The organism is Rhizobium esperanzae (assembly GCF_014197615.1).
Lineage (GTDB): Bacteria > Pseudomonadota > Alphaproteobacteria > Rhizobiales > Rhizobiaceae > Rhizobium > Rhizobium esperanzae_A.
This window is the reverse complement of the sequence record NZ_JACIFY010000013.1, coordinates 57,672-114,621: the sequence shown is the minus strand read 5'-3', so window position 1 is coordinate 114,621 and position 56,950 is coordinate 57,672. Positions and strand designations below refer to the sequence as shown.

At 61.6% G+C, this 56,950-nt stretch carries 52 protein-coding genes (2 of these 52 only partly in view); 28 read left to right on the top strand and 24 right to left on the bottom strand.

The features are described 5' to 3' along the window. Both GGD57_RS18305 and GGD57_RS18300 read left to right on the top strand, forming a co-directional pair. On the top strand, positions 1-964 hold the 3' portion of the coding sequence (locus tag GGD57_RS18305) for a propionyl-CoA synthetase (RefSeq protein WP_184471730.1). 947 nt of this gene lie to the left of the window's left edge; the window shows 964 of its 1,911 coding nt (coding positions 948-1,911); its start codon lies beyond the left edge, outside the window; it ends in the stop codon at positions 962-964. Between the two features lie 256 nt (positions 965-1,220). Then, positions 1,221-2,156 (top strand): flagellin, encoded by a 936-nt coding sequence (locus tag GGD57_RS18300; RefSeq protein ID WP_184471729.1) that lies wholly within the window; start codon positions 1,221-1,223, stop codon positions 2,154-2,156. Positions 2,157-2,235: 79 nt separating this feature from the next. Here the strand turns inward: GGD57_RS18300 and GGD57_RS18295 are convergent, their stop codons facing one another. Then, positions 2,236-2,937: a DUF1013 domain-containing protein gene (locus GGD57_RS18295; RefSeq protein ID WP_085738789.1), complete on the bottom strand. Its 702-nt coding sequence runs from the start codon at positions 2,935-2,937 to the stop codon at positions 2,236-2,238. Positions 2,938-3,166: 229 nt separating this feature from the next. Here GGD57_RS18295 and acs point away from each other — a divergent pair, with 229 nt between their 5' ends. From acs to GGD57_RS29255, 5 genes are all read left to right on the top strand, one after another. Then, the gene (acs, locus tag GGD57_RS18290; protein ID WP_184471728.1) at positions 3,167-5,128 is read left to right on the top strand and encodes an acetate--CoA ligase; all 1,962 of its coding nucleotides are present in this window, start codon (positions 3,167-3,169) and stop codon (positions 5,126-5,128) included. 407 nt (positions 5,129-5,535) lie between these two features. Continuing rightward, positions 5,536-6,039, top strand: coding sequence for a PTS sugar transporter subunit IIA (locus tag GGD57_RS18285; RefSeq protein ID WP_184471727.1), 504 nt, complete (start codon positions 5,536-5,538; stop codon positions 6,037-6,039). Next, positions 5,982-6,494: a nucleoside diphosphate kinase regulator gene (rnk, locus tag GGD57_RS18280; RefSeq protein ID WP_348645986.1), complete on the top strand. Its 513-nt coding sequence runs from the start codon at positions 5,982-5,984 to the stop codon at positions 6,492-6,494. Before GGD57_RS18285 ends, rnk begins: the two co-directional genes overlap by 58 nt. Before the next feature lie 119 nt (positions 6,495-6,613). Further along, positions 6,614-6,961, top strand: coding sequence for a universal stress protein (locus GGD57_RS29260; RefSeq protein WP_281423757.1), 348 nt, complete (start codon positions 6,614-6,616; stop codon positions 6,959-6,961). Next, the gene (locus tag GGD57_RS29255; protein ID WP_348645988.1) at positions 6,958-7,509 is read left to right on the top strand and encodes a universal stress protein; all 552 of its coding nucleotides are present in this window, start codon (positions 6,958-6,960) and stop codon (positions 7,507-7,509) included. Before GGD57_RS29260 ends, GGD57_RS29255 begins: the two co-directional genes overlap by 4 nt. Before the next feature lie 206 nt (positions 7,510-7,715). Here GGD57_RS29255 and GGD57_RS18270 read toward each other — a convergent pair whose 3' ends face one another. Next, positions 7,716-7,940, bottom strand: a complete 225-nt coding sequence (locus GGD57_RS18270) for a DUF1674 domain-containing protein (protein WP_097610478.1) — start codon at positions 7,938-7,940, stop codon at positions 7,716-7,718. A 110-nt stretch (positions 7,941-8,050) separates the two neighbouring features. On the opposite strand from GGD57_RS18270, the gene htpX reads away from it, so the two are divergent. From htpX to purH, 4 genes are all read left to right on the top strand, one after another. After that, positions 8,051-9,013 (top strand): zinc metalloprotease HtpX, encoded by a 963-nt coding sequence (gene htpX, locus GGD57_RS18265; protein ID WP_184471726.1) that lies wholly within the window; start codon positions 8,051-8,053, stop codon positions 9,011-9,013. Further along, positions 9,004-10,392: an RsmB/NOP family class I SAM-dependent RNA methyltransferase gene (locus GGD57_RS18260; RefSeq protein WP_184471725.1), complete on the top strand. Its 1,389-nt coding sequence runs from the start codon at positions 9,004-9,006 to the stop codon at positions 10,390-10,392. Before htpX ends, GGD57_RS18260 begins: the two co-directional genes overlap by 10 nt. Positions 10,393-10,607: 215 nt before the next feature. Then, positions 10,608-12,281, top strand: coding sequence for a heparinase II/III family protein (locus GGD57_RS18255; RefSeq protein ID WP_184471724.1), 1,674 nt, complete (start codon positions 10,608-10,610; stop codon positions 12,279-12,281). A gap of 104 nt (positions 12,282-12,385) precedes the next feature. Then, positions 12,386-14,002, top strand: a complete 1,617-nt coding sequence (gene purH, locus GGD57_RS18250) for a bifunctional phosphoribosylaminoimidazolecarboxamide formyltransferase/IMP cyclohydrolase (RefSeq protein ID WP_184471723.1) — start codon at positions 12,386-12,388, stop codon at positions 14,000-14,002. Between the two features lie 32 nt (positions 14,003-14,034). Here purH and GGD57_RS18245 read toward each other — a convergent pair whose 3' ends face one another. Beyond that, positions 14,035-15,423, bottom strand: a complete 1,389-nt coding sequence (locus tag GGD57_RS18245; protein WP_184471722.1) for an MFS transporter — start codon at positions 15,421-15,423, stop codon at positions 14,035-14,037. A 25-nt stretch (positions 15,424-15,448) separates the two neighbouring features. Next, positions 15,449-20,224 (bottom strand): NAD-glutamate dehydrogenase, encoded by a 4,776-nt coding sequence (locus GGD57_RS18240; protein WP_184471721.1) that lies wholly within the window; start codon positions 20,222-20,224, stop codon positions 15,449-15,451. A 276-nt stretch (positions 20,225-20,500) separates the two neighbouring features. On the opposite strand from GGD57_RS18240, the gene pdxY reads away from it, so the two are divergent. The 3 genes from pdxY to GGD57_RS18225 all read left to right on the top strand — a co-directional run bounded on the left by pdxY (position 20,501) and on the right by GGD57_RS18225 (position 23,800). Further along, complete coding sequence (pdxY, locus tag GGD57_RS18235; RefSeq protein WP_184471720.1) at positions 20,501-21,376, top strand: pyridoxal kinase PdxY; 876 nt, start codon at positions 20,501-20,503, stop codon at positions 21,374-21,376. Positions 21,377-21,448: 72 nt separating this feature from the next. Continuing rightward, positions 21,449-22,090: a carbonic anhydrase gene (locus tag GGD57_RS18230; RefSeq protein WP_085738780.1), complete on the top strand. Its 642-nt coding sequence runs from the start codon at positions 21,449-21,451 to the stop codon at positions 22,088-22,090. 96 nt (positions 22,091-22,186) lie between these two features. Next, entirely contained in the window at positions 22,187-23,800 is a 1,614-nt protein-coding gene (locus tag GGD57_RS18225; RefSeq protein ID WP_184471719.1) for a GGDEF domain-containing protein, read from the top strand. A 51-nt stretch (positions 23,801-23,851) separates the two neighbouring features. Here the strand turns inward: GGD57_RS18225 and GGD57_RS18220 are convergent, their stop codons facing one another. From GGD57_RS18220 to GGD57_RS29480, 3 genes are all read right to left on the bottom strand, one after another. Continuing rightward, complete coding sequence (locus GGD57_RS18220) at positions 23,852-24,673, bottom strand: lytic murein transglycosylase (RefSeq protein WP_184471718.1); 822 nt, start codon at positions 24,671-24,673, stop codon at positions 23,852-23,854. A 270-nt stretch (positions 24,674-24,943) separates the two neighbouring features. Further along, a complete protein-coding gene (locus GGD57_RS18215; RefSeq protein ID WP_085738777.1) occupies positions 24,944-25,978 on the bottom strand; it encodes an aspartate-semialdehyde dehydrogenase in 1,035 nt (344 codons plus the stop codon). 112 nt (positions 25,979-26,090) lie between these two features. Next, the gene (locus GGD57_RS29480; protein WP_184471789.1) at positions 26,091-26,285 is read right to left on the bottom strand and encodes a hypothetical protein; all 195 of its coding nucleotides are present in this window, start codon (positions 26,283-26,285) and stop codon (positions 26,091-26,093) included. A gap of 115 nt (positions 26,286-26,400) precedes the next feature. Here GGD57_RS29480 and GGD57_RS18205 point away from each other — a divergent pair, with 115 nt between their 5' ends. The 5 genes from GGD57_RS18205 to GGD57_RS18185 all read left to right on the top strand — a co-directional run bounded on the left by GGD57_RS18205 (position 26,401) and on the right by GGD57_RS18185 (position 32,728). Then, on the top strand, positions 26,401-28,155 hold the full coding sequence (locus GGD57_RS18205; RefSeq protein ID WP_184471717.1) for an alkaline phosphatase: 1,755 nt from the start codon (positions 26,401-26,403) through the stop codon (positions 28,153-28,155). Between the two features lie 99 nt (positions 28,156-28,254). Next, positions 28,255-28,716 (top strand): hypothetical protein, encoded by a 462-nt coding sequence (locus tag GGD57_RS18200; RefSeq protein WP_184471716.1) that lies wholly within the window; start codon positions 28,255-28,257, stop codon positions 28,714-28,716. 6 nt (positions 28,717-28,722) lie between these two features. Next, positions 28,723-29,415 carry an ABC transporter ATP-binding protein gene (locus GGD57_RS18195; RefSeq protein ID WP_184471715.1) on the top strand — a complete coding sequence of 231 codons (693 nt, stop codon included), beginning with the start codon at positions 28,723-28,725 and terminating at the stop codon, positions 29,413-29,415. Continuing rightward, a complete protein-coding gene (locus GGD57_RS18190) occupies positions 29,412-30,653 on the top strand; it encodes an FtsX-like permease family protein (RefSeq protein WP_184471714.1) in 1,242 nt (413 codons plus the stop codon). The genes GGD57_RS18195 and GGD57_RS18190 overlap by 4 nt, the downstream gene beginning before the upstream one ends. Before the next feature lie 188 nt (positions 30,654-30,841). After that, positions 30,842-32,728 carry an MFS transporter gene (locus tag GGD57_RS18185; RefSeq protein WP_184471713.1) on the top strand — a complete coding sequence of 629 codons (1,887 nt, stop codon included), beginning with the start codon at positions 30,842-30,844 and terminating at the stop codon, positions 32,726-32,728. Positions 32,729-32,869: 141 nt separating this feature from the next. Here the strand turns inward: GGD57_RS18185 and lpxE are convergent, their stop codons facing one another. Next, a complete protein-coding gene (gene lpxE / locus GGD57_RS18180; RefSeq protein WP_184471712.1) occupies positions 32,870-33,619 on the bottom strand; it encodes a lipid A 1-phosphatase LpxE in 750 nt (249 codons plus the stop codon). A 175-nt stretch (positions 33,620-33,794) separates the two neighbouring features. Further along, a complete protein-coding gene (gene leuB / locus GGD57_RS18175) occupies positions 33,795-34,907 on the bottom strand; it encodes a 3-isopropylmalate dehydrogenase (RefSeq protein ID WP_097610461.1) in 1,113 nt (370 codons plus the stop codon). A 168-nt stretch (positions 34,908-35,075) separates the two neighbouring features. Here leuB and GGD57_RS18170 point away from each other — a divergent pair, with 168 nt between their 5' ends. Beyond that, the gene (locus GGD57_RS18170; protein ID WP_184471711.1) at positions 35,076-36,008 is read left to right on the top strand and encodes a pyridoxal-phosphate dependent enzyme; all 933 of its coding nucleotides are present in this window, start codon (positions 35,076-35,078) and stop codon (positions 36,006-36,008) included. Positions 36,009-36,067: 59 nt separating this feature from the next. On the opposite strand, the gene leuD is transcribed toward GGD57_RS18170, so the two are convergent. The 3 genes from leuD to GGD57_RS18155 all read right to left on the bottom strand — a co-directional run bounded on the left by leuD (position 36,068) and on the right by GGD57_RS18155 (position 37,676). Beyond that, on the bottom strand, positions 36,068-36,676 hold the full coding sequence (gene leuD / locus GGD57_RS18165; protein WP_085738770.1) for a 3-isopropylmalate dehydratase small subunit: 609 nt from the start codon (positions 36,674-36,676) through the stop codon (positions 36,068-36,070). A gap of 236 nt (positions 36,677-36,912) precedes the next feature. Further along, the gene (locus GGD57_RS18160; protein WP_085738769.1) at positions 36,913-37,332 is read right to left on the bottom strand and encodes a VOC family protein; all 420 of its coding nucleotides are present in this window, start codon (positions 37,330-37,332) and stop codon (positions 36,913-36,915) included. A 110-nt stretch (positions 37,333-37,442) separates the two neighbouring features. After that, the gene (locus GGD57_RS18155; RefSeq protein ID WP_085738768.1) at positions 37,443-37,676 is read right to left on the bottom strand and encodes a hypothetical protein; all 234 of its coding nucleotides are present in this window, start codon (positions 37,674-37,676) and stop codon (positions 37,443-37,445) included. A 138-nt stretch (positions 37,677-37,814) separates the two neighbouring features. Between GGD57_RS18155 and GGD57_RS18150 the strand changes: the two genes are divergently transcribed. Together GGD57_RS18150 and GGD57_RS18145 are read left to right on the top strand one after the other, a co-directional pair. Beyond that, positions 37,815-38,720 (top strand): HpcH/HpaI aldolase/citrate lyase family protein, encoded by a 906-nt coding sequence (locus GGD57_RS18150; protein WP_184471710.1) that lies wholly within the window; start codon positions 37,815-37,817, stop codon positions 38,718-38,720. Continuing rightward, entirely contained in the window at positions 38,720-38,926 is a 207-nt protein-coding gene (locus tag GGD57_RS18145; protein ID WP_184471709.1) for a DUF1737 domain-containing protein, read from the top strand. The genes GGD57_RS18150 and GGD57_RS18145 overlap by 1 nt, the downstream gene beginning before the upstream one ends. 24 nt (positions 38,927-38,950) lie before the next feature. Here the strand turns inward: GGD57_RS18145 and GGD57_RS18140 are convergent, their stop codons facing one another. Beyond that, positions 38,951-39,388, bottom strand: a complete 438-nt coding sequence (locus GGD57_RS18140; protein ID WP_008528622.1) for a metallopeptidase family protein — start codon at positions 39,386-39,388, stop codon at positions 38,951-38,953. Between the two features lie 161 nt (positions 39,389-39,549). Here GGD57_RS18140 and GGD57_RS29250 point away from each other — a divergent pair, with 161 nt between their 5' ends. From GGD57_RS29250 to bfr, 5 genes are all read left to right on the top strand, one after another. Next, a complete protein-coding gene (locus GGD57_RS29250; RefSeq protein ID WP_246713690.1) occupies positions 39,550-40,494 on the top strand; it encodes an ImuA family protein in 945 nt (314 codons plus the stop codon). Further along, positions 40,406-41,950 (top strand): Y-family DNA polymerase, encoded by a 1,545-nt coding sequence (locus tag GGD57_RS18135; RefSeq protein ID WP_348645987.1) that lies wholly within the window; start codon positions 40,406-40,408, stop codon positions 41,948-41,950. Before GGD57_RS29250 ends, GGD57_RS18135 begins: the two co-directional genes overlap by 89 nt. After that, complete coding sequence (locus GGD57_RS18130; RefSeq protein WP_184471707.1) at positions 41,947-45,411, top strand: error-prone DNA polymerase; 3,465 nt, start codon at positions 41,947-41,949, stop codon at positions 45,409-45,411. The genes GGD57_RS18135 and GGD57_RS18130 overlap by 4 nt, the downstream gene beginning before the upstream one ends. 122 nt (positions 45,412-45,533) lie before the next feature. Further along, complete coding sequence (locus GGD57_RS29245; RefSeq protein WP_246713688.1) at positions 45,534-45,932, top strand: (2Fe-2S)-binding protein; 399 nt, start codon at positions 45,534-45,536, stop codon at positions 45,930-45,932. Next, positions 45,898-46,383, top strand: a complete 486-nt coding sequence (gene bfr / locus GGD57_RS18120) for a bacterioferritin (protein ID WP_085738762.1) — start codon at positions 45,898-45,900, stop codon at positions 46,381-46,383. The genes GGD57_RS29245 and bfr overlap by 35 nt, the downstream gene beginning before the upstream one ends. An 87-nt stretch (positions 46,384-46,470) precedes the next feature. Here the strand turns inward: bfr and GGD57_RS18115 are convergent, their stop codons facing one another. The 6 genes from GGD57_RS18115 to rsfS all read right to left on the bottom strand — a co-directional run bounded on the left by GGD57_RS18115 (position 46,471) and on the right by rsfS (position 52,220). Next, positions 46,471-47,004, bottom strand: a complete 534-nt coding sequence (locus GGD57_RS18115; protein ID WP_184471705.1) for an RNA pyrophosphohydrolase — start codon at positions 47,002-47,004, stop codon at positions 46,471-46,473. Positions 47,005-47,042: 38 nt separating this feature from the next. Further along, positions 47,043-48,236 carry a divergent polysaccharide deacetylase family protein gene (locus tag GGD57_RS18110; protein ID WP_184471704.1) on the bottom strand — a complete coding sequence of 398 codons (1,194 nt, stop codon included), beginning with the start codon at positions 48,234-48,236 and terminating at the stop codon, positions 47,043-47,045. Positions 48,237-48,312: 76 nt separating this feature from the next. Then, complete coding sequence (locus GGD57_RS18105) at positions 48,313-49,635, bottom strand: S41 family peptidase (protein WP_085738759.1); 1,323 nt, start codon at positions 49,633-49,635, stop codon at positions 48,313-48,315. Beyond that, positions 49,625-51,028 carry a peptidoglycan DD-metalloendopeptidase family protein gene (locus GGD57_RS18100; RefSeq protein WP_184471788.1) on the bottom strand — a complete coding sequence of 468 codons (1,404 nt, stop codon included), beginning with the start codon at positions 51,026-51,028 and terminating at the stop codon, positions 49,625-49,627. Before GGD57_RS18100 ends, GGD57_RS18105 begins: the two co-directional genes overlap by 11 nt. A gap of 148 nt (positions 51,029-51,176) precedes the next feature. Next, on the bottom strand, positions 51,177-51,659 hold the full coding sequence (rlmH, locus tag GGD57_RS18095) for a 23S rRNA (pseudouridine(1915)-N(3))-methyltransferase RlmH (RefSeq protein WP_184471703.1): 483 nt from the start codon (positions 51,657-51,659) through the stop codon (positions 51,177-51,179). A 117-nt stretch (positions 51,660-51,776) separates the two neighbouring features. Then, on the bottom strand, positions 51,777-52,220 hold the full coding sequence (gene rsfS / locus GGD57_RS18090) for a ribosome silencing factor (RefSeq protein WP_010069136.1): 444 nt from the start codon (positions 52,218-52,220) through the stop codon (positions 51,777-51,779). A gap of 209 nt (positions 52,221-52,429) precedes the next feature. On the opposite strand from rsfS, the gene GGD57_RS18085 reads away from it, so the two are divergent. Beyond that, positions 52,430-52,789 carry a winged helix-turn-helix domain-containing protein gene (locus tag GGD57_RS18085; RefSeq protein WP_184471702.1) on the top strand — a complete coding sequence of 120 codons (360 nt, stop codon included), beginning with the start codon at positions 52,430-52,432 and terminating at the stop codon, positions 52,787-52,789. A gap of 11 nt (positions 52,790-52,800) precedes the next feature. Here GGD57_RS18085 and modC read toward each other — a convergent pair whose 3' ends face one another. The 5 genes from modC to GGD57_RS18060 all read right to left on the bottom strand — a co-directional run. Continuing rightward, positions 52,801-53,868: a molybdenum ABC transporter ATP-binding protein gene (gene modC, locus GGD57_RS18080; RefSeq protein WP_184471701.1), complete on the bottom strand. Its 1,068-nt coding sequence runs from the start codon at positions 53,866-53,868 to the stop codon at positions 52,801-52,803. Continuing rightward, positions 53,865-54,566 (bottom strand): molybdate ABC transporter permease subunit, encoded by a 702-nt coding sequence (gene modB / locus GGD57_RS18075; RefSeq protein ID WP_184471700.1) that lies wholly within the window; start codon positions 54,564-54,566, stop codon positions 53,865-53,867. Before modB ends, modC begins: the two co-directional genes overlap by 4 nt. A 282-nt stretch (positions 54,567-54,848) precedes the next feature. Then, on the bottom strand, positions 54,849-55,640 hold the full coding sequence (gene modA, locus GGD57_RS18070; protein ID WP_184471699.1) for a molybdate ABC transporter substrate-binding protein: 792 nt from the start codon (positions 55,638-55,640) through the stop codon (positions 54,849-54,851). 480 nt (positions 55,641-56,120) lie between these two features. Next, positions 56,121-56,711: a nicotinate-nucleotide adenylyltransferase gene (locus tag GGD57_RS18065; protein WP_246713692.1), complete on the bottom strand. Its 591-nt coding sequence runs from the start codon at positions 56,709-56,711 to the stop codon at positions 56,121-56,123. Positions 56,712-56,766: 55 nt separating this feature from the next. Further along, positions 56,767-56,950, bottom strand: the 3' end of a protein-coding gene (locus tag GGD57_RS18060) for a glutamate-5-semialdehyde dehydrogenase (RefSeq protein WP_184471698.1). It continues 1,100 nt past the right edge of the window; 184 of the gene's 1,284 nt are visible here — the last part of the coding sequence; its start codon lies beyond the right edge, outside the window; the stop codon is at positions 56,767-56,769.

The following is a 56,950-nucleotide window of genomic DNA, read 5'->3' as shown; positions in this document are numbered from 1 at the left end:
TCCCGATGCCGGCGCCTTCTGGCGTGTTGTTTCGGAATATCGGGTGCGGGTGCTCTTCACGGCGCCGACGGCATTCCGGGCGATCCGCCGCGAGGATGGCGAGGGTGAACTGCTCCGCAAATATCCGATGCCGGATTTCCGAGCGCTGTTTCTCGCCGGCGAAAGGGCGGATCCGGAGACGTTGAAATGGGCGGAGCGCATGCTCGGCGTGCCCGTTATCGATCACTGGTGGCAGACCGAGACCGGCTGGCCGATCGCCGCCAATCCGCTCGGTCTCGGCGCCCTTCCCGTCAAATACGGTTCGCCGACGCTGCCGATGCCCGGTTACGAGATTACCGTGCTCGATGATGCCGGCCATCCGATCGAGGCGGGAACGCTCGGCAATATCGTCGTGACGCTGCCGCTGCCGCCCGGCTGTCTGCCGACGCTGTGGAACGCGGACGATCGTTTCCGCTCGGCTTATCTCGACGAGTTTCCCGGTTATTACAAAACGGCCGACGCCGGCTATGTCGACGAGGATGGCTATCTCTTCATCATGTCGCGCACCGACGACATCATCAATTGCGCCGGTCATCGGCTCTCGACCGGAGCGATGGAGGAGGTCTGCGCGCGTCATCCCGATGTTGCCGAATGCGCCGTCATCGGTGTGAACGACGTGCTGAAAGGACAGGCGCCCTGCGGTTTCCTGGTGCTGAAACGACATGTTTCCCGTGAAACGGCGGTGATCGAATCAGAGGTCGTGTCGATGATTCGCGAATCGATCGGCCCTGTCGCCGCCTTCAAAACGGCCATCACCGTTAACCGATTGCCGAAAACACGCTCGGGTAAAATCCTGCGCGGCACGATGCAGAAAATCGCCGACGGCATACCCTGGAAAATGCCTGCAACCATTGATGATCCGGCGATTTTGGAAGAGATCGCCAAGGCGCTGCGCAAGCGCGGTTTCGGCTCTCTGCCGATGTGAAATTAAACTTTCGATAAGCCTAATTGAGAAATTGTTAACTATGTTGCGCAAGGATTTGTTAACGGCAATGGCTTGCCTGGCAGGCTTTGCATGACGCGGTCGCCGTTACCGGCCTGCTGCATGATCCCTTAAATCGGAACCGATTTAAGGGGCAAAATTATGCAGCAGTTGAAGTGCTACGGCGTCCTTTGCGCGTCTGAAAGAGGCGTGGGGCTGTAGTCCGGAATGCCCTTTCTCGAAGATTGTGGAACGGATCATGACAAGCATCCTTACCAACAACGCTGCCATGGCAGCGCTGCAGACTTTGCGCGGCGTAAATGATGGCCTCAAGGACACCCAGGGTCGAGTTTCCTCGGGTTATCGTGTCGAAAAGGCGGCCGACAATGCGGCTTACTGGTCGATCGCAACGACCATGCGTTCGGACAACAAGGCGCTTTCGGCCGTTTCCGATGCCCTCGGCCTCGGCGCCGCCAAGGTCGACACAGCCTATTCGGCCATGGACAGCGCGATTGATGTCGTCAGCGACATCAAAGCCAAGATCGTCGCCGCCACGGAAAAGGGCGTCGACAAGACGAAGATTCAGCAGGAACTCGATCAGCTGCAGGAGCAGCTGCTCAGCATTGCCCAATCGGCGTCCTTCTCCGGTGAAAACTGGGTCGCCGGCGCTTCCGGTACGAAGAGCGTCGTCTCGTCCTTCGTGCGCGACGGCAGCAATGCCGTCTCGGTCAAGATGACGGACTACGTGCTCGATTCCGGCACACTTGGAAACGTGCTCTTCGGCATGACGAGCACCGGTGCGATCGAGACGACCAGCGGCATCATCGGCACGGCCTTCAACGGAACCTATGGCGGCACCGTCATCGTCATGGCGTCGATCTATGATCTCGATATTACCGGTTTCACTCAGGGCCAGCTCGATGGCGCCTTGACGGGTGTCGAACTGGTTCTCGGCGCCATGACCGCCGCCGGCTCGGCGCTCGGCTCGATTTCGACCCGGATCCAGCTGCAGGAAAATTTCGTCAGCGGTCTTCACGATTCGATCGACTCCGGCGTCGGCCGCCTCGTCGATGCCGATATGGAAGAGGAGTCCAGCAAGCTCTCGGCGTTGCAGACACAGCAGCAGCTCGCCGTCCAGTCGCTGTCGATCGCCAACAGCTCGGCGCAGAACATTCTCACCCTGTTCCGCAGTTAATCTGAGGCAGGCTATCGGCAATAAAAAACCCGCCGGGCCATTCGGTCCGCGGCGGGTTTTTTATGAGACGGTGGATATCTCAGTACTGGTCGTCGTCGTCCTCGTCCTTTGGTGCGGAGCGCAGCGAGCTCAGCTTGCGGAAGACGGCGTCGGCGTCGATTTCCTTTTCTTCCTCGCGCTCGTAGCTCGGGGTCAGACGTTCGGTTTCCTGAGCCGATTGCAGCGTCGCGCCAAGCTCGGCGGCGGTCGGCAGCGGACGGCCCTTGGAAGCCTTTTCCACTTCCATGTCGAGATCGATCTGGCTGCAGAGGCCGAGCGTGACCGGATCCATCGGCGCCAGGTTGGCGGAGTTCCAGTGGGTGCGCTCGCGGATCTGCTCGATGGTCGATTTCGTCGTGCCGACGAGTCTAGATATCTGCGCGTCCTTCAGCTCCGGATGGTTGCGAACGAGCCAGAGAATGGCGTTCGGCCGGTCCTGACGCTTGGAAACCGGCGTATACCGCGGACCGCGGCGCTTGGATTCCGGGACACGAACCTTCGGTTCGGAAAGCTTCAGCTTGTGGTTCGGATTGGCTTCGGCGCGGGCGATCTCGTCGCGGGAAAGCTGTCCTGTCGAGATCGGGTCGAGGCCCTTGATGCCCTGCGCCGCTTCACCATCGGCGATCGCCTTGACTTCGAGCGGATGCAGTTTGCAGAACTGCGCGATCTGATCGAAAGACAGTGCCGTGTTGTCGACAAGCCAGATGGCTGTCGCCTTCGGCATGAGCAGTGTTTGAGCCATGGATATAGTCCTTCTATCGTCCGCGCCGGTCGCGGTCCGTGGATTGTCACCACAATGTCCGGGAAATATGCCGCTATATAACCGCACTGTCGCAGAATTGCAATTCTTCCGAAATGAAATGACCTTTGTCTAATTGCCGCCACGATGCGAACTGCTATGAATTGCCCTGATTTGAAATCTGGGCCCGTTTTACCGGTGGCTCGTTGCATGTTCCATGAGGAGGAATTCCATGTCGGAGAAGATCTATCCGGTCACGAAGCCGGTAAAGGCGCGCGCCCTGATCGATAAGGATAAGTACCTGAAATGGTACGAGGAGAGCGTCGAGAACCCGGACAAGTTCTGGGGCAAACACGGCAAGCGGATCGACTGGTTCAAGCCCTATACCAAGGTCAAGAACACCTCCTTTACCGGCAAGGTCTCGATCAAATGGTTCGAGGACGGTCAGACCAACGTCTCCTATAATTGCATCGACCGTCATCTGAAGACCAATGGCGACCAGGTGGCGATCATCTGGGAAGGCGACAATCCCTATATCGACAAGAAGGTCACCTATAACGAACTCTACGAGCACGTCTGCCGGATGGCGAACGTCTTGAAGAAGCACGGCGTCAAGAAGGGCGATCGCGTCACCATCTACATGCCGATGATCCCGGAAGCGGCTTATGCGATGCTGGCCTGCGCCCGCATCGGTGCGGTGCATTCGATCGTCTTCGGCGGCTTCTCGCCGGAGGCCCTGGCCGGGCGCATCGTCGACTGTGAATCCACCTTCGTCATCACCTGCGACGAAGGCGTGCGCGGCGGCAAGCCGGTGCCGCTGAAAGACAACACCGATACGGCAATTCACATTGCCGCACGCCAGCACGTGATCGTGGAGAAGGTTCTGGTCGTGCGCCGCACCGGCGGCAAGACCGGCTGGGCGCCGGGCCGCGATCTCTGGCATCACCAGGAAATCGCCACCGTCAAGGCGGAATGCCCGCCGGTGAAGATGAAGGCGGAAGATCCGCTCTTCATCCTCTATACGTCGGGTTCAACAGGCAAGCCGAAGGGCGTGCTGCACACGACGGGCGGTTATCTCGTCTATGCGGCAATGACGCATGAATATGTCTTCGACTATCATCACGGCGATATCTACTGGTGCACCGCCGATGTCGGCTGGGTCACCGGCCATTCTTATATCGTCTATGGGCCGCTCGCCAATTGCGCGACGACGCTGATGTTCGAGGGCGTGCCGAATTTCCCCGATCAGGGCCGTTTCTGGGAAGTCATCGACAAACACAAGGTCAATATCTTCTATACGGCGCCGACGGCGATCCGTTCGCTGATGGGCGCCGGCGATGACTTTGTCACGCGCTCCTCGCGCTCCTCGCTGCGCCTGCTCGGCACTGTGGGCGAACCGATCAATCCGGAAGCCTGGGAATGGTATTACAATGTCGTCGGCGACAAGCGCTGCCCTGTGATCGATACCTGGTGGCAGACGGAAACCGGCGGCCACATGATCACGCCGCTGCCCGGCGCCACCGATCTGAAACCCGGCTCGGCGACAACCCCGTTCTTCGGCATCAAACCGCAGCTGGTCGACAATGAGGGCAAGGTGCTGGAGGGTCCGGCCGACGGCAATCTCTGCATCACGGACAGCTGGCCCGGCCAGATGCGCACGGTCTACGGCGACCACGAACGTTTCATCCAGACCTATTTCTCCACCTACAAGGGGAAATATTTCACCGGTGACGGCTGCCGGCGCGATGCTGACGGCTATTACTGGATCACCGGCCGCGTCGACGACGTGCTCAACGTCTCCGGCCACCGGCTCGGAACGGCAGAGGTGGAATCCGCACTCGTGTCGCACAATCTGGTTTCGGAGGCCGCGGTCGTCGGTTATCCGCATGCGATCAAGGGTCAGGGCATCTATTGCTACGTGACGCTGATGGCCGGCCATGAGGGTTCGGACACGCTTCGCCAGGAACTGGTGAAACATGTGCGCGCCGAAATCGGCCCGATCGCTGCCCCCGACAAGATCCAGTTCGCCCCCGGCCTGCCGAAGACCCGCTCCGGCAAGATCATGCGCCGCATTCTGCGCAAGATCGCCGAAGACGATTTCGGTGCGCTTGGCGATACCTCGACGCTCGCCGATCCGGCCGTCGTCGACGATCTGATCGCCAACCGGCAGAACAAGGCAGGTGGCGGCGTGTGACACGGGCCAAGCATCGGAACTGAAAACAGACATTGGATTTGATACTGTTCCCCCGTGGGCTACCCAAATCCAATCGCATCTCCGATCTCTGCGGCTGTTGTGGCGAAGAGAAGCAGCCGCAGATCTGCCTAATGATCCGTCAGGATGAAGCCCTTGTGCCCAGTCAAGGCGCGTCTGCGGCTGGGCATGTGCTTGATTTCGAGAATTCAGTCCCCATGTTTCAGTTATCATGAATATAATGGTGACACGGCGAGAGCCTCAACGCCTCAAAGCAGGCCTCTAACCCGGACGCGAAAACTCCTGGCGTCGCGTCCGGGCAGCCAATCTTTCCACTAAAATGCGAGACGCAGACGGAGTGCCGAAAAGCACTGCGGTCGTAGTCGCGCGTAATCGGCTCAGAGGCGACCATGATGACCTTCAGAAACCTGCCGCCAGAAAACATTACCCTTGACCTCGCGACCAAGGGCAAGCACTCGGCGCTCTCCAAGATCGCTACAAAAATTGCGTCGAGAACCGCGCTCGATCATCGCATGGTTCTTCGCAGCATTTGGCGGCGTGAGAGACACGGCTCGACCGGCATCGGCCATGGCATTGCCGTCCCACACGCCTTACTGCACTCGATTTCGTCGCCGGTGACTTGGTTTACGCGATTGGCGCCTCCGATCGATTTCAGAAGTTCCGACCTCAACCCCGTCGACCTGGTTTTCACGATCCTTTGGCCGCGCTCGCAGGCTCACACATTCCTGCCCACGCTTTCGCAACTGTTTCGTTTCGTGCGGGCGCCGCTCTTCCGGGAGGAGCTCCGGCTGGCCCGATCCGTCGATGAGGTGATGGCGATCCTGCAGAGCGAGGCATGGGCGAAAAACGAGAAATCGCCGGCCACCGCCGCTCGAAGGGTGGCGCTAAGTTGAACCAGGAGAACGAAAAAATGAAGGCTCACAGCCAGACCCCACGAAAGCCCCCAATCGTAATCAGCGACACGGATTATCGGCGATTGAACAAACTTGCGCTTGCCGCGGCTGACCGCCTTCCCGAGATTTCCGATGCCCTTCTGCTTGAGCTCGAACGCGCACGCGTGGCTTCGGACAGCTCAGTGCCTGAGAAGGTCGTTCGGATGGGATCGACCGTGGAATATGAAACTGACGCCGGAGCTCAACGCATAGTCACGCTGGTGTTCCCGGAAGATGCCGACATTTCCGAGGGAAAAATATCCATCCTGACCCCCGTCGGCACTGCCCTTCTCGGCTTATCCGTGGGTCAAACAATGGGCTGGACCGCACGAGACAACAGCCAGCACAAGCTCAGGGTGTTGGCCGTGAACGAAGATCGGGCGGAAGCGAAGGCGACCGTTCCTCTGGGGCGCTAAGGCGTTCTCGCGCGAAATAGACAACGGTCATCGCTGACGTTCGGACTTGGCACGCCTGCCACTGACGTGTCGGCCCTACATGGACAGGTCGGCGCGCCCCCAGATTATAGGAGTGAAAGATGCTGAATTCTTCACCGGTAGTGGCGAGCGAGCGCATCGTTCACAGACTTCCGAGTCATATTGTGCTTGCAACTGATTTCACTGCGCGTTGTGATCGTGCGCAAGATCGCGCAGTGCAACTTGCCATGGAATGGAATGCCAGCCTCACGGCCGTTCATGCGATCGACGATGTCAGCTTGAGTGCCGAGCCCGTAGCTCGCCTCGCCTCCCAGGCTGCTGCGCGCCGAAACGCACGGCGGCTACGTGAAGAGCTGGCAACGATGAATCTTCGCTCGTCCGTTCAAGTCGATATCGGAGCACCAGCAACAGTCGTCCAGACACTGCGGCGAGAGAGCATGCCGATCTGATCGTTACCGGTCTTACGAGAAGCATGTTGTTGGGTGAGCTGCCGTTTGGAAGCACGCTCACTGCTTTGACGCGGTCGTCTGCTGTTCCAGTACTTGTGGTGAAGAAGAAGGTCATGGACGGCGGCACGCGAACGCTACTGGCCACTGACCTAAGCGCGTCGTCCACGCCCGCAATGCAGGTTGCGCTGCGCTGGTTCCCCCATGCCCAACTGGGACTATTCCACGCCTTCGATCCGCCGTACCGAATGTGGGCGGAGGACAAGGCGAGTTATGCACGCAATTTCGAACAGTCAGCCCTGGACGAATGCGTCAGGTTCGTCACGGAAGCCGCTGGCGAGGCTTTGCAGAACAGGTTCGATATCAGCGTGAGATGTGGCGACGTGGTGGATGCTCTCCGCCGGCTGGTGGACGAGGGTGATGTAGATCTCGTCATTGCCGGGACCCATGGCCGCGCGGGCGTCGCGAATCTTCTTTTGGGCAGCGTAGCATCTCGTATTGTTAACGAGATCCCATGCGACGTGCTTGTGGTACCAAATAGCCTTCATTGATCTTCTGCGCGGATGGCAGGTGGAGGTTTATCCCAACTCCGAAGTTGTTTGGGGGATTTCCGATTCTCTTCGACCGGCAAAACAAGGCGACCGCCTGATATGTGAAGCCGCTCCGGTTTGTTGCCGGAGCGTCTCACTTTCACACACCGTGTGTCTTGCGGATTTCGTCCTATTCGGACGAAGGCTGGCCAGTCTTCTCGATCCGCCTAGAAATCGATTGCCCGGCCATTGATCTCGTAATCGCCGAAGCGGGCCGGCTCGGCTCCGCCGCGGCCGCCGGTTTCCGGCGGCAGCTCCAGCGGCTTCTGGTTTTTGCGCCGCTCCTCGGCTTCGGCAAGGGCGCGCTTCGCAGCCGGAGACAGGACTTTGCGCGGCGGTTCCGATCCCTCGGCCGTCGGCGTTTCACTATTGTCGTTATCGGCTTCCTGCATGGGCTTCTCCTGCCGGAAATATTGAAAATGGCTGGTGAATAACCAAATCATAATGCGCCGATGCTGCGATTGAAAGCTTGCGACGGCGAAATCGGAGATGGAGATTCACAATGAACCTCGTTCGCACTGCCATGTTGCTTGCCTTCATGACGGCGCTTTTCATGGTTGTCGGCTTTCTGATCGGCGGTCGGGCCGGCATGATGATTGCCTTCATCATCGCCGCCGGTATGAACTTCTTCTCCTATTGGAATTCCGATCGCATGGTGCTTTCGGCCTATCGCGCCCAGCAGGTCGATGAGCGTAACGCGCCGGAATTCTTCGCGATCGTGCGCGATCTCGCCCGCAATGCCGGCCTGCCGATGCCGAAGGTCTACCTCTACGACAGCCCGCAGCCGAATGCCTTCGCCACCGGCCGCAATCCCGACAATGCGGCCGTTGCCGCCTCGACCGGCCTGCTCGGTGCATTGTCGCCCGAGGAAGTCGCAGGCGTGATGGCGCATGAGCTCGCCCACATCCAGAACCGCGACACGCTGACGATGACGATCACGGCGACCCTTGCCGGCGCGATCTCGATGCTTGGCAATTTCGCCTTCCTCTTCGGCGGCAATCGCGAAAACAACAACAATCCGCTCGGTTTCGTCGGCGTCCTCGTGGCGATGCTCGTGGCGCCGCTCGCCGCCATGCTGGTGCAGATGGCGATCAGCCGCACGCGTGAATATTCGGCCGACCGCCGCGGCGCCGAGATCTGCGGCAATCCACTCTGGCTGGCTTCGGCGCTCGGCAAGATCGCGCGGGGTGCTGCCCACGTGCCGAACCAGGATGCCGAGCGCAACCCGGCGACGGCGCATATGTTCATCATCAATCCGCTCTCCGGCGAGCGCATGGACAATCTGTTTTCCACGCATCCGAACACGGAAAACCGCATCGCGGCGCTGCACGACATGGCGCAGGGCGGCATGAATATCTCGACGCCGCCGGTTCGGGCTGCTAATCCGTCGCGCAAATCGCGCTCTGTTCCGGATACGGGTCTTGGTCGCGGTGGTTCACAACCGCCAAAAGGTCCATGGTCTTGAATTCAGACGGCACGAAGAAACCATTCCGCAAGCATAAGCCCTCCAACGAGCGTTCTGCGCCTGAAAAACCCGGCCTGCAGGCGCGGGCTGCGGCAGCCAAAATTCTTGCCGCCGTCGTCGATCGCAAGCTGCCGCTCGATGGCGCTCTCGACCATGAACATGGCAACCCGGCCTATAAGGCACTCGGCGAAAACGATCGGGCGCTGGTCCGCGCGATCCTGAACACGACGCTGCGCCATCTGCCGCGCATCGACGCCGCGATTGCAGCGCTGCTGGAATCGCCGCTGCCGGAGGGGGCACGGGCGCTGCATCATGTGCTCGCCATCGGGGCGGCGCAGATCCTCTATCTCGACGTGCCGGATCATTCGGCGGTCGATCTTGCCGTCGAGCAGGCCAATCTGGATCCGCGTAACCGGCGTTTCGCCAAGCTGGTCAATGCCATTCTTCGCCGGCTCGGCCGCGAGAAGCAGCAGGTGCTCGACGAGATCGGCAAGGTCGCGCCGATGCCGGCCTGGTTCATCGCCAGGCTGGAAAAGGCCTATGGCCGCGACGCGGCTCTGGCGATTTCGGAATCCCAGCTCGAGCCGGCGGCAATCGATCTGACCGTCAAGTCCGACCCCGAAGGCTGGGCAAAGCGGCTGAACGGAACGGCCCTGCCCACGGGCGGCGTGCGGCTTGCCGCTTTCGATGGCGGCATCCCTTCGCTCGAAGGTTTCGACGAGGGCGCGTGGTGGGTGCAGGATGCTGCAGCAAGCATCCCGGCCAAGCTTTTCGGCGATCTCTCGGGCAAACGCACTGCCGATCTCTGCGCTGCCCCGGGCGGCAAGACGGCGCAGCTCATTCTTGCCGGCGGTGCGGTCACCGCTCTCGACCAGTCGGAAAGCCGGCTGAGACGGCTGCGGTCGAATCTCGATCGGCTCGGCTTGGAAGCGGAGACGATTGCGGCCGATCTGACGACATTCGCGCCGGCGGAGCGTTTCGATGCGATCCTGCTCGATGCTCCCTGCTCTTCCACCGGCACGACGCGCCGGCACCCCGACGTGCTGTGGACCAAGGGACCTGAGGATATCGCCCGGCTGGCGGCGCTGCAGGAACGGCTGCTGCGTCACGCGCTGACATTGCTGAAGCCTGATGGAATGCTGGTTTTTTCAAATTGCTCGCTCGATCCCGCCGAAGGCGAAGAGGTCGTCGCCCGTGTTCTTGCGGAGACGCATGGCGTCGAGCGCGTTCCGATCGGCGCCGGCGACTGGCCCGGCCTCGAAGCGGCGATCACGCCGCTCGGCGAATTCCGCACGCTTCCCACCATGCTGAAAATGCCCGAAGGCATCGCCTCCGGCCTCGACGGTTTCTATGCCGCGGTGCTGCGGCGAGTGGCCTGATTGCAAACTTCAACGCTTGCGGCGAATCTGCGAACCACGAGGCATTTCACATGTCTCGTGTCATGCACGTCGTTCTTCAAAATCGCTCGATGATCTCCGGTGAAGCGTTTTAATTTGCGTATATTCGAACCTTGTCACGAATTAATGCATTGCGGGCGATGAAATCGGCCGCTTTTCACCTATTCTTAACCACGAGGGTCAATAGACAATAGAATATGCAGTCCGGTCGGCGTTTTGCGAGCATGTATGTTCGGGAGGCTTGGCGGCGCGCCTTGCGCCGCGTCGCGTTGCTGCGCCTGAAGCTGTTCCGCCATTCGATCAACGTTCCCGAGCGTCTGATCGTCGCGCCGACCGATCTGCGCAGCATCGATTCGCATGTGGCCGACGAGATTCTCAACGGCCGGTTTCTGTTGGCCGGGCGGATGCTGGAAACGGGTGGAAAGTCACCCTTCACCTTCACCCTGCCCTCGCGCCCCTTCGCCACCCGCCTGCACAGCTTCGGCTGGCTGCGGCACATGCGGGCGAACAAGTCGGAGCGCAGTTCGGCCGCCGCCCGTGCGATCGTCGACAGCTGGCTTTCCATCCATGCCGGCCGCATGGAAGGCATTGCCTGGGAGATCGACATCACCGCCCAGCGCGTCATCGCCTGGCTGTCGCATTCGCCTGTCGTGCTGCAGAATGCCGACCGCGGCTTCTATCGCCGATTCATGAAGTCGCTGGCGTTCCAGGTGCGGTTCCTGCACCGCATGGCGCCCTATACGCTTGGCGGTCTGGAGCTGTTTCGGCTGCGCATCGCGCTCGCCATGGCCTCTGTTGCCATGCCGACCCGCGCCTCCACCCTCAGACGGGCGGCGCAGGCGCTCGACCGCGAATTCGATAGCCAGATTCTGCCAGATGGCGGCCATATCTCGCGCAATCCGCGTATCGGCCTGGAGTTGCTGCTCGATCTGCTGCCGCTGAGACAAACCTATGTCAATCTCGGTCACGACCTGCCGCAGAAACTGATCTCGGGCATCGACCGGATCTATCCGGCATTGCGGTTCTTTCGCCATCAGGACGGGGATCTGGCGCTGTTCAACGGGGCGACCTCGACGCTGGCAAACGAGTTGATCTCGGTGCTGCGCTATGACGAGACCGCCGGCCAGCCGTTCAAGGCTTTGCCGCATTCGCGCTATCAGCGACTTTCCGGCGGAAAAACGGTGATCATTGCCGATGCCGGCACGCCGCCTTCGGGAGGCGCGCTGCGGAGCGTGCATGCCGGCAGCCTCTCCTTCGAAATGTCGTCCGGCCGCCACCGCTTCATCGTCAATTCGGGCTCGCCGAAATTTGCCGGGCACCGCTATGTCCAGATGGCCCGCACGACGGCGGCGCATTCGACCGTCATCCTGAACGACACCTCGTCGAGCCGTTTTTCGCCCTCGCCGTTCCTCAATCACGCGATTACCGAACCGGTGAAAACAGTCACCGTCGAACGTGCCGAAACCGAGGACGGACGCGACAGCCTCAAGCTCAGCCACGACGGTTATATCAGGGCGTTCGGGGTGCTGCACGAGCGTGAACTGACGCTCAATGGCGCAGGCTCGATCGTCACCGGCCGCGACCGGCTCGTCGTCCGCGAAGGCCATGAGAGTGACGAGCCGCTGAAGGCTGTCGCCCGTTTTCATATCCATCCCTCGATCGTCCTGCATCAGAGCGACGGCGAGTCCGTGCTGTTGACGGCGCCGGATGGCGAAAGCTGGCAGTTTTCCGCGCCCGGCAACGAAGTGCTGATCACCGAGGATATCTTCTTTGCCGACAGCTCCGGCATTTGCGGTTCGGACCAGATCGAGATCGACTTCGATCTTGCCGAGAAGACGGAAATTCGCTGGTTCCTCTCCCGCAAAGGCTAGATCATGCATCGACCCTGTTTGCGCGGCGGCAAAGCTGTGCTAACGCGGCCAGCATGCGAACGTCCCCCGCGGACGCCTCCCGAAGCCCGAACGGAGTAGGTTTCATGGCCGTCATTTCCAAGAAGATCCCCGCCCCCGACAAGGTCGAAATCAAGACCGCGCTGCTCTCGGTCTTCGACAAGACCGGGATCGTCGAACTCGCCCACGCTTTGTCTCAGAGGAGGGTGCGGCTGCTGTCGACCGGCGGCACTTACAAGGCGATCGCGGCTGCCGGCCTTGCCGTCACCGATGTCTCCGAAATCACCGGCTTTCCCGAGATCATGGACGGGCGGGTCAAGACGCTGCATCCGACGGTGCATGGCGGTCTGCTGGCGATCCGCGACGATAGCGAACATCAGGAGGCGATGAAGAAGCATGGCATCGAGGGCATCGACCTCGCCGTCATCAACCTCTATCCCTTCGAGGAAGTGCGGGCGGCCGGCGGCGACTATCCGACCACAGTCGAGAATATCGATATCGGCGGTCCGGCGATGATCCGCGCATCGGCCAAGAACCATGCCTATGTAACGATCCTGACCGATCCCAACGACTATGCCGAGTTCACGGCGCAGCTTTCGGCGGATGACGGCAAGACCGCCTATGCCTTCCGCCAGCGCATGGCCGCCAAGGCCTACGCCCGCACCGCCGCCTATGACGCGATGATTTCCAACTGGTTCGCCGAAGCGCTGTCGATCGACACGCCGCGCCACCGGGTTATCGGCGGCGCGCTGAAGGAGGAGATGCGCTACGGCGAGAATCCGCACCAGAAGGCCGCCTTCTACGTCACCGGCGAGAAGCGCCCGGGCGTGTCGACGGCTGCCCTTCTCCAGGGCAAGCAGCTCTCCTACAACAACATCAACGATACCGATGCCGCCTATGAGCTGGTCGCCGAATTCCTGCCCGAGAAGGCGCCGGCCTGCGCCATCATCAAACATGCCAATCCCTGCGGTGTTGCCACCGGATCGAGCCTGGTCGAGGCCTATCGCCGCGCCCTTGCCTGCGACAGCGTGTCCGCCTTCGGCGGCATCATCGCGCTCAACCGGACGCTCGATGCCGAAACGGCCGAAGAGATCGTCAAGCTCTTCACCGAAGTGATCATCGCGCCCGATGTCACCGACGAGGCGAAGGCGATCGTCGCCCGCAAGCCGAACCTGCGGCTTCTGTCTGCCGGCGGCCTGCCCGATCCACGCGCCGCGGGCCTGACGGCGAAGACCGTTTCCGGCGGCTTGCTGGTCCAGAGCCGCGACAACGGCATGGTCGAGGATCTAGAGCTCAAAATTGTCACCAAGCGCGCGCCGACGGCGCAGGAGCTCGAAGACATGAAGTTTGCCTTCAAGGTCGGCAAACATGTGAAATCGAATGCCGTGGTCTATGCCAAGGATGGCCAGACGGCCGGTATCGGCGCCGGCCAGATGAGCCGAGTCGATTCCGCCCGTATCGCCGCTCTGAAGGCCGAAGAAGCGGCCAAGGCGCTCGGCCTTCCAGTGCCGATGACAAAGGGCTCGGCAGTCGCCTCCGAAGCTTTCCTGCCGTTTGCCGACGGTCTTCTGTCGATGATCGCCGCAGGGGCGACGGCGGTGATCCAGCCGGGCGGCTCGATGCGCGACCAGGAAGTCATCGATGCCGCCAACGAACACGGCGTCGCCATGGTCTTCACCGGCATGCGTCATTTCCGGCACTGAGTGCAGCCGACCGGCCCCTCAGGGGCCGGTTGTCATGGCCGATCGGCTGGATAGGGCGTGCGGACCAACAGCGCCAGCCCGCCGGCCAGGAACAGGATCAGCGTTGCCATTCCGAGCCGCGGTGATCCGCTCATATAGGTCACCAGCGAAAAGAGCAGCGTCGCCATGAAACTCGTGGCGCGCCCGGAAAGCGCGTAGATGCCGAAGTAGCGGCCGGCTTCCTCCGGGCTGACGCTGCGGGCGAGATAGGAGCGCGACGAGGCCTGCACCGGCCCGAAGGCGAAGCCGATCAGCAGACCGTAGAGGATATAGGCCTTCTCCGCCGCAGTGCCGAAGAGGCCGCCGGAATCGGCCGTTGGCAGCGGCATCAGTCCAAACAGCGTGTAACCCGGCCCCGTCGAGATGATGCCGATGGTGGCGAGAAGCAGCATGGTGAGGCTGATGACGACGGTCACCTTCGAACCGACACCCCTGTCGATGCGGCCGGCAATCAGGCAGCCGAAGATTGCGACGACGTTGAGGATGATGCCGTAAATGCCGATCTCGATCGTCGCCCAGCCGAACATGCCGGCCGCGAAAATGCCGCCGAGGATCAGCAGCCCGTTGACGCCGTCCTGATAGATCATCCGGGCGATGAGAAATCTCAGGATTCCGCGGCGTTCCCTGAGTTCGCCAAGCGTATTCTTGAGTTCCCGCAGACCGGAGCGGACGGCCGTGCCGAAAGGCAGGCCCTTGCCGACATCCGGCGTGAAGAAGAACATCGGCAGGATGAAGATCAGATACCAGACGGCCGAGATCGGCCCGGTGATGCGGGCATCCTGGCCGGTCTTCGGATCGAGGCCGAAAAGCGGGTCGAGGCCGAGGATGGTCTTGCCGCTCTCAGGGCTCGCCGCCAAAAGCGTCACGACGGCAATGAGCACGATCATGCCGCCGAGGTAACCAAGCCCCCAGGCGGTGTTGGAGAGCTTGCCGACCTCGTGTTTGGCGACCAGGCGCGGCATCATCGAATCGTTGAAGACGATCGAAAACTCGGCCGAGATCGAGGCGAGGATCATGAAAATGACGGGATAGAGGACAGGCGAGCCGGGGGCTGCGAACCACAGGCCGAAGAGGCTTGTGATTTTGATGATCGCAAAGAAGCCGATCCAGGGCTTGCGGGCGCCGGACTGGTCGGCAATCGAGCCGAGCACGGGTGAAAGCAGGGCGATGATCACCGAGGAGATCGTCGCCATGTTGCTCCACGTCGTCTGTGCGGACACCGGGTCATTGGTCAGCCGGGAAACGAAATAGGGCCCGAAGATGAAGGTGGTGACCACGGTGAAGAAGGGCTGCGCTGCCCAATCGAAGAACATCCACCCCCAGATGCCCTTCTCCGTGGCCTTCGGGGGCTGTGTTCCTGTCCAGTCGATGCGATTCACCATCCGCTCCTTTTTGCAGCGGACTGTCTCACCTCACCCGGTCGCGCGCAAGATCGGTCAGGATACCTGCAGCAACGGTAATACGCGCAAGATTGGGATCGCCGCCGTCGCTGAGGCTCGAAAGCTCCTCGACGATACGGTTGATCCGGATGCGGTCCTGCGCGTGCCAGGCCTGGACGGGAAGCTTCTCCTTGCCGTGATCGGAGAGCGCCGAGATGACGATATCGCGCCTTGCGCTGGCGATCTGGTCGATGCTGCGGGCCAGCGCCAGGTTCTCATAATGGTCGGAGGTGAGGATGCGCCCGCCGGCTGCCAGCAGCCGGGCGATGCGGAAGGTCTGCGACACCGCGAAGTAATTCTCTGCGGCGCGCACCAGCGGCTCACCGGTGCGTTCGGCGATCTGCATGATCTCGGGCACCAGCGCGAAGCTGTGGAGATTGGCGATCTCGGCGGCGAGTTTTTCGGGCACGCCGGCCTGCGCATATTCCGCCTGGCGCGTCGCGGCATCGGCGGCCGACTGTTCGGCGAAGGCGGGCTTCAGCTTCTTCAGGGCAGCCTGCAGCCGGCTAATCACTTCGGCCATGTCGGCCTTGGCCATGCCGGTCTTCAGGAGCAGGCGCGTCAGCACGGTGAAGCTGTGGCTGATCTCCTCGTAGATGCGGTTCTGCATCTGACCGGACACCTTGCCGTCCAGCGCATCCGTCTCGGACCAGAGCCTGGTCAGGTCGAAACCGTCACGGGCGACGATCGCCGCGCGCACCACTTCCGGTGCCGAAGCCGCCGTTGCGTCCATCATGGCGACGGTGAAGCTCGGCCCGCCGCGGTTGATCGCCTCGTTGGCAAGCACCGTCGCGATGATTTCGCGCTTCAGCCGGTGGCCTGATATATCGCCGGCGTTCGACTTCTGCATCTTCACCGGGAAGTAATTGGAAAGCGTCGCGGTGAAATAAGGATCATCGGGCAGGTCGCTGGCAGCCAGCGCATCGAAGAGCACGATCTTTGCATAGGACACCAGCACGCCGATTTCCGGCCGGGTCAGCGGCTTGCCGGCGGCATAGCGCTCGGCCAGCGTTGCTTCGTCCGGCAATGTCTCGACCTTGCGGTTCAGCTGCTTGGCGCCTTCGAGAACGGTCATGAAGCGCGCAAGCTCCAGGCCGTTGGCCGTGCCCTTGCGCTCCGTCAGCGAGATTGCCAGCGACTGCAGATAGTTGTTGCGCAGCACGAGCACTGCCACCTCGTCGGTCATCGACGACAGAAGCTGGTCGCGTTTTGCCCGCGTCAGGCGCCCGTCATGCATGGCGGCGGCCAGCGCGATCTTGATGTTGACCTCGACGTCGGAGGTGTTGACGCCGGCCGAGTTGTCGATGGCGTCGGAGTTGCAACGTCCGCCCTTGAGGCCGTAGGCGATGCGGCCCTTCTGGGTGACGCCGAGGTTTGCACCTTCGCCGATCACCTTGGCGCGCACATCCGCCGCGGTGACGCGGATCGGATCGTTGGCGCGGTCGCCGACTTCGGTATCGGTTTCGGAAGGCGCTTTCACATAGGTGCCGATGCCGCCGAACCAGAGCAGGTCGACCGGGCTTTTCAGGATCGCGGTCATGATCTCGAAGGGGGTCGCCACCGCCTTGTCGATGCCGATCGCGGCAACCGCCTCCGGCGTCAGCGTTACCGATTTCGCCGCGCGGGAAATGATCATCGCGCCTTTCGAGAGCACGCTTTTGTCGAAATCCTGCCAGCTCGAACGCGGCAGGTTGAAGAGCCGCTGGCGCTCGGCCAGCGTCTTTTCCATGTCGGGATCGGGATCGATGACGATGTCGCGGTGATCGAAGGCTGATATCAGCCTGATCTTCGGAGAGAGCAGCATGCCGTTGCCGAAGACGTCGCCCGACATGTCGCCGACGCCGGCAACGGTGAAGGGCGTCGTCTGGATGTCGATGTCCATTTCACGGAAATGGCGTTTGACGGTTTCCCAGGCGCCGCGGGCGGTGATGCCCATCTTCTTGTGGTCGTAACCGGCCGAGCCGCCGGAGGCGAAGGCGTCGTCCAGCCAGAAACCGGCTTCCTGGGCCAGCGCATTGGCGGTGTCGGAGAAGGTTGCCGTGCCCTTGTCGGCGGCGACGACGAAATAGGGGTCGTCGCCATCGAGCCTCACCGTATCCTTCGGCGGCACGATCTCGGCGCCCGAGATGTTGTCGGTGATCGACAGCAGCGTGCGGATATAGGTCTTGTAAGCCTCACGGCCGGCATTGAAAATTTCATCGCGGTTGCCGCCGACGGGGAGTTTCTTCGGATAGAAGCCACCCTTGGCGCCGACCGGCACGATGACCGCGTTCTTCACCTGCTGCGCCTTGACGAGGCCGAGCACTTCGGTGCGGTAATCTTCGGCGCGATCAGACCAGCGCAGGCCGCCGCGCGCCACCTTGCCGAAGCGCAGGTGCACACCTTCGACCTCGACGCCGTAGACGAACATTTCGCGGAAGGGTTTCGGCTCCGGCAAGCCGTCGACCAGGTGCGGATCGAGCTTGAAGGCCAGCATCGGCTTCGGCGATCCGTCCGGGTTCTTCTGGAAATAATTGGTACGCAGCGTCGCATCGACGATATTGACGTAGCGGCGCAGGATACGGTCGTCGTCCAGGCTCGGCACATCGGCGAGTTCGGCCTCGATCGCCTGATGCAGCTCGGCAAGCTTCTTGACGCGGGCCTTTTCCGAAAGCTTCGTGTCGAGCGTATCGTGGAACAGCCGGAAGATGGCGGCGGCAATCCTCGGATATTTGTCGAGCGTCGTTGCGATATAATCCTGCGAATAGGCGATGCCGGCCTGGCGGAGATAACGCGCATAGGCGCGCAGCACATTGGCCTCGCGTGCCGAAAGCCCGGCCGACAGGATCAGCCGGTTGAAGCTGTCATTGTCGATCGTGCCGGCGAAGGCGGCGACGAAAGCTTCTTCCAGGGCAGCGCCATAACGCTGCAGATCGATTTCGCCGCCGGTGCGGGTCTCGAGTTCCATATCGTGCAGCACAACGAGCTTCGTTTCTCCAGCGGCAGCCGGCACGCCGATGTCGAAGGTGCGTTCGCTGACGACATTGAAGCCGAGATTTTCCAGAAGCGGCACGCGGCGCGACAGCGCCAGCTGGCCGCCGGCGTGGAAGATCTTCAGCGAGAGGGTCCGGCCGTGTTCTTCCTGGCGATGGTAGAACTGGATGCGAAGCGGCTCGCCAGATGCGCAGGCGCCGATATCGGCGAGGTCGGCCACGGTTTCCTCAGGCGTGAAGGAATCCTGGAAGGCCTGGTCGACCGCTATCTTCGCCGCCTTGGGTCCGGCCAGCGCCTCGAAACGATCGTCCCAGCGGGCGGTGATCTCGCGGATCACCTGCTCGAGCTTGGCCTGCGGAATGCGTGGGGTCTTGCCGCCGGAGCGGCCGATGATGAAATGCACGCGCGCCACGCCGCCTTCCGGGAAAGCCGGGTAATAAGCGGAGACGCGGCCGTCATAGACCGTCTTCAGATAGGTGCCGATGCGTTCGCGGACGATCGAATCATATTCCTCGCGCGGTACGTAGACGATCACCGAGACGAAGCGGTCGAAATGGTCGATGCGCGGCAAAGCGCGCACGCGCGGCCGGTCGGCCAGATCGTTGATCTGTTCGGCAAAGCTTGCAAGCAGCGTCGTGTCGATCTGGAAAAGATCGTCGCGCGGATAGGATTCCAGCGTGTTGTCGAGCATGCGGCCGGAATGGCTCATCGGGTCGAAGCCGAAATGCTCCTTCACTTTCTCGATCTTGGAACGCAGCAGCGGGATTTCGGCGGCGAGCGACGTATAGGCAGTCGAGGTGAAAAGACCGACGATGCGCAGCTCGCCGGTGACATTGCCCTTGGCGTCGAAACGCTTGACGCCGACATAATCCATATAGGCGCGACGATGGACGATCGATTTCACGTTCGCCTTGGTGACGATCAGGAAGTCTGGACCGTCGAGGAAGGCAAGAATCTCGGGTGTCGTCGTCACGGCATCCTTGCCCGTGCGCAGCACGAGAACGTCCGGATTGGAGAGGATGCCGAGGCCGGCGCCCTTGTCGCGCTCCACCTTGGCGTCGGCGCCCTTGCCGGAACAGACATATTCGCGCATGCCGAGGAAGGTGAAATTCTCGTCGCGCAGCCAGCTCAGGAAGGCGATCGCCTCGGCATGTTCGGCCTTCCTGCGGCCAGCGCCGTTGGCGGCAAGCTCGGCGATGACGCCATCGAGCTTGGAAAGCATCGGCTTCCAGTCGGAAACCGACAGGCGGACCTGTTCCAGCACCGTTTCGATGCGCTTGACGAGATCGGCGGCCTGGGCGGAATTGAGCGGGGCGATATGAAGCTGGATGTGGCTGACGCGCGCAGCCGGATCGCTCGGTTGGTCGGCGGAATAAAGCGTGGGTGCCTTGCCTTTTTCGATCACCAGGATGGGATGCACGGCCATGAACAGGTCGCGGTGCGTGCTCGTCACTTCTCCCATGACCGATTCATAGAGAAAAGGCATGTTCCGATCGGTGACCGAAAGCACCGAGACGGCCGTGCCGTCAGGCGTGACATCGGCAATGGTGTCGATGCTGACGCGCGGCGCCTTGCCGTTCCAGGCAGCGAGTTCCTTGGCGGAATGCACTGCGGAGAGCGCCAGCATATCAGCCGTATAGAGTTCGAGATCGTCATTGCTGGCCCGGCCGAAGAGGATTTCCGGATCGAGATGCGGCTCGCTTGTCGCCTTGGCGATCTTACGCGCATTTTCGATCTGCTTTTCCCGTTTCGGATTGTTTCTGGCAGCCATGGATCGCCTCCCGCAATGGACTGATTTTCTGCAAGCTAGCAGAAGATTCCTCGAAAAAATCTCTAAAATAGAGGTCTGAAGGACCGTTTTGATGCTTTTTTGACGCGGAAAATGGGAAATTGTTAGAGATTTTTCCGCTTTCGTGGCCAAATCGGATGAAAGCGCCCCTTTTCCGGCTTTTCACTTCGACGCACATTTCCATGCCCACGTGAAGAATGGTTGACAGCGCGGCGTCAAAAAGATCATCAACGCGATCATCATTCGGATCCTGGTATCATGTCGGAAAATGCAGCGGGCGCAGTCATCGTCATCTCCAGCCATGTGGTGCGCGGTTCGGTCGGAAACCGGGCGGCCGTCTTTGCGCTGGAGACGCTCGGCCATCCGGTCTGGGCCCTGCCGACCATCGTGCTGCCCTGGCATCCCGGCCACGGCCGCTCGACGCGGCTGACCTTTGCGGAAGCCGATTTCGACGCGGCGATCGACGATCTGATCCGCGCGCCCTGGATCGGCGAAGTCAAGGCGGTGCTGTCGGGTTATTTCGGCAATGCCGCCCAGGCCCGCTCTGTCTCCCGGCTGATCGCTGCGCTCAGGCAGAACAATCCCGAACTGCTTTATGTCTGCGATCCCGTCATGGGCGACCTCGGCGGCCTCTACGTGCCGGAAGCGACAGCCGAGGCCATTCGCGATCATCTTATCCCGCTCGCCTCGCTCGCGACGCCGAACCGCTACGAACTCGCATGGCTTTCGGGGGCGGCGCTTGACGATAACAGCGCGATCATGGAGGCGGCGCTGGCGCTCGGGCCATCGCGCATGCTCGTCACTTCGGCCGTGCCGATGATGGCGGGCGGTACCGGCAATCTCTATCTGTCCGGCCGGCACGCGCTGCTTGCCGAGCACCGGGTCGTCGAAAATCCGCCGAACGGTCTCGGCGACCTGCTTGCCGCGGTCTTCCTGTCGCGCCTGCTTTCCGGCCTGGAGGATGAAAAGGCGCTGCAGCTTGCCACGGCCAGCGTCTTCGAAGTGCTGGCGCGCGCCGTCAAGCGCGGCAGCAACGAGTTGATGCTGGCAAGCGATGCGTCCAGCCTTTCGACGCCGATGGCCATGGTGCAGATGCGCCGGCTCGTGCATCCGGCCCAGCGGCGGAAAAAATGACGCATTGGCCGATGCACGCATTTTGCAGTGCAGCAGTTGATCTTATCCTCCGCGCGCGCTAATCCAGAAAGCATGCAGCGTTTTCCTACACCACTTCTGGACGGTTATCGCAACTTCATGAACGGGCGTTATGCCGACGCCCGCGACAGGTATCGGTTGCTTGCCGAAAACGGTCAGAGTCCGAGCACTTTGGTCATCGCCTGTTCGGACTCGCGTGCGGCACCCGAGTTGATCTTCGATGCCGGCCCGGGTGAGCTCTTCGTTATCCGCAACGTCGCCAACATGGTGCCGCCCTACGAGCCGGACGGCCATTTCCATTCGACCTCGGCGGCGCTCGAATTTGCGGTGCAGGCCCTGAAGGTCTCCGATATCGTCGTCATGGGTCACGGCCGTTGCGGCGGTATCCGCGCAGCACTCGATCCGAATGCCGAACCGCTGTCGCCAGGCGATTTCATCGGCCGCTGGATGTCGCTGGTCAAGCCTGCCGCCGAGCAGATCCAGAGCAACGACGTGATGACGGCCGCCGAGCGGCAAACGGCGCTGGAGCGTGTGTCGATCCGCAATTCGATCAACAATCTCAGAAGCTTTCCCGACATCAAGGCGCTTGAGGAAGCGGGAAAAATGCATCTCCACGGCGCATGGTTCGATATTTCCACAGGCGAACTCTGGGTGATGGATGCTGAGACACGTGACTTCATTCGTCCGGAAATCTAGGGACGAACTGCTTTATCAGTTTTTTAAGAATTGTTGTTAAGCTGCCCGTGAATTGGTCGCGCACGACCGACGTTTTGATCACCGTGGCGATTGGCGATGAAGTTCGAGACCATCAAAAGGGTTATCCTGGCCGCGATCATGCTGCCTTTCGTCTTCATGCTCATTGAAGGCGTCATCGTCATACGGGCTTCGGTCCTGCAATATCGGCATCTCGAGAAAGACCGGCAGTTCGCCGACGTGCTTGCCCGCGGCGGATCGATCGCCGCCACGGAGATTCTCAGTGAGATCGGCGCCACCCGCCACTATCTCGCCCGTCCCAACAGCAGCACGGCCATCGAGATGCAACGAAGCCGGATGACGCTCGATCGCGAACGCCGGGCCTTCTATGCCAGCCTGCCCCCTCGCGAGACGCTTGATGAAGGCCTTGTGGAAGAACTGTCGGTTCTCAGCCTGGCCTATAGCCGCATCGTCGCAGCCCGCAGCGCTGTCGACCAGGGACGCTATTTCGGCAGCGATCCCGGTTCGATCTACTGGTATTCGGCTCTCAAGCAGCTTGCTGTCGTCGATGCGCTTTCACCGCTGATCAACGATCCGGTGCTGCTGGAGAAATCCAACCAGCTGATGGGCATCATGCTGACCTACTACGGTGAAAGGTTGATCACCGGCATTGGCACCCGCTACCTCGACCAGGGCGTTTCCGCCCGGTTTCCGGTGGAACTGTTGGTGCAGGGCAAAGTCATGATCGGCGAGGGCATGGACCACATGGTCTTCCATTCGGCGGCTCCTGTCGTGCGCGACATCGTCGCCTATCTCGGTCGCAGCGAGCAGGTGAAGGCGAATGCGATCACCGATGCCATCCTCGCCGGTTCGCGGCCGGCGCCTGCCGTGCGCGACGTCTGGGCCGCAGCGCAGAGCGAGCGCATGAGTTTCCTGCAGCAGAAAATGATCGAGGCCGCGCGAGATATTCACGAGACCGGCGAAAACTTTTCGACACGCTCGCATTTGCACCTGACGCGGATCCTGGCGCTGTGCGCCGGTCTGCTCATTCTCGCCACCCTGGTGATGGTGCTGGCCGCAAGGGGCCTGCGTCTGATCGACCGGCTGACACGGGATCGGGAGGCGCTGGTCGGCGAATTGCGCAATGCCGCCCAGACCGATCTTCTGACCGGCCTTTATAATCGGCGCGGCTTCGAGGTCGCCGCATCGGCGCTTCTGACGCAGGCCGAGCACGGGTCACGCTGGATTTCCGTCGTGCTCTTCGACCTCGATCATTTCAAGAAGATCAACGATATCCACGGCCATGATGCCGGCGATGCCGTGCTCCGGCAGGTCGCGGGCGTCGCGCGCGAGAATTTCCGGTCCTTCGATCTCCTGGTGCGCCATGGCGGCGAGGAATTTCTGGCGCTTTTGCCGGATTCGACGCCCGACGATGCGGCAAGCGTTGCCGAGCACGTGCGGCTGGCGATCGAGGCGGCGGAGATTCCCTTGCCGAGCGGCGAGGTGCTCAAGGTGACGGCGAGTTTCGGATGTGCCGGCCGGGCCAATGAAGCCGCCAACCGGAACTTCGAGGATCTGGTCAAACGCGCCGATCTGGCGCTCTACGCCGCCAAGGCCTCCGGCCGCAACTGCGTCGTTTCGGGAGCGACCGTGCCGGCGCAGGAGGAGCGCCGCAAGTCGGCGTCCGGCGGCGGTTTTGATTCCCGCATATGAAAAACGCCGCATATCGCAGCGGCGTTTCCAGTCTTTCTTGCCGATAAAAGCTTACCGGCCGTCGATCTGCTGGCCGATATAGGCGATCGCCTGCTGATAGACGCTGGCGGCGTTCCAGCCCTGGATGGCGACGAAATTCGGTTCTCCCGGCTGATAACCGGCGCCGGCGCGCCAGCCATGGCCCTTGAGGAAATTCGCGGTCGAGGCCAGCGCATCGGCGCGGGAGCCGACCATGTCGACGCGGCCGTCGCCGTCGCCGTCGGCGCCGAAGCGTACGACGTTGCGCGGCAGGAACTGTGTCTGGCCGATTTCACCATGGGCGGCACCCTTGGCCTGCGGGCTCAGATAACCCTCGGAGACCAGCTGGAGGGCGGCGTAGAGCTGGTCGGTGAAATATTCCGAACGACGGCAGTCATAGGCAAGGGTCGAAACAGCCGACAGCGTATGCTGATTGCCCATATAGCTGCCAAAACCGGTCTCCATGCCCCAGATCGCGATCAGCGGGCCGGCCGGAACGCCGAACCGGCGTTCGATCGAAGCGAAAAGCGCCTGGTTGGCGGCCTTCATCGAACGGCCGCGGGAAATGACGGCGGCACCACCGCGCTTCTGCATGAAGGCGTCGAAGGAGAGCTTGAAGCTCTTCTGGCCGCGGTCGGCGGCGATCGTCGGCTTGTTGTAGTTGACGTTGGCGAAGGCGCGGCTCAGCACCGATTGGCTGACGCCATTGGCCGCTGCCGTCTGCTTGAAATCGGCAACCCAGGCGTCGAAGCCGGCGCTGGTATTGCCACATTGCGGTCCTTGCGCGAACGCCGGTACCGCATGGAGGACGCCCATTGCCGCAGCGGCCGCCAGAAACAACTTTGTCATGCGCATTGAGAAACCCCGCTCTCGATCTGCATAGTTTTTAGGCGGGCAAGAGAATGCCAGCCACTTGCGATTTTGTCACGATCACCGGTTAGAGCGGTTCAGCCTTTCACGGAAACGCAGAACCGCTCTAACCTTTGTATTTACGCAATTCTGGACGGAAAACCGCTTCACACTTTTCCTGGAATTGCTCTAGCGAGCGCTTATACAGTTGTATTCACTCTGAAAAAGCCCCGCTCACCGAGCAGGGCTTTAACAGCTTATGGTTTACAAATCGTATCAGGCAGCCTGCTTGCGCGGCTTGACCAGGCCGCGATTGACGAGCAGCTCGGCGATCTGGATGGCGTTCAGCGCGGCACCCTTGCGCAGGTTGTCGGAGACCACCCACATATTGAGACCGTTCTCGACAGTTGCGTCCTCGCGGATGCGGGAGATATAGGTCGCGTCCTCGCCGGCGGATTCATAGGGCGTGATGTAACCGCCATTCTCGCGCTTGTCGATGACGAGGCAGCCGGGAGCGTCGCGCAGGATATCGCGAGCCTGGTCGGCGGTGATCTCGTTTTCGAACTCGATGTTGACCGATTCCGAATGGCCGATGAAGACGGGCACACGCACCGCCGTGCAGGTCACCTTGATCTTCGGATCGAGCATCTTCTTCGTCTCGGCCAGCACCTTCCATTCTTCCTTGGTGTAGCCGTCTTCCATGAAGCTATCGATATGCGGGATGACGTTGAAGGCGATACGCTTGGTGAACTTCTTGTTCTCGATCGGATCGGCGACGAAGACGGCGCGCGTCTGGTTGAAGAGTTCGTCCATGCCGTCCTTGCCGGCGCCGGAGACCGACTGATAGGTCGAGACGACGACACGCTTGATCTTGGCGAAATCGTGCAGCGGCTTCAGGGCCACGACCAGCTGAGCGGTCGAGCAATTCGGATTGGCGATGATGTTGCGCTTGGTGAACTGGCTGATGGCATCCGGGTTCACTTCCGGCACGATCAGCGGCACGTCGGCGTCGTAACGCCAGGCCGACGAGTTGTCGATGACGACGCAGCCCTGCTGGCCGATCTTCGGCGAGAACTTCTTGGAAACCTCGCCGCCTGCCGACATCAGGCAGATATCGGTATCGGAGAAATCGTAATTCTCCAGGTTGGAGACCTTCAGCGTCCGGTCACCGAAGGAAACCTCGGTGCCCTGCGAACGCGAGGAGGCGAGCGCCACGACCTCATCGGCAGGGAAGCCGCGTTCGGAGAGGATGTTGAGCATCTCCCGGCCGACATTTCCGGTGGCTCCTGCAATTGCTACTTTGAAACCCATTTCTCAAGCTCTCTTTCTCTTCTCTCCTCTTGTCCGGTGAGGGGGAAAGGCGCGACGGATCGCGTCTTCCTGTCCCCAGCCGAGCCGGGGAGAGAGCGGCAGGCCAGAGACGTCAGACGGTTTTCGTCGTCGTTTTGGCCTTGGTTTTGGCAGAAACCGGAACGGCAATGTCCACCCCGGCAACCTGTGCCCGGTCATTGCGTGCAGCAATGGCGTGTTCGTCGCGAACCATGGATATTCCTTTTCCGCTGTTGCTCTTAGAAGGTTTTCCACAGGAGTCAAGGTTTTTGCGCTCAAGGCCGCTCAGGGCCGGAAGGCGAAAGCGCCGGCCGCCATGCTGCGACGTTTTGTCATGCCGCTGTCATCCCGGGGAGGTATCCCGGCGCGGTTGTCAATGTCTGCAACGAAAACGGGGGTTTTCCATGCGTACGATTCTCGCCGCCTTTGCGGCCACCACCATCCTTGCGGGCGCCGCTCAGGCGACGACGGTCTATCCGCTCGATCGCGCGACGATTCTTGCCGGTTCGCCGTTCGATTTCAAGGTCGAGCTCAACAAGCAGGTCAAGCCCGAAGACGTGAAGATCACCGTCAACGGCCAAGACTACAAGACCGTCCTCGGGGGCGAGGCGCAGTTCATCGAGCTCGAAAAAGGCAAGGATGACAAGGCTCTCGGCTCCGCTCTGCTGCTGCGCGGCCTGAAGATCTCCGCTCCGGGCGACTACAAGATCGAAGTCGCTGCCGGCGACGAAACGAAGTCCGTCACCTGGAACGTTTACGAAACCGCTGCGCAGCCGAAGGCCAAGAACATCATCTTCCTGCTCGGTGACGGTCTTTCCGTCGCGCATCGCACCGCCGCCCGCATCATGTCCAAGGGCATGACCGAGGGCAAGGCGAACGGCCGTCTGAACATGGACGACCTCGACCGCATGGCTTTCATCGGCACGTCGGCAACGAATGCCGTTGCCACGGACTCGGCCAACACCATGTCGGCCTACATGACGGGCCACAAGACCGCCGTCAACGCGATCGGCGTTTACGCGGACCGCACGCCGGCCTCGCTCGATGATCCGCGCGTCGAAACCTTCGCGGAAGCCGTTCGCCGCACGACCAAGAAGTCGATCGGCATCGTTGTGACGGCTGAAGTCGAGGATGCAACGCCGGCTGCGGTCGTTGCCCATACCCGCAACCGCGGCGACAAGGCCGAAGTCGTCGGCATGCTGCTCGACGTCAAGCCGGAAGTGCTGCTCGGCGGTGGTTCGGCCTATTTCCTCGGCAAGGAAGTCGCCGGTTCCAAGCGCAAGGACAATCAGGATTACATCAAGCTGTTCCAGGATGCCGGCTACAAGCTTGCGACCGACAAGAACGAGCTCGCCGCCAATGCATCGGCTGAAGGCAATCTCCTCGGCCTGTTCCACACCGGCAATATGGACGTGACGCTCGACCGCGAATTCCTGAAAAAGGGCACGGTCGACAAGTTCCCGAACCAGCCGGGTCTCGTCGACATGACCAAGGTTGCGCTCGACCGCCTCTCCAAGAATCCGGAAGGTTTCTTCCTGATGGTCGAAGGTTCCTCGATCGACAAGATGTCCCATCCGCTCGATTGGGATCGCGCCGTCGTCGAAACCATCGAATTCGACCAGGCGATCGGCGTTGCCCGCGAATTCCAGAAGACCCATCCCGATACGCTGATCGTCGTCACCGGCGACCATACGCATGGCGTATCGATCATCGGCACCGTCGATGACGAGAAGCCGGGCACGGAAATGCGTGAAAAGGTCGGCACCTATGCCGAGGCCGGCTTCCCGAACTACAAGGACGAAAACGGTGACGGCTATCCCGATAAGATCGACGTCAGCCGCCGCCTGTTCCTGAGCGCCAACAACGGCCCCGATCACTACGAGACCTTCCGTCCGAAGCTCGATGGTCCGTTCGTTCCGGCCGTCCAGAACGAAAAGAAGGAATATGTCGCCAACGAACAGTACAAGGATGTTCCCGGCGCCGTCTTCGTTCAGGGCAATCTTCCGAAGAGCAGCGAGAGCGGCGTCCATGCGGTCGACGATGTCGTCCTGCAGTCGGCCGGCCCGGGCGCTGAAGGCTTCCATGGCTACCTCGAACAGAGCGACGTCTATCGTGTGCTCGCCGACGCCTTCGCGCTCGGCGCCAAGCAGACCAACTGATCGGAAACCGATCCTGCAGGGCCGCTTGCCGGCCCTGTCTCATTCATCGATCATGGTCCCGGCTGTTCAGCGGCCGGGATTTGTTTCCTGGAGATCGCCATGGATATATTCTCTTCGCTGCATCTCAGCCGCCGCCGGTTGATCGGCGCTGCCATTGCGCTCCCCTTTACGGTGTCTGCTGTTCGCGCCGCCGATCCATCGCTTTCCTTCGACGAGCTCTACGGCAAGTTCGGCGTGCTCGGCCTCGAATTTTCCGACAAGGTGAAGCGTCTTGCCGGCCAGGACATCAGCATGAAGGGCTTCATGGCGCCGCCGCTGAAGGCCGAGGCGCAGTTTTTCGTGCTGACCGAAGTGCCGATGTCGCTCTGCCCCTTCTGCTCCTCGGATGCGGATTGGCCGGATAATATCGTTGTCGTCTATCTCGGGGAAAAACAGACGTTCGTGCAGCCGCGCCAGACGATCGAAGTGCGCGGCACGCTGGAATATGGTTCCTGGACGGATCCGGAAACCGGTTTCGTCAGCCTGCTGCGCATCCGCCAGGCCGAATATTCCGCCGTCTGAACCGATATGCTCGCTCTTAATATCGAAAACCTTGCCGTCACCTTCCCGGGCCTGTCCTCGCCGGCGCTGGCAATCGGCCGCCTATCGATCGAGGCCGGCAGCAGGGTCGCCATCACGGGCGCGTCCGGCTCCGGCAAGAGCACCTTCGTCAATATCATTGCCGGGCTGGAGCGGACACGCCAGGGCCGCATCCGCTGGAACGGCGAGGATATCGCCGGGTTTTCCGAAAGCCGGCGCGACCGGTTCCGCGCCGCCAATATCGGCCTGGTCATGCAGGAGTTCCATCTCTTCCCCGGCCTGTCGGCGGTGGAAAACGTGCTTCTGCCGGCGCGGCTTGCCAGGGCCGCCACGGCTGACGTCATCGAGCGGGCGCATGCGCTTTTGAGCACCGTCGGTCTTTCCCGTCCTGGCCAGAAGATCGAAACCATGTCGCGCGGCGAGATGCAGCGCGTGGCGATCGGCCGGGCGCTGTTGCGCAAACCCGGCGTCATCATTGCCGACGAACCGACGGCGAGCCTCGATGCCGAAAGCGGCGAGGCTGTCGGCGATCTTATCCTCGATCTTGCCGTTGCCGAAGGCAGCACGCTGATCGTCGTTTCACACGATCAGCGCCTGGCCAGCCGGCTCGACCGGCGCATCACCTTCGGCTCGGGCCGGATCAGCGACGATTCCGCGGCAAGGGCGGGAGAGGCTGCATGATCCGCTTCATCCTTTCCGATCTTCGCCGCCTCTGGGCGGGCTCGCTGGTGGTGGTGCTGCTGGTGGCGCTTGCGACGGCACTCGGCGTTTCCGTCGTGCTGCAGGAGCGGGCACTTCGTCTCGGCAGCGCACGCGCCGCCGACAAGTTCGATCTCGTTATCGGCGCCGGGGGCAGCGAGACGCAGCTCGTTTTATCCTCCGTCTTCCTGCAGCCCTCGCCTTTGCCGCTGATGCCGGGCGACGTGCTGGCCAGGCTTGCTGCCGATCCCCGCGTCGACTGGGCCGCGCCGATCGGCTTCGGCGACTCTTTCTCCGGCTATCCGATCGTCGGGACAACGGTGACATTGACGGAAAAGCTGTCCGGCGGCTTTGCCGAGGGCAAGGTTTTCGCTCGCGAGGGAGAGGCGGTGATCGGCTCGGCCGTCAAGCTTTCGCTCGGCGGCGAGATCAAGCCGATGCACGGCCTGGCGGAAGAAGGCGGTGAGACTCATACCGAACTGGTCTATCATGTCGCCGGCCGCCTGCGGCCGACGGGAACGGCCTGGGACCGGGCCATTCTCGTTCCGATCCAGGCCGTCTGGCATATTCATGGTCTTGGGGCGGAAGAGCATGAAGGCGCCGATCACGACGCGCATGCGCATCACGAACATCACGGCGAAATCGACCCGGATGCCCTGCTCGATGAGAAATGGGCTGCGGATGCTCCCGGCCTTCCCGCCATCCTCGTCGAGCCGAAGACGATCGCCGATGCCTACAAGCTGCGGCAGGACTATCGCAGTGGCAATACCGTCGCCGTCTTTCCCGGCGAGGTGCTGACCAATCTCTACGCCACGCTCGGCGACGCCAAGCAGATCCTCGTCGCGGTTGCTTCCGGCGCGCAGGTTCTCGTCGCAGCCTCGCTGGTGTTGGTCACGGTCATCCATATCGGTCAGCGCCGCCGCCAGATCGGCGCATTGAGGGCCTTCGGCGCCCCACGACGTGCGATCTTCAGCATCGTCTGGCTGGAATTCTTCGCGCTCGTGGCGGTCGGGATCGCGCTCGGATTCGGGCTTGGATTTGCCGCGGCCCTGGGCTTGTCCGGCATGTTCTCGCAGACGAGCGGCATCGCCATGCCCGTCGGCTTCGCCCGCGAAGATGGCGGACTTGCAGGGGTGCTGCTCACCTTTGCCGCACTGCTCGCCGCGCTGCCGGCGGTGCTCGCCTACCGGCAATCGCCGGCGCAGGCGCTGAGGGCGTGAACCGAGCCGGCAGACGACTTCGCTGCCGGCCAAAGCGGGCTGCCATTAGACTAAAGTCATAATCCCAAAGCCTCTCTCTTTGCGGGCCATGTTTTCTGGCACACTCTCGTCAGGCGTGTCGCGGCCAGGGGTCTGCTTTGAGGAGAGTGGGTCGCGCACGTTGCTCATCACTCTGTGGAGGACAGACAATGGCAAATGTCGCAAGCATCGACGGCGCGAAGGCCGGTCCGATGACAGGCGAGGAGAAGAAGGTCATCTTCGCCTCTTCGCTCGGCACCGTTTTCGAATGGTACGATTTCTATCTCTACGGTTCGCTCGCCACTTATATCGGCGCGACCTATTTCACCCAATATCCCGAGGCAACACGCAACATCTTCACGCTGCTCGCCTTTGCCGCCGGCTTCCTGGTGCGCCCCTTCGGCGCCTTGGTGTTCGGCCGTCTCGGCGATCTCGTCGGCCGCAAATACACCTTCCTGATAACGATCCTGATCATGGGTTTCTCGACCTTCCTGGTCGGTATCCTGCCGGGTGCGGCCACTATCGGCATTGCAGCGCCGATCATCCTGATCGGTCTTCGCCTGCTCCAGGGCCTGGCGCTCGGCGGCGAATATGGCGGTGCGGCAACCTATGTCGCCGAACATGCGCCGAACGGGCGTCGCGGCTATTTCACCTCATGGATCCAGACGACGGCGACGCTCGGCCTGTTCCTGTCGCTGATCGTCATCATCGTGGTTCAGTCCCTCATGGGTCCGGTTCAATTCGCCGCCTGGGGCTGGCGCATTCCGTTCCTGGTCTCGGTCGTCCTGCTCGGTATTTCCGTCTGGATCCGTCTGAAGATGAACGAATCGCCTGCGTTCCAGCGCATGAAGGCGGAAGGCAAGGGCTCAAAGGCGCCGCTGACCGAAGCCTTCGGGCAATGGAAGAACGCCAAGATCGCGCTCATCGCGCTTCTCGGCGCCACCATGGGCCAGGCGGTCGTCTGGTACGGCGGCCAGTTCTATGCGCTGTTCTTCCTGCAGAACGTGCTGAAGGTCGATCTTTTCTCGGCCAACGTCATGGTCGCTATCGCGCTCTTCCTCGGCACGCCATTCTTCGTCATTTTCGGTGGTCTTTCCGACAGGATCGGCCGCAAGCCGATCATCATGGCCGGCCTTCTCATCGCGGCGGTGACCTATAATCCGCTGTTCAAGGCGATGACCTGGACGGCGAACCCGGCGCTCGCCGAAGCTCAGGCATCGATCCGCGCGACGGTGACGGCTGATCCCTCGGATTGCAAATTCCAGTTCAACCCGACGGGCACGTCGAAATTCACCAGCTCCTGCGACGTGGCGACAGCCTTCCTGACCAAGAACTCGGTGCCTTACGACGTTGTGCCCGGTACCGCCGGACAGCCGGCAACGGTGAAAGTCGGAAACGAGACGATCCCGAGCTTCGACGTCGTCGCCGCCGGCGACAAGGCCAAGGGCATGACTGCAGCCTTCGAAAAGAGCGTCAACATCGCTCTCCATGATGCCGGCTATCCGCTGAAGCGCGCCGCCGCCAAGGTGCCGGATGCCAAGCTCGATGCCTTCATCGCCGCCAATCCGGAACTGGCGCTCAATGCCGAAGCCGTGCGCGCCGGCGAGAAGGAAACCATGCCGGCCGCCAAGCTGGTCGAAGGCAAACTGCTGACGGCGGATGAGGCCAATGGCGTCACCGACATGGCAGTTTACAACATCGCCAATGGCGGCAGCTTCGCCATGGTGGCCGATCCCGCTCGCGTCAACTGGGTCGGCACGATCGCGGTCCTGTTCGTCCTCGTCCTCTATGTGACGATGGTCTATGGCCCGATCGCCGCACTTCTGGTCGAACTCTTCCCGACCCGCATCCGCTATACCGGCATGTCGCTGCCCTATCACATCGGCAACGGCTGGTTCGGCGGCCTGCTGCCTGCAACGGCCTTCGCGATGAGCGCTGCGGCGGGCGATATCTATTACGGTCTCTGGTATCCGATCGTCTTTGCAGCGATCACGCTGGTGATCGGCCTGATCTTCCTGCCGGAAACGAAGAACAGGGATATCCACGCAATGGATTGATTGATTGGCGCGTCAGCGCTTGAGAAAAAAGGCCCGGCGCTCAATAGAGCGCCGGGCGTCCTTTCGGACGCACAAAGGACGCTCTACATTTTGAATCTACGCATCGGCCCGAAAATCGATTCCGATTTTCGGGCCGATGCGTTAGGCGCCGGGTTTTTTCGTGTCGGGGAAGAAACGCTTGGCGATTGGCCAGCCATCCGGCGCCAGTGTGAAGAGCAGGCCGCAGCGGGCAAAAATGATCGCCGTCAGCAGCGAGAACCAGCCGCCGAAGGCAAGGCCGGCGATGACGTCGCTCGGATAATGGGCGCCGACCATGACACGGGTCATGCCGAGCCAGATGGCACAGACGACGAAGACAACCCGATATCGCGGAAACAGCAGAGCAAAGGCGGCGAAAACCGCGCCGACCGTGGTGGAATGGCCGGACGGGAAACTTTCGAAAGCGGCATGACCTGAAAAAGGCGTGAAGGAAAACATGCCGTAGTCGTGAAAATGATCGGGCCGTGCCCTGCCGATCGCCCGCTTCAGCAGGTTGGCGAGAAGCCCGGAGAAGACCACCGTGGCAAAGAGATAGGCGCCGATCCAGCTGACATAAAGCGCCTGCGCCTTGGAGCGCGCCGTCTTCACGAGCTTGTAGCCCGCCCGGCCCTGAAAGAACAGCAGGATGCTGGTGTAGATCAGCCAGGCGGAATCGCCGAAACCGGTCAGCATCTCGCCGAGGTGTTTCACCAGCGCAGGAGGTTCGCTGGCGCCGATCGGCGCATCGAAGAGCAGCATGGAAAGGATGACGGCATTGAGCGTGATGAAAAGACAGGCCTGCCAACGCAAAGGCGGCATGGCGGCGCCGTTCCGGCGCCAGCGCTTGTCCAGGGAAGCCCAAAATGCCCGCATTCCGTCGTCCGTTCGAATTTGCCGGGTTGAAATTCGGCGCAAAAATACACGAGATTGTGGCCGAGAATAGTCCGTTTTGGATAATTCGACCGACCCCTTTCGGGCTTCTCGGCTTTCACGAAAAAGCCCTCCGCATGGGTGATGCGAAGGGCTGAACTGTTTCACGTGAAATATATCAGGCCGAAAGCGCCTTGAACTCGGCGAGGATCGCATCGCCCATCTCGACGGTGCCGACCTGCCTTGCGCCATCGGCCATGATGTCGCCGGTACGGATGCCCTTGTCGAGCACGTTGGCGATCGCCTTTTCCAGGTCGTCGGCTTCCTTCACCAGGTTGAAGGAGTAACGCAGGCACATGGCGAATGAGGCGATCATGGCGATCGGATTGGCGATGCCCTTGCCGGCGATGTCGGGGGCCGAGCCATGCACCGGCTCATAGAGCGCCTTGCGCTTGCCGGTTTTGCCGTCCGGCGCACCGAGCGAGGCCGAAGGCAGCATGCCGAGCGAACCGGTCAGCATGGCGGCGACGTCGGAGAGCATGTCGCCGAACAGGTTGTCGGTGACGATGACGTCGAACTGCTTGGGCTGGCGCACCAGCTGCATGCCGCCGGCGTCAGCCAGCATATGCTCGAGCTGGACGTCGGAATATTTGGCCTTGTGCGTCTCGGTGACCACCTGGTTCCAGAGCACGCCCGACTTCATGACGTTGCGCTTTTCCATGGAGCAGACGCGGTTCTGCCGGGTGCGGGCCATTTCGAAGGCGACGCCGGCGATACGCTCGATCTCGTAGGTATCGTAGACCTGCGTGTCGATGCCGCGCTTCTGGCCGTTGCCGAGATCGATGATCTCCTTCGGCTCGCCGAAGTAGACGCCGCCGGTCAGCTCGCGGATGATCAGGATGTCGAGGCCTTCGACCAGTTCCGGCTTCAGCGACGAGGCTGCGGCAAGGGCGGGATAGCAGATGGCGGGGCGCAGGTTTGCAAAGAGCTGCAGATCCTTGCGCAGGCGAAGCAGGCCGGCTTCCGGGCGTACGTCGTAGGGCACGCTATCCCATTTCGGGCCGCCGACGGCGCCGAAGAGAACGGCATCGGCAGCAAGCGCCTTCTGCATGTCGGCTTCCGAGATCGCCGCGCCATGCGCATCATAGGCGGAGCCGCCGACAAGGCCTTCGTCGGTGACGAAACCGGCATTCATCGCCTCGTTCATATAGGCGATGATCTTGCGGACCTCGCCCATGGCTTCGGGACCGATGCCGTCACCCGGCAGCAGGAAAAGATTGCGCGCTGTCATGAAACCCTCCTGGGAAAAACAAGTTGCGGTTTCTTAGACCCCGGAAATGGGCATTTCAAGCGAGAGAAGCGGTGAATCGGTACGCTTCATTCCCGGTCGCGATGGTTGCTCCCTTGCCCGCAAAGGGAATAGAACAACTGTTGTAGCTTCATTTTCCGGATCTTTCTCATGTCCTCAGCGCCTCTCCATCTCGATACGCCTTTGTTTCGGACATCCCCTGGTTACAGCACCAGCGGCAAGCCGCTCTGGCTAAAGCTCGATGCGCTGCAGCCTTCCGGCAGCTTCAAACTGCGCGGCGTCGGCCGGCTTTGCCAGCACGAAGTGGAACATGGCGCGCGCGAGATCTTCTGCGCTTCCGGCGGCAATGCCGGCATTGCGGCGGCTTATGCGGGCCGGGCGCTCGGCGTTCCGGTCACGATCGTCGTGCCGGAGACGACGGCGGCCGATGTCCGGCAGACGATTGCTGCAACGGGCGCGAATGTCCTGGTCCATGGATCGGTTTTCGATGAAGCCAATGCCCATGCGGTCGAACTCGCGAGGAGCCGCAAGGCGAGTTATGTGCATCCCTTCGATCATCCGCTGCTGTGGGACGGTCATGCGACGCTGATCGACGAGGTGGTGGCGAAGGGTGCGGCATTCGATTGCGTCGTCACCAGCGTCGGCGGCGGCGGGCTGCTTGCCGGTATCGTCGAGGGGCTGAAACGGAACGGGCTTGCCGATGTGCCCGTCATCGCCGTCGAAACCGAAGGGGCGGCCTCGCTGAATGCCAGCCTTCGGGGGAACGAGCGCGTCACCCTGCCCGCCATCACCTCGATTGCCACTTCGCTCGGCGCGCGGCAGGTGGCGCAGCATGTCTTCGACCTGCCGAAACAGCATCCGATCGAAAGCGTTGTCGTCAGCGACGCCGATGCGGTGGCTGCATGCCTGAAATTTGCCGATGCGCATCGCATCCTGGTCGAGCCGGCCTGCGGGGCGGCCCTTGCCGTTGCCGATGTGCATGCCGGGCTGCTGTCCCGCTTTAACAATCCGCTGATCGAAGTTTGCGGCGGCATCGGCGTGTCGCTCGAAAAGCTGAGGCTTTGGAAAGAGAAGTTTCTCTGACAGAGATCAAAGAAAAAGCCGGGCGAAGCCCGGCTTGATCGATAACAAAGCGGGAGGCCTCAGGCCGCCCAAGGGTGCGAAGCGGCGTTCTTCTTTTCGAAGCTGTCGATCGCCTTGCCCTTTTCCAGCGTCAGGCCGATATCGTCGAGGCCGTTCAGCAGGCAATGGCGCTTGAACTCGTCGAGATCGAACTTGATCGAGCCGCCATCGGGACCGGTGATTTCGAGGTTTTCGAGATCGACCGTCAGGATGGCGTTGGAGCCGCGCGAGGCATCGTCCATCAGCTTGTCGAGGTCTTCCTGGCTGACCTTGATCGGCAGGATGCCGTTTTTGAAGCAGTTGTTGTAGAAAATATCGGCGAAGCTGGTGGAGATCACGCAGCGGATACCGAAATCGAGCAGTGCCCACGGAGCATGCTCACGCGAGGAGCCGCAGCCGAAATTGTCGCCGGCAACCAGGATCTTGGCGTCGCGATAGGCCGGCTTGTTCAGCACGAAATCAGGATTTTCGGAGCCATCTTCATTGTAGCGGGCTTCGGCGAAAAGGCCGGTGCCGAGACCGGTGCGCTTGATGGTCTTCAGATAATCCTTCGGAATGATCATGTCGGTGTCGATGTTGACGACCGGCAGGGGCGCTGCAACGCCCGTGAGCTTCACGAATTTATCCATGACCCATGCTCCATTTCAGCAAATGTACTTTCCTGAATGTGCATCTAGTCCAGTTTTTCGTCGAAATGAAGGAGAATCTTTCTAAAGCGCGTCGCGATCTTTCAGATTCGCTCTCGCGCTTTAGGCATCTGTTTGAAGCATGTCGTTATCGCAAAACCGCGGCACACTTTTGCGCGACATGCTTTAAAAGGCGGCCACGCGATGTTTGGCGCGGCCTGCCCTCTGCGCATGTGCCGTTACTTCGTCGGCGCGTTCAGGCCCCAAAGGACGCCGAAAGGGTCGCGTAGCTGGCCGTAGCGGTCACCCCAGAACATCAGTTCGACCGGCATGACGACTTCGGCGCCGGCAGCGACGGCGCGGTCCCACCAGAAATCGATATCGTCGATGACAAGCTGGATGGCGAAGCCTTCATGGCCTTTGAAGGGATGGCCGTATTCGGGATAGGCATCCGACAGCATGAGCGAGCTGCCGTTGATGTAGAGATGCACATGCATCGTCCGGCCGCTCTCGTCGACCGGCACGATATAGGCCTGTTCGGCGCCAAAGGCCTTTTTGTAGAATTCGGCGGCTTTGACCGCGCCGCCGACGGTCAGATAGGGCAGCAGGCCATTCTTGACCGGCGGCATCTTGGTCTGATTGCTCTCCGTCGCATTCATGCTCGTCCTCCATGGGTTTTGAACTGCCGGCGGAATGCCTGGCTGCCTCAAGGACGTAGCATGGGAGCATGAGCCGACAATGTCGGTTGGAATTTTCGCCGAAAAAGTGATCAGAGATCGATGATCGTGCCGCGGCCATCATTCCAGATGCGCATTTCGCGCTGGCCATTGTTTGCCTTGGCGCGCACCGGAACAGGCTTCATCTTCATCGAAAGGGCGCGGCCGACCATGAGCACGGTCAGGATGCCGCCGACGGCGAGCGTCACCGAAAAGGTGAGAAGCAGCATGGCCACGAAGACCGTGGCGCCGGCAAGCATGAGGAAGATGGAGCGAATGTTCTGCATGGGTTCGAGGCCTTTCTTCAGAAAGGAATGTGGTCCTTCCTTTTCCTCTCTGCAAGACAAGCATGGCTTTTTGTTGTTCTGCGGGTCTTTCGGGGTTGCGTCTTGCTTCGGCTTTGAAAGCTTGCCACTAATTCGGCCATGAGCCGAAACCCTGCGACCCGCTCCACCCGCCTGCGCCGTTCGGTGCTGAGCGTTCCCGCCATCAATCCGCGGGCGCTGGAAAAGACCCATGCGATCGATTGCGATGCGGTGATCTTCGATCTCGAAGATTCCGTGGCGCCGGAAATGAAAGGGCAAGCGCGGGAAAACCTGAGGCGCTTCTTTTCGGACCGGCCGCTCGAAAACAAGGAGCGGATCATCCGCATCAACAGCCTGTCATCGAATTTCGGCCCGGCGGATATGGAACTGGTGACGGCGCTTGGTCCCGATGCCGTGCTGCTGCCGAAGGTCGACGAGCCGCAGGATGTCACTGATATCAGCGACCTTCTCTCCGAGGCGGATGCATCGGACGACCTGCGCATCTGGGCGATGATCGAGACGCCGCGCGGCATCCTGAATGCGGCAGCGATCGCTGAAGCCGGGCGCACGCCGGGCTCGCGGCTCGATTGCCTCGTCGTCGGGCTCAACGACCTGCGCAAGGAAACGGGTGTGGCGGCGCAGCCGGGGCGGGGCTATCTCGTGCCGTGGCTGATGCAGGTCGTGCTTGCGGTCAGCGCTTACGGGCTTGATGCCATCGACAGCGTCTTCAACGATTTCAAGGACGAGCAAGGTTTCGATGCCGAATGCCGGCAGGGCCGGGCCATGGGTTTTGCCGGCAAGATGCTGATCCACCCGGCGCAGATCGAGCCCGCCAACCGGCATTTCGGGCCGAGCGTGGAGGAGATTGCGGAAGCGGAGGTGATCATTGCTGCTTTTGCCGATCCCGCTTCCGGCGGGCTGAACGTCATCAATGCCGGCGGGCGGATGATCGAGCGGCTGCATCTTGTCCAGGCCGAAGCTCTGGTTCATAAAGCTCGCCTGATTTCTGCAAGAAAGCCCGCCTGATGAAACTCTACCGCTTCCTGACCGGTCCCGACGATGCTTCCTTCTGCCACAAGGTCACCGCCGCCCTCAACAAGGGCTGGTCGCTGGAGGGCTCGCCGAGCTATGCCTTCAATGCCGCAACCGGCGCGATGCAGTGCGGCCAGGCCGTCGTCAAGATTGTCGAAGGCAAGGATTACGATCCGGAGATGAAGCTCTCCGAGCAATAGAGCCTTTTGCCGAAGGCATGGGTTTCAGCGCTCGGCAGCTTCTTCGGCGCTGGCCTCGATCCGCTCCATGTCATCGTCGCTCAGCCCGAAATGATGGCCGATCTCGTGGATCAGGACATGGGTGATGATATCGCCGAGCGTCTCGTCGTTTTCTGCCCAGTAATCGAGAATGGGGCGGCGGTAGAGGCGGATGCGGTTGGGCATCTCGCCGGTTTCCACGGTGAAACGTTCGGAAATGCCCCTGCCCTCGAAAAGACCGAGCAGATCGAAAGGGGTTTCGAGCGCCATGTCCTCGAAAACGTCGTCATCGGGGAAGTCTTCGATCTCGATCGTGAGGTTGGTGGTCAGCTGGCGGAATTCATCCGGGAGATGGCTGTAGGCCTCCATGGCCAGCGACTCGAAGGTGCTGATCGTCGGCGCATGGCGGTCCCGCCAATCATCGCTCTGGTCTATGCGGGCCATGAATATTCCTTCCTTTGCGGGCCCATATAGAACCTTTATCGCCGATTTTCGAGTGCGGAATCAAAGGCAGGAATAAATTCATAAAAAATGGCCGTTGACTCTTCATTAGCTCTCTGGAATCTATAAGAACATAACAGGAACAAGACGGATTGGAGAACGCCATGGCGCAGCACGCCCTGGCGCGCGAGCGGCTTTTTGCGCTCCGCGAAACCATCGCCAGACTGGAGGGGAAGCCCGCGCCGGCGCTTGCGGCAGCAGAGCGGGAAGCCCTGGCGGAAGGCGGCAAGACGCCGCAGAGAGCCATTCTGCCGCCCCTGGCGTTTGGGGTGGAATGTCTTGACGAGGCGCTGGAAGGCGGGCTGCCGCTCGATGCAATCACCGAATTCCGCTCCGCTCTGTCTCGTGACGCAGGTGCGACAAGCGGGCTGGCGATGGCCGTCGCCGCGCGGCTGCAGAAACAGGAAGCGGATGCCGGCAGGTTTCTGCCGTTGCTCTGGATCGGCGATGCTGTCGGCACGCTGGAGGCAGGTCGTCCTTATGTTCCCGGGTTTCGGGATTTCGGACTGAGCCCGGAGCGGTTTCTCCATGCCGCGCCACGCAAGCTGGACGAGGCGCTCTGGCTGGCGGAGGCGGCGGTCGAAAGCGCTGCTTTCTCGGCCGTCATCTTCGAAGTACGCGGCAATCCCGCCCATTTCGGCCTGACCGAAAGCCGCAGGCTTAGCCTTCGGGCGCATGCTGCCCGCCATCCGCTCTTTCTTGTCCGCCAGGCCGGGGCGGAGGAGGCGAGCAGTGCGGCTTTCCGCCTGCATGTCGAACCGGCTCCATCCGGTCTGCGGCCGTTGCCGGATGGATCGAAGCTTTCCGGCAGCATCGGCAATCCGATTTTCCGTCTCACGCTGGAGAAGAGCCGCAATCCGGCCCCGCTCTCCTTTCTTCTGGAGTGGAACCCCCATGAACGCCAATTTCTCCCGGTCGCAGAACCAAACCTCGTTCGTCCTCCAGGCGAACAGTCAGCGCATTCTGGCGCTCAGCTTCCCACATCTGCCAACGGACCGCATCGCCCGCCGGCGATGGGGGCTCTCCTGGCGTTCGAAAGGGCGTCCTGAGACCCCGCCCATCGTCTGTTCCGGCAAGCTCAACAATGCCATGCGGCTGACGGCCCTGGATGAGCTCGCCGAAGGGCTGGGGCTGAAGAAGGAGCAGGGCGTTGCCGAAGCGCGTGCGATGTATCCAACGCTCGAGGTGGCGGAAGAGGATCCGGCCGCCGACCGCCGGCTGCTGGAAGCAATTGCCGATTGGTGCGACCGTTATACGCCGCTGGTGGCGTTCGACGGCAAGGACGGGCTGTTTCTCGACATTAGCGGCTGCGCCCATCTCTTCGGCGGTGAAAAGGCTGTCCTCAAGGATGTGCTGGCACGGCTTTTTCATATGGGCTTCGATGCGTGCGGCGCGATCTCATCGTCGCCAGGCCTTTCCTGGGCCGTGTCGCGCTTCGGGCAAGGCGGCGTGATCGAGGACGAGGAGACGGAGCATGTGCTGGTGTCCCTGCCGGTTGCAGCCTTGCGGCTGGAAGGACAAACCGTCGATGCGCTGAAGAAGCTCGGCCTGAAATATGTCGGCGACGTCATCGGTGCGCCGCGAGCGCCGCTGACCCGCCGGTTCGGCCCGGGACTGCTTCTGCGTCTCGACCAGGCGCTGGGACGTGAAGAGGAGCCGGTCTCGCCCCGGCGCCCGGTTGCCAGTCTCTCGGCCGAAAGCCGCCTGATCGAACCTATCGGAACGGAAGAACAGATCCTTGCCGTCACCCGGCAGGTCGCCCTCTCGCTGCAGCCGTCGCTGGAGGCACGAGGGGTGGGCGGGCGAATGTTCGAACTGGTTCTGTTTCGCGTCGACGGCAGGGTCTTTCGGATCAGCGTCGGCGCTTCGCAGCCGCTTCGCGAGCCGAAGTTCATCGCCGGGCTTTTTTCCGAGCGATTGCAGGCGGTCTATGACGATCTCGATGCCGGCTATGGTTTCGAAATCCTGCGGCTGAATGTGTTGCGGCATGATCCCTTCAACGAAGCGCAGGCCGATTTCGAAGGCGACCGCCAGGGGGAGATCTCGCTGTCGGCCTTCGTCGATCGGGTCTCGGCCCGGCTGGGGGCGGATTGCCTGCAAAGTTTCCAGCTTCGCGAGAGCCATGTGCCGGAACGCGCCGTCATCACGGTGCCTGTGATAGATAGTCCTCCCGGGCGGAAGGCGGCTGGGGATAGCCGACTTCCTTTCCGCGAAGAACGTCCGCTGCGGCTTTTTGCAACGCCGGAGCCGGTCGAGATCATGCTTGCCGAGGTGCCTGATGGTCCGCCGCAGGTTTTCCGCTGGCGGCGAATGCAGCATCAGGTGGCAAGAAGCGAAGGCCCGGAACGGATTGCCATGGAATGGTGGATCGATGGGGATGACGCCGAGGCGCGTGACTATTTCCGCATCGAGGACGAGACCGGGCATCGCTTCTGGATCTATCGTCGCGGTTTTTATGGCGGGGAATTCGATCCTCGCTGGTTCATGCATGGGGTATTTGCATGAAGCGCGAAGCCGCATTCTTCGAGATCGGCGCGAGAACGAATTTTTCGTTTCTCGAAGGCGCTTCCAGTCCGGAAGAGATGGTCGTGCAGGCAGCCCATCTCGGGCTCGGCGGTCTTGGGATTGCGGACCGGAATTCGGTTGCCGGGGTGGTCAGGGCGCATGCACAGGCGCTGCAGCTCGAGGAGAGATACAGGAACAGAGACGCGATCATGGCCCAGGCGGAGAGGGAGGGGAAAAAGGAAAAGATTGTCGATCCCATCCGGATCCAGCCGGGCGCCCGGCTGGTTTTCTCCGATGATACGCCCGATACCCTCGCCTACCCCCGCAACCGGCGGGGCTGGGCAAATCTTTGCCGCCTTCTCAGCGCCGGCAATCTGAAGGAGGAAGCGGTCAAGGGAGACTGCATTCTGACGGAAGCGGAATTGATGGAATGGGGGGACGAGATGATGCTTGCCCTCGTTCCCGATCGCACTCTTGTCGAGAACCAGGCCGGGCAGTCGGCACTGGAGGATTATCTGGAGCGGTTTCGCAGGCGGTTCGGCAAGGCTTTTTTTATGGCGCTGGCACCAGCCTATGACGGCCGCGACAGGCAGGTCTTTGCGGTGCTTGCCATGCTTGCGACACGAAACCGCCTGCCGCTGATTGCTACCAACCAGCCGCTTTACCATCATCCCGAGCGCCGGCCGCTTGCCGATGTCGTGATCGCGATCCGGGAGCATGTGGAGATAGCGCAAGCCGGATTCCTGCTGGCGCCGAATGCCGAACGCTACCTCAAGGATTCACGTGAAATGGCCCGGATCTTCCGGGATTATCCGGCTGCGATCGAAAACACCCGGGCTTTCTTCGGCAAGCTCGCCTTTTCGCTGACGGAGCTGGAGCATAATTATCCGCCTGAAAACGATCCCGGCGAAACGCCGCAGGAGACCCTGGAAAGGCTGACGAGAACAGGAGCTGCAAAACGCTATCCCGAGGGTATCCCGGAAAAGGTGGCAAAGCAGATCGATTATGAGCTGAAACTCATCGGCGACAAGAAGTATGCTTCCTACTTCCTGACGGTTCACAGGATCATCCGGCACGCCCGTTATGAGCTCAAGGTCTTGTGCCAGGGGCGCGGATCGGCAGCAAATTCGGTTATCTGCTATTGCCTCGAAATAACGGAAGTCGATCCGCAAAAGAGCACGCTGCTCTTCGACCGCTTCATTTCGATGGATCGCGACGAACCGCCTGACATCGATGTCGATTTCGAACATGACCGGCGTGAAGAGGTCATCCAGTACATCTATAAAACCTACACAAGAGAACATGCCGGGCTGACGGCTGGTGTGACCACCTACCGCACCCGTTCGGCCGGCCGTGAGGTCGCCAAGGCCTTCGGGCTGTCGGAGGATGTCCAGTCGGCGATCAGCAGCCTCGTCTGGGGCTGGTCGGAGGACAATCTCTCGGAACGGGATGCCAAGGCGGCCGGCCTCGATATCAAGGATCCCGTGACACGCAACGTGCTGAAATATGCCTCCGAGCTTCTCGGTTTTCCCCGCCACCTCACCCAGCATGTCGGCGGCTTCGTCATCACGCGGGACCGGCTCGACGAAGTGGTGCCGATCATGAAGACGGCAATGCCGGATCGCTACATGATCGAATGGGACAAGGACGACCTCGACAACGTCAAGATCCTCAAGGTGGATGTGCTGGCGCTCGGCATGCTGACCTGCCTGCGGAAGGCTTTTTCGCTGCTTGAACTGCATTACGAGGTGAAGAAGACGCTCGCAGACCTCGGCAACAGGGAGCATGGGGACGAAGGCAAACCGGTTTACGCGATGATGGGCCGGGCCGATACGCTCGGCGTCTTCCAGATCGAGAGCCGGGCGCAGATGAGCATGCTGCCGCGTCTCAAGCCGACGGTGTTCTACGACCTCGTCATCGAGGTGGCGATCGTCCGGCCGGGGCCGATCCAGGGCGATATGGTGCATCCCTATCTGAAGCGCCGGGAGCAGCGGGCGAGGAATATTCCGATCGAATATCCAAGCAAGGAGCTGGAAGCGGTTCTGGAAAGAACCCTCGGCGTGCCGCTGTTCCAGGAACAGGCGATGCAGATCGCCATCACAGCCGCGGGCTTCCAACCGGCGGAAGCCGACAAGCTTCGCAGGGCGATGGCGACCTTCAAGAGAACCGGTACGATCGGCAATTTCGAGAAGCGGTTCATCGAGGGAATGGCCTCGAAGGGTTATGCCGAGGAATTCGCGAAGCAGTGTTTCAACCAGATCAAAGGCTTTGGCGAATATGGTTTTCCGGAAAGCCATGCCGCCTCCTTTGCGCTGCTCGTCTATGCCTCCTCGTGGCTCAAGGCCTATTATCCCGACGTCTTCTGCGCGGCGATGCTGAACTCCCAGCCGATGGGGTTTTATGCGCCGGCGCAGCTGGTGCGGGATGCGCGCGAACACGGGGTCAAGATCCTGCCGGTCGACATCAACGAATCCGACTGGGATTGCAGCCTGGAAGAGGCCGTTTTCGATCCGGATGCCGTCGATTTCCGCCACCGTGAGATGCGCGAGATTATCAAGGCCCGGCATGCGGTGCGGCTCGGCTTTCGGCAGATCAAGGGTGTCTCGGATAAGGAGATGGAGCTGCTCGTCGAAAATCGGGGCAAAGGGTACGGTTCCGTTCGGGATCTCTGGCTGCGGTCCGGCTTGCAGAAATCCGTCATCGAGCGGCTGGCGGATGCGGATGCGTTCCAATCTCTTGGATTGTCACGGCGCGACGCGCTCTGGGCGGTGCGGGCGCTGGATGTGAAGAGCGCGGCCGAGGAGCTGCCGCTTTTCGAGCAGGCCCGTCATGTCGATCTCCAGGCTGAGCCTATAACCCATCTGCCGGAAATGCTTCCGGGAGAGCAGGTCATCGAGGACTATCGTTATCTCTCGCTGTCGCTGAAGGCGCATCCCGTCTCATTCCTGCGGGAGGAGCTGCAAAGAATGGGCATCACCCGCAATGTCGATCTGTTGAAGGTGGCGAACGGAAAGAGGGTGACGATTGCCGGCCTCGTGCTGGTGCGACAGCGGCCGGGTTCGGCCAAGGGTGTGATCTTCATGACGCTGGAGGACGAGACCGGCGTTGCCAATGCGATCGTCTGGAACAAGATATTCGATACATACCGCTCGGTTGTGATGGGCGCCCGGCTGGTGAAAATCCGCGGCCGGCTGCAAAGCCAGAGCGGCGTGATCCATACTGTCGTCGAGCATATCGAGGACATGACGCCGGCGCTCGGGATCCTGCAGCGCGAGGCCCGGCGTTTCGGCGTTTGCGAGCGGGCAGACGAGGTGCTGAGGCCGGGTGGCGATCAGCGGCAGAAAAAGCTTGCGCAGGCGCAGGAGAGGGCGGAGCTGGAAAAACGGATGATTGCCGCAGGTAAGAATTCGGGCGCAGCGGAAACCGCCGAGGTGATGCCGCGCGGCCGCAACTTCCATTAAAATGCGACGCACGGATCTGGACCGCGTGGCGCGCCTCCACCTGCCTCGTGGCGTCATCATCCTGGAAGCACTGCATAATCTCGGAGAATAGGCATCGGATTGCCATTCAGGCATCGCGTTCAATGATTCGCGGCTCGAATTTTTTCTTGACAGTCATCATCTTCTTTAGCAGAAAACACGATAGTCAGTGTCATGTTTGGAATGAAGACGTGCTTGTCTGCAGCTGCAATTACATAACCGACAAGGAAATCCGAGAGGTTATCACCAACCTTCTCGATGAAGACTGTTGGCAGCTTATCGTGCCGGCCAAGGTCTATCACGCCATGGAAAAGCGCGGCCGTTGCTGCGGCTGTTTCCCCAACGTCGTCGACATCATTATCCAGACGACCGAGGAATATCATGCCCGTCGTCACTCGACGGAGACTGAAATATTTGATTTCATGTCCCGCTTGAAACAATTCCATGAGGAAAACAGGAGAGCGGACATTGAAAGGCGACAAAAAGGTCATCGAGCGGCTTAACGAGGCGTTGTTCCTCGAGCTCGGGGCGGTCAATCAATATTGGGTTCATTATCGGCTTCTCGAGGACTGGGGCTACACCAAGCTCGCCAAGAAGGAGCGAGCCGAATCGATCGAAGAGATGCATCATGCCGACCGGCTTGTTGCACGCATCATTTTCCTTGAAGGCCATCCCAATCTGCAGACCCTTGCGCCTTTGCGCATCGGCCAGAATGTCAAGGAAGTGCTGGAAGCCGATCTTGCCGGCGAATATGACGCCCGCGCGGCCTATAAGAAGTCGCGCGATATCTGTTACGAAGCCGGCGATTACGTTTCCATGAAGCTCTTCGAAGAGCTGTTGATGGACGAGGAAGGCCATATCGACTTCCTCGAAACGCAGCTCGAGCTGCTTGGGAAGATCGGCGAGAGCAAATACGGCCAGCTCAACGCCGATTCCGCCGACGAAGCCGAATAAGATTCGAACGAAAACCGGCCGCTCCGGCGGCCGGTATTGCGCAGCTGATCTCATCGGGCGCAAACCCGTGCGGTCATCCCGGACCGATCAGTCTTCCGATTGCAATGCCGCCAGATGCTCGAATTCGGCGACCACCTGATCGTAGACGGAGCGCTTGAAGGGAACGATCAGGCCCGGCAGCTCCCGCATCGGCTTCCATTCCCAGGCATCGAATTCCGGCGCGTGACCGCCGGGCGGCGGGTTGATGGCGATCTCGCTGTCGCTGCCCTCGAAGCGGAAAGCGAACCAGCGCTGTGTCTGGCCGCGGAATTTCCCCTTCAGCCCGATGCCGAGCAGAGCCGGCGGCAGGTCATAGTTGATCCACTCTCTGGCTTCGGCAAGCAGGGTCACCGTCTTCATGCCGGTCTCCTCGTAGAGCTCGCGGTAGGCGGCATCCAACGGGTCCTCGCCCTTGTCGATGCCTCCCTGCGGCATCTGCCAGAGCTGCGGCGAGCCGTCATATTCCGAATTGCCGTCGGGAATGCGCCGCCCGGCCCAGACCAGCCCATCGCGGTTCAGGATCATCACGCCGACGCAGGGGCGGTAGGGCAGATCCTCGGCTTTTACGGTCGCCTGGCTCATCGTCTTCTCCGTTCGGCAATCTCTTCCGGGATTGCCTCTCAAGGGTTCCGGGGGTCGGTGGAAAGGGCGGCGACGCCGACGATTTCGATGCCGCGCATCGCAGCCTCCTCGCTCCATTTGGCGATGGCGTCGACACTTTCATCGAACGCCGAAGCGACGCCGATCGCCTGGCCGTTCTTGCGGGCGATACGCTCGAGCTCGTCGAGCTTTTTCAGGACGGCGTTGATATCGAGCTGGCCGTCGAGCTGCAGGTCGGCGAAAGCATAGGGAAGCTCGGTTCCCTTGGCGACATCAGCCGTCTTCGACTGCGCCGACGTGCCGTCGTCGAGGAACAGCAGGCCGCGCTTGCCGATATCGCGCATGACGGGCTCCATGGCGTTGGAGTCCGAGAGGAAACGGCCGCCGAGATAATTCATGACGCCGGTATAATTGGTGATCTCGCCCATCGCCTTGTGCAGGTTCTCGATATTGCGGGCGGGCGACTTCGTGGTCAGCAGCGTTTCCGGGCCGGGATCATTTGCCGGGTAATCAAATGGCTCGAGCGGCACCTGCAGCAGAATCTCATGGCCGCCGCGGCGGGCCTCCTGCATCCAGCGCTGCAGGCTGTTGCCGCTGGCGGCAAAGGCGAGGGTGATTTCCTCCGGCAATTCGGCAATGGCGCGCTGCGTCCCGGTCTGGCTGAGCCCGAGGCCGCTGACGACGATGGCGATGCGCACACCGCGCGCGCCGGACGAGGGGCGGGCATATTGATCCATCGGGCGGCGGCCATCCGCGCCGACGATCGGCAGCCTGCCGAAAGGGGTGTCTTCGAGCAGCGCTTCATTCGGCTGCGCCGCCATGCGCGGATCCTGGCCGATCTGCATGGCGTCGACCAGCACCGGCCCGCTGCCGTCGCGCGGGCGGGGACTGTATTTGGTAACGACCGAGCCGTCGCCGGTGACCATCTGTTCGACATTGGCGCCCGAGCGCGGTTCGGCGCGAGGCATGCCGTCGGCCGGCTGGTTGGCAGCTGTCGTCGGCGGCTGAATTGGATTGGCCGGTGTTGCGGCTTGTTCGGCCGCTGGCGGTTTGGCGCGTTCGAGCCCATCGCCGCGAAACGCCGTATAGAGCGAAAAGCCGCCTATCGCGAACAGACAAAGACTGGCGGCGATGCGGCCAAGGCGCAGAACACCCGGGCGCCGATTGCCGGCTTTGCGGTTGCGGCCCAAAGGCGCATGCAGGTCCGTTCCCAATTTTTCACCCGCTCCAAAACCGGGAAACAGCAGAAAGGGTCAAGGCCGGGCGACATGCCCGGCCTTGAGGTGAGAATTACTTGGCGACGACGGCCTTGTCCGGGTTCGGCGGGAAGGCCGGATCGGTCTTCTTGCCGCGCAAGAGATCGAGCGCGTAGTTCAGCTGAACGTCGTCCTTCGGGTCCGGCGGCACATAGGCGACGGAGCCCGAACCTTCGTCGGTCTCGCTCTGGCCCTTGATATGGCCGCGCAGGCTGGATTCGCCCTCGGTCACCATCTTGCCCTGCAGTTCCTGCGGCAGCGGCTCATCGACCTTGATGTCGGGGGTGATGCCGGTGCCCTGGATCGAGCGGCCGGACGGCGTGTAGTAGAGCGCCGTGGTCAGGCGCAGCGCGCCGTTTTCGCCGAGCGGGATGATCGTCTGGACGGAACCCTTGCCGAAGGAGCGGGTGCCGAGAACGGTGGCGCGACGCAGATCCTGAAGAGCGCCGGCGACGATTTCCGATGCGGAAGCCGAACCGCCGTTGATCAGCACGATAACCGGCTTGCCATCCGTCAGGTCACCCGGGCCGGCATTGAAGCGGCGGGTTTCATCGGGATTGCGGCCGCGGGTCGAAACCACTTCGCCGCGCTCCAGCAGCGCATCGGAAACGTTGATCGCCTGGTCGAGCAGGCCGCCCGGGTTGAGGCGCAGGTCGAGGACATAACCCTTCAGCTTGTCGGCCGGAACGGTGTCCTTGATCTTCTTGATCGCCTTTTCCATGTCGGGATAGGTCTTCTCGGTGAAGGAGATGATGCGGAGATAACCGACATCGTCCTCGACACGCGACTTGACGGCCTGGACGGCGACGACATCACGAACGATCGTCAGCTCGATCGGCTTGTCGGCGCCCTTGCGGATCAGGGTCAGCTTGATCGGCGTGTTGACGGCGCCGCGCATCTTCTCGACGGCGTCTTCCAGCTTCAGGCCGCGCACCGACTGGCCGTCGATCTCGGAGATATAGTCGCCGGCGAGAACGCCGGCCTTGGCGGCGGGCGTATCGTCGATCGGGGTGATGACCTTGACGAGTTCGTCTTCCATCGTGACTTCGATGCCGAGGCCGCCGAACTCACCCTTGGTCTGGGTGCGCATGTCCTCGGCGTCCTTCGCATTCATGTAGCTCGAATGCGGATCGAGCGACGACAGCATGCCGTTGATGGCGTTTTCGATCAGCTTGTCTTCGGCCGGCGGCGTCACGTATTGCGCACGCACACGCTCGAAGACGTCGCCGAAAACCGAAAGCTCCTTATAGGTCGAGGATCCGGCCGCTTCTGCCGGCACACCGGCCGAGTAAATGACGCTCATGGCGGTCGCACCCATCAATGCGCCGACCAGAACAAGAGAAGCCCTACGAATCATTGCGTGCCTTTCCAGTGTCTTTGGCGGTCCACCATGGTCGGGAATCGACCGGTTTACCGTCTTTTCGAAATTCAATGTAAAGCGTTGGCCGGTCCGTTTCCAGCGCCAATGCAGTTGCGCTTGCCACTCTTTTTGCGCCCATCACGGCGAGTGGCTCGCCGGAGAAAACGAATTTCCCCTGGCGGGTATTGATCGTCTCCATTCCCGAGAGCACCAGGTGGTATCCATCGCCGGTGTCGAGAATGATCATCTGGCCGTAACTGCGGAAAGCGCCGGCGAAAACCACCAGGCCATCGGCAGGCGCCGTCACCACCGTTTCCGGATTGGTGGCGACCGTCATGCCCATGGCTTCATGCCCGGTGCCGTCGGCATCGCCGAACTGGCGCAGGATATCGCCCGCAACGGGCACCTCCAATTTCGCCTTCAATTCTCCGAAGGGATATGCGGGGGCAATGCGGTTTTTATCGGGCACGCCACTGTCGGCCAGGGCCTTGGCCTGGGCGCGCTGCTCGTCGGTCATCAGCTTGCGGTTTTCCTCCGCCTGGCGGGCGGCCGCGGCGGCATCTCGCACCGAAGCGATCTCGGATTCCATCGAGGCGACAAGGCCTTCAAGGCTGGTCGCCTTGCCGGCCAGTTCCTCGGAGCGCTTTTTCTCGGCCGCCAGTTCGGCGGCATTGCTGCGGCTGAGCTTGTCGTTTTCGGCAAGCAGCAGATCCATGCGCCGCTCTTCCTCGATGCCGTTGGTCATCGTCGCCGTCAGGCCGGCCTTCTCGGCCGCACTTGCGGTCTGCAATGCGGCGAGGTTTGCCAGGTCGGCGGCAAGCTTGTCGGTCTCCTTGCGGATGCCGGGCACGACGGCGCCGAGCAGGATGGCGCTGCGCACCGAGGCGAGCGCATCATCGGGGGTGACGAGCAAAGCCGGCGGCGGGTTGCGGCCCATGCGCTGGAGCGCTGCCAGCACCTCGGCCAGAAGGCCGCGGCGTTCGTGCAGCGAGCGGCGGATGCCATCCTGCTTGACGCCGAGATCGGCAAGCTTCTTCTCGCTTTCGAGGATCTGCCTGTCGAGCGTCTTGCGGCGGGCTGCCGACTCGATCAGCGCCTGGCGGATGCTTTGCGTGCTCTTGTCGAGATCGGCGATGCTCTGTTGAAGCGCACTGACCTTATCGGAGGAGAGGCTGATTGACTTCGACAGGGTTTCGAGTTCGGCGCGGGTCTGGTCGCGTTTGACGGCCAGTTCGGCGGCCGGATCGGGCGGCGCCGGCGCGGCTGGCACCTGAGGCGGCGCGGATTGCGCCGCCTCGGGTGCGGCATCCTGCGCCCGAACGGTGAAGGGATTTGCCGAAACGGCAATCACCGCCACACCGACACCGGCCGCGATAGCCGGCAGGATGATGCGGTGTCGCCTGGTTGCTGTTGTCGTCATGCGGGTTCGGGCACTTTCTCAAATCGCGCGGAGACTAAGCTGATTTGACACGCTTTGCCAGAACGTTCGAAGCAGAACGGGCCGGCGGCTCAACACGGCTGCGTGACAATGCGACGCATCAGACGCGGTGATAGGGGTGACCGGACAGAATGGTGACGGCGCGATAAAGCTGTTCGGCGATCAGCGTGCGCACGAGCTGATGCGGCCAGGTCATCTTGCCCAGGCACAGCGTGGCGTCGGCGCGGTCATAGAGGGAGGGATCGAGGCCGTCGGCGCCGCCGATGGCGATGGTCAGCTCGCGTTTGCCCTGGTCGCGATAGGAGCCGAGCAGGTTTGCGAAGGCTTCGCTGTCGAGCGCCTTGCCGCGTTCGTCGAGAAGAATGAGGATGCTGCCATCGGCAAGCGATTTCAACAGCAGCGCCGCTTCCTCGCGTTTGCGGGTTTCCGCATTGGAGGCACGGCTTTCGGCAACTTCGGCGACACGGGCAAGTTCGAGGCCGACGGCGGGGCCGGCCTTGGCGAAACGGTCGAAATAGCGGGCCGCAAGATCCTTTTCGGGGCCGGATTTCAGCCGTCCCACCGCAAAAAGACCAATGCGCATTCTTCCGCTCCCCGCTGATGCGGCACATCGGGCGCGCGAGGCGCCACCGGCCGGCTTCTCAACATTTCCGGCCAGCCAATGCCACATTTCAGGCGCCGGACAAATGCCGGCCGGCTGTCAGTGCCGTGTTTCTTCATCCATATCCGGAGCCGCCCACATCTTTTCGATGTTGTAGAACTCGCGGATTTCCGGGCGGAACACATGCACGATAATGTCACCGGTGTCGATCAGCACCCAATCGCCGCCTTCCTGGCCTTCGACGCGGGCCGTGCCGAGGCCGTCGTCCTTGAGGTCGGTGAGCAGATGATCCGAGATTGCCATGACATGCCTGTTCGAGCGCCCGGAGACGACGATCATATAGTCTCCCAGCGCCGATTTTCCGGCAATGTCGATGGTGACGATATCTTCAGCTTTGGAGTCCTCGAGGCTGGCGAGGACGGTTTCTAGGGCGCGGGCGGCGGCATCGGCGCCACGTTCCGCACTCTTCGGGATAACGGCGAGCGTTTTTCCCTTGGCGTGTACTGTTGTCAGTTTTTTCCCTTTCCTGGAATGACAAACCATGCACAACACGAGATCCGATCGAGACCGGATCATGGTTAAGATAGGCATCAAACCATTAATGTTTCAAGACGTGCTAAGATACAGAACGGCTGAAAATCCGATCCGGCGTCCGATTTGAAGAATATTGCCACTCGGGCTGCTTGTACGGGCGGTGTACAGTTTCCATGCCGCAGCGTAAAGTGCGGCAAATTCCACGATCTCCGGATTCAATGACCGACTCAGCCGCAAAAAACCTCGTGCCCGTCCTGCGAATCAGCTTCCCGGACGAAGATCGGCTCGGCCACGGCAAGATGGAACTCTTGGAACATATCCGCGCGACCGGATCGATCTCGGCGGCGGGGCGGGCGATGGACATGTCCTATCGGCGGGCATGGCTGCTGGTCAGCGAGATGAACCGGATGTTCTCGGAGCAGGTGGTGGAATCGCAGCGCGGCGGACAGAAGGGCGGCGGCGCGGCACTGACGCCGTTCGGCGAAGAATTGCTCGAGCGTTTCCGCCGGATGGAGCAGACGATGCGCGAAAGCCTCGCCGAGGATCTCGCTTGGCTCGAAGCCAAACGCAGCCTGTAGGGACGCGCCGATCAGGCCTCGAGCGCAACCGTCTTGATGACGGCGAAGACGGTCTTGCCGGGGCGAAGATCGAGGCGCTCGCAGGAGAGCATGGTGATGCGCGCAAGAATGGCATCGCCGCCGCAATCGATGCGGATTTCGACCGTTCCGTCTTCGTCCGACAATATCGCTTCGATCCTGCCTTCGAGAATGTTCAGCGCGCTCAGCCCCTCGGGTCTTGTCGTCGCCAGCATGACGTCGCGCGACGGAATGCGGATGCGCACCGGTCTGCCGGGCGCGAGTGCCGCGCTCGGAATATGCAGCCGGGAGGATTTCAGCGCGACGGTCGACAGGCGATGACGCGCGTCGAAGCTTTCGACCGTGCCTTCCAGCAGCGCGCCCGCCTCTTTCCGGTCGGCCGCCGCAGAGGGGCGGCTCAATATGTCGACGGCCGGGCCTGTCGCTTCCACCTTGCCGTCGCTGAGCACGACCACCTGGTTTGCCAGCCGCGCCACCTCGGCGATCGCATGGCTGACATAGACGATCGGGATATCCGTCTCGTCGCGCAGTCGCTCGAGATAAGGCAGGATCTCGGCCTTGCGGGCCTCGTCGAGGGCGGCGAGCGGCTCATCCATCAACAGCAGGCGCGGGGCGGAGAGCAGAGCGCGGCCGATGGCGACGCGCTGCTTCTCGCCTCCGGACAGTTTTGCGGGGCTGCGCTCCAGCAGCGGCTCGATGCCGAGCAGGTCGACGATGCGATCGAAGCTGTCGCCGCGTGCCGCTCTCGCCGCGAACCACCTGCCATAGGAGAGATTGGCGCGAACGCTGAAATGCGGAAAGAGCCGGGCCTCCTGGAAGACATAACCGAAGCGGCGGCGATGTTTCGGCACAAAGGTGCCGGCTGCGGTTTCGGTCAAGGCTTCGCCGTCAAGGACGACGCGACCCTCGTCCGGGCGGGCGAGGCCGGCGATGATGCGGATCAGCGAGGTCTTGCCGGAGCCGGAGCGGCCGAACAGCGCGGTGACGCCGCGCTCGGAGGTGAAAGCGGCGTCCAGCGAAAAGGTGCCAAGCCGCTGCTTTGCTTCGACGATCAGCGTCATTCCGGATCGATCCTCCGGCCGGCGAGACGGGCGAGGCATTCGGAGGCGAGCAGGGCTGCCATCGATATGATGATGGCGACGAGCGTCAGGCGCAGCGCGCCGGCATCGCCGCCCGGCACCTGGGTGAAGGTGTAGATCGCTGCCGACAGCGTCTGGGTTTCGCCCGGGATATTGGAGACGAAGGTGATCGTCGCGCCGAATTCTCCCATCGCCTTGGCGAAGGACAGGATCATGCCGGTGATGATGCCGGGCAAGATCAGCGGCAGGGTGATCGTCAAAAAGACCCAGGCAGGACCGGCGCCGAGCGTTCCGGCCGCCTCCTCCAGCTTGCGGTCGACCGCTTCGATCGACAGGCGGATGCTGCGCACCATCAGCGGAAAGGCCATGACGGCGCAGGCAAGTGCTGCACCCGTCCAGCGGAAGGAAAGGACGATGCCGAGATACTGGTCGAGCAGGCTGCCGATCGGGCCGCGGCGGCCGAACAGGATGAGGAGAAGGAAACCGGTGACGACCGGAGGCAGGATCAGCGGCAGATGAACAATGCCGTTCAGCACCGCCTTGCCCCAGAAGCGGCCGCGGGCGAGCAGCAGGGCAACGAGAATGCCGAAAGGCAGGCTCGCCAGCATGGCGACGATCGAGACGCGCAGGCTGAGCAGGATCGCCGTCCATTCCTCGTTGCTCAGGCCCAATATGTTCAAATGCGGTGGTCTCCATGAAATCCAAGGCACGCTGAAGCGACCCGAGACCAGCCCCTCATCCGCCCGCCGGCACCTTCTCCCCGCTTGCGGGGCGAAGGGAATGTGCCGCGACGCCTTCGTCCCTTACCCACCTCTCGCAGGGCACGTCCCCTCGCCCCGTTTACGGGGAGAGGGTTAGGGTGAGGGGCAACCATCCGCACGAAGCAGCCAGAGTAGTGGGTCAGTAGCCTTGACTGACGCTAAGCTGTCGCCCCTGAATCCGCAATCATCTCAACGTCTCGATCACTTCAGAATGGTGAAACCCTGCGCCGTGAAGAAGGCGGCTGCCTTGTCGGATTTCAGGAAGTCGAGATAGGCCGATGCGTCCGGGTTCTTGCTCGAAGCCAGGATGGCGATCGGATAGATGATCGGCGGATGGGAATCGGCCGGGAAGGTGCCGACGACGGCGACACCCTTATCGGCGGCGGCATCCGTCTGATAGACGATGCCATAGGGCGCTTCGCCGCGGGAGACGAGGGCCAGGGCGGCGCGGACGCTTTCGGCGCCGGCGACCTTGGTTTCCACCGACGTCCAGACGCCGAGTTTTTCCAGCGCGGCCATGCCGTATTTTCCGGCCGGAACCGATTTCGGTTCACCCATGGCAAGCTTGCCGTCACCCAGCAAACCAGCGAGATCGAAATCCTGCTTGATCTCGACGGGCTTGGCCTTGTCCTTTTCGGCAACCAGCACGATCCGGTTTCCGAGCAGATCCGAACGGCTGTCGGCCTTGATCAGGTTCTTCTTGGCGACGTAATCCATCCAGTCGCGGTCGGCCGAGATGAAGATATCGGCGGGGGCGGCGTTTTCGATCTGCTTGGCCAGCGCTCCGCTCGCCGCATAGGAGGCGACGGCTTCCTTGCCGCTTTCCTTGGCCCAGGCGGCATTGGCGGCATCGAGCGCGTCCTTGAGGCTCGCCGCCGCAAAGACGGTCAGCTTTTCGGCGGCGGCGGCCGGCGCTGCAAACGCCGCTGCGCCAAGCCACAGGGCCGATATCGCGGCGGTTGCCAGTTTCATCCATTGGCGGCGGTTCTGCATGATTTACTTCCCCAGAGTTCGAAATATTGCGACGAATATAACGGGCGGTGCGGTTTGGCTAGGGGATATATCCAGGAAAATATAACCGTAGAGGAGTGCTGCGTCGCATTCTCGATGCGCATGGCTTGGATCTGAAACGGGATCTCTTGGACGGAAATATCCGGCCGGCATTCTGCAAAGCGCAAGGCTCCCGGAGCCGGCGCCACGCACCGATGATTTATGCTGATAAAAACGTCACTTCCGGCGCGATTCTCCCGCACAGGCTTGCAATCGTTGCATTGCTGCAATGCAACAATCAATCTTCACCTTCGTGCGGAATCTGATAAAACATACTTATCGAAACGGCTTTCTCCTCCTCCCATAGCCGTTCGACAGGGTCGGCAACACTCCTCCTCCCAGTTGTCGATCGAGTTTATAAGCCCGACGGATCCTCCCCCGTCGGGCTTTCTCGTTTTCCAACGTTCTTGAAATTTATTCGACTTAGTCGTGCGACGCGCCGTTGCGGATTGCCGTCGAGCTCAGGCCGGAGCGCGGCCCGTGGATGAAGGTCCAGGCTGGCGCCGGTTTCTTCCAGAGAACCCGGGCATCATCCTCGTCGACACGAGCGAAATCGAAGGTCCTCGTCATCTTCGAGGAGAGGTAGGAGAGCGTCGCGCCCGGCCGGTCGATCACCGCGATCGGGAAGGTGCGGGCAATCTCCTGCCATTTCTGCCATTTGTGAAAGGTCTGCAGGCTGTCGGCGCCCATGATCCAGATGAAATGCACATGCGGATTGCGGGCCTTGACGCGGGCAAGCGTGTTGGCGGTGTAGCTGACGCCGAGCGCCTGTTCGAAGGCGGTGACCTTGATGCGCGGATCGGCGGCAATGCGCTCGCTTTCGGCAATGCGCTCGGCAAGCGGTGCGAGCGCATTGCGGCTCTTCAGCGGATTGCCTGGCGTGACCATCCACCAGAGCTGGTCGAGGCCGAGCCGCTTGAGCGCGATCTCGGCGACCAGCGCATGGCCCTGATGCGGCGGATTGAACGAACCGCCGAACAGGCCGACGACCATGCCGCGTTCGCTGTGCGGCATGCGGAGATAGTGCCGGTCCACATTTTCGATCAGCACGTCAGGCTCGGTTGTCACGTCAGGGCCGCGTCTGTCCGGCGCCGTGCACCCGATATTTGAAGGAGGTCAGCTGTTCGACGCCGACGGGGCCGCGGGCGTGCATCTTGCCGGTGGCAATGCCGATCTCCGCCCCCATGCCGAACTCGCCGCCATCGGCAAATTGCGTCGAGGCATTGTGCAGCAGGATCGCCGAATCGACCTCG

Bases quoted from the DNA above. Each gene is read 5' to 3' on its own strand.
- GGD57_RS18200 (WP_184471716.1), top strand. From the start codon at position 28,255: ATGGATATATTCTCTTCGCTGCATCTCAGCCGCCGCCGGTTGATCGGC.
- GGD57_RS18230 (WP_085738780.1), top strand. From the start codon at position 21,449: ATGCAGCGTTTTCCTACACCACTTCTGGACGGTTATCGCAACTTCATG.
- GGD57_RS18145 (WP_184471709.1), top strand. From the start codon at position 38,720: ATGAAACTCTACCGCTTCCTGACCGGTCCCGACGATGCTTCCTTCTGC.
- rnk (WP_348645986.1), top strand. From the start codon at position 5,982: ATGGGCGAAAAACGAGAAATCGCCGGCCACCGCCGCTCGAAGGGTGGC.
- lpxE (WP_184471712.1), bottom strand. From the start codon at position 33,619: ATGCGGGCATTTTGGGCTTCCCTGGACAAGCGCTGGCGCCGGAACGGC.
- leuB (WP_097610461.1), bottom strand. From the start codon at position 34,907: ATGACAGCGCGCAATCTTTTCCTGCTGCCGGGTGACGGCATCGGTCCC.
- GGD57_RS18085 (WP_184471702.1), top strand. From the start codon at position 52,430: ATGACCGACTCAGCCGCAAAAAACCTCGTGCCCGTCCTGCGAATCAGC.
- GGD57_RS18150 (WP_184471710.1), top strand. From the start codon at position 37,815: ATGAGCCGAAACCCTGCGACCCGCTCCACCCGCCTGCGCCGTTCGGTG.
- GGD57_RS18260 (WP_184471725.1), top strand. From the start codon at position 9,004: ATGGTCTTGAATTCAGACGGCACGAAGAAACCATTCCGCAAGCATAAG.
- GGD57_RS18240 (WP_184471721.1), bottom strand. From the start codon at position 20,224: ATGGCTGCCAGAAACAATCCGAAACGGGAAAAGCAGATCGAAAATGCG.
- acs (WP_184471728.1), top strand. From the start codon at position 3,167: ATGTCGGAGAAGATCTATCCGGTCACGAAGCCGGTAAAGGCGCGCGCC.
- rlmH (WP_184471703.1), bottom strand. From the start codon at position 51,659: ATGCGCATTGGTCTTTTTGCGGTGGGACGGCTGAAATCCGGCCCCGAA.
- GGD57_RS18065 (WP_246713692.1), bottom strand. From the start codon at position 56,711: ATGCCGCACAGCGAACGCGGCATGGTCGTCGGCCTGTTCGGCGGTTCG.
- GGD57_RS18185 (WP_184471713.1), top strand. From the start codon at position 30,842: ATGGCAAATGTCGCAAGCATCGACGGCGCGAAGGCCGGTCCGATGACA.
- GGD57_RS18245 (WP_184471722.1), bottom strand. From the start codon at position 15,423: ATGGTGAATCGCATCGACTGGACAGGAACACAGCCCCCGAAGGCCACG.
- GGD57_RS18115 (WP_184471705.1), bottom strand. From the start codon at position 47,004: ATGAGCCAGGCGACCGTAAAAGCCGAGGATCTGCCCTACCGCCCCTGC.
- purH (WP_184471723.1), top strand. From the start codon at position 12,386: ATGGCCGTCATTTCCAAGAAGATCCCCGCCCCCGACAAGGTCGAAATC.
- rsfS (WP_010069136.1), bottom strand. From the start codon at position 52,220: ATGGTTTGTCATTCCAGGAAAGGGAAAAAACTGACAACAGTACACGCC.
- GGD57_RS18295 (WP_085738789.1), bottom strand. From the start codon at position 2,937: ATGGCTCAAACACTGCTCATGCCGAAGGCGACAGCCATCTGGCTTGTC.
- GGD57_RS18300 (WP_184471729.1), top strand. From the start codon at position 1,221: ATGACAAGCATCCTTACCAACAACGCTGCCATGGCAGCGCTGCAGACT.
- modC (WP_184471701.1), bottom strand. From the start codon at position 53,868: ATGACGCTGATCGTCGAAGCAAAGCAGCGGCTTGGCACCTTTTCGCTG.
- GGD57_RS18225 (WP_184471719.1), top strand. From the start codon at position 22,187: ATGAAGTTCGAGACCATCAAAAGGGTTATCCTGGCCGCGATCATGCTG.
- leuD (WP_085738770.1), bottom strand. From the start codon at position 36,676: ATGGATAAATTCGTGAAGCTCACGGGCGTTGCAGCGCCCCTGCCGGTC.
- GGD57_RS18155 (WP_085738768.1), bottom strand. From the start codon at position 37,676: ATGCAGAACATTCGCTCCATCTTCCTCATGCTTGCCGGCGCCACGGTC.
- htpX (WP_184471726.1), top strand. From the start codon at position 8,051: ATGAACCTCGTTCGCACTGCCATGTTGCTTGCCTTCATGACGGCGCTT.
- GGD57_RS29250 (WP_246713690.1), top strand. From the start codon at position 39,550: ATGGCGCAGCACGCCCTGGCGCGCGAGCGGCTTTTTGCGCTCCGCGAA.
- GGD57_RS18205 (WP_184471717.1), top strand. From the start codon at position 26,401: ATGCGTACGATTCTCGCCGCCTTTGCGGCCACCACCATCCTTGCGGGC.
- GGD57_RS18195 (WP_184471715.1), top strand. From the start codon at position 28,723: ATGCTCGCTCTTAATATCGAAAACCTTGCCGTCACCTTCCCGGGCCTG.
- GGD57_RS18105 (WP_085738759.1), bottom strand. From the start codon at position 49,635: ATGATTCGTAGGGCTTCTCTTGTTCTGGTCGGCGCATTGATGGGTGCG.
- modA (WP_184471699.1), bottom strand. From the start codon at position 55,640: ATGCAGAACCGCCGCCAATGGATGAAACTGGCAACCGCCGCGATATCG.
- GGD57_RS18220 (WP_184471718.1), bottom strand. From the start codon at position 24,673: ATGCGCATGACAAAGTTGTTTCTGGCGGCCGCTGCGGCAATGGGCGTC.
- GGD57_RS18285 (WP_184471727.1), top strand. From the start codon at position 5,536: ATGATGACCTTCAGAAACCTGCCGCCAGAAAACATTACCCTTGACCTC.
- GGD57_RS18160 (WP_085738769.1), bottom strand. From the start codon at position 37,332: ATGAATGCGACGGAGAGCAATCAGACCAAGATGCCGCCGGTCAAGAAT.
- pdxY (WP_184471720.1), top strand. From the start codon at position 20,501: ATGTCGGAAAATGCAGCGGGCGCAGTCATCGTCATCTCCAGCCATGTG.
- GGD57_RS29260 (WP_281423757.1), top strand. From the start codon at position 6,614: ATGCTGAATTCTTCACCGGTAGTGGCGAGCGAGCGCATCGTTCACAGA.
- GGD57_RS18270 (WP_097610478.1), bottom strand. From the start codon at position 7,940: ATGCAGGAAGCCGATAACGACAATAGTGAAACGCCGACGGCCGAGGGA.
- GGD57_RS18130 (WP_184471707.1), top strand. From the start codon at position 41,947: ATGAAGCGCGAAGCCGCATTCTTCGAGATCGGCGCGAGAACGAATTTT.
- GGD57_RS29245 (WP_246713688.1), top strand. From the start codon at position 45,534: ATGATTCGCGGCTCGAATTTTTTCTTGACAGTCATCATCTTCTTTAGC.
- GGD57_RS18140 (WP_008528622.1), bottom strand. From the start codon at position 39,388: ATGGCCCGCATAGACCAGAGCGATGATTGGCGGGACCGCCATGCGCCG.
- GGD57_RS18190 (WP_184471714.1), top strand. From the start codon at position 29,412: ATGATCCGCTTCATCCTTTCCGATCTTCGCCGCCTCTGGGCGGGCTCG.
- GGD57_RS18215 (WP_085738777.1), bottom strand. From the start codon at position 25,978: ATGGGTTTCAAAGTAGCAATTGCAGGAGCCACCGGAAATGTCGGCCGG.
- GGD57_RS18170 (WP_184471711.1), top strand. From the start codon at position 35,076: ATGTCCTCAGCGCCTCTCCATCTCGATACGCCTTTGTTTCGGACATCC.
- GGD57_RS18255 (WP_184471724.1), top strand. From the start codon at position 10,608: ATGCAGTCCGGTCGGCGTTTTGCGAGCATGTATGTTCGGGAGGCTTGG.